This is a genomic window from Candidatus Zixiibacteriota bacterium, from assembly GCA_034439475.1.
In the GTDB taxonomy this organism is placed as follows: Bacteria; Zixibacteria; MSB-5A5; order GN15; family FEB-12; genus JAWXAN01.
Genome location: JAWXAN010000076.1, coordinates 1 through 43160, shown reverse-complemented (window position 1 = coordinate 43160; position 43160 = coordinate 1). Strand labels below are relative to the sequence as shown.

Below are 43160 nucleotides of genomic sequence, written 5' to 3'. Positions count from 1 at the left end.
GTCGCGCCCTTCATGGGCGCGTGGATTGAAACACACTGTCTGGCGGAGAGTCTACCGGACGAGATTGTCGCGCCCTTCATGGGCGCGTGGATTGAAACTGTGCCATATTCCGCGTGCAAGTCGGCAATCTTGTGTCGCGCCCTTCATGGGCGCGTGGATTGAAACTTGGTTTCGGGGGCAACACGCCCGCCCCCCTGCCATGTCGCGCCCTTCATGGGCGCGTGGATTGAAACCATCCGATAGGATCGCTTGTTATCGGCCCATTAGTGTCGCGCCCTTCATGGGCGCGTGGATTGAAACTTGCTCATGGTGTATATGGCGGCTCTGGTCTGCGTCGCGCCCTTCATGGGCGCGTGGATTGAAACGATTTGGCCGCGGATTTCGCGGATGTGAGTCTTGGTCGCGCCCTTCATGGGCGCGTGGATTGAAACTTATCCAACAATAGGCTCGCTGAGAATAACTGACGTCGCGCCCTTCATGGGCGCGTGGATTGAAACAATCGGCACGGGCTTGTCGTGCTACAAGATTTAGGTCGCGCCCTTCATGGGCGCGTGGATTGAAACAGTCGCGCCCTGCCTCTGTTTGAGATATTCGAGGTCGCGCCCTTCATGGGCGCGTGGATTGAAACCATGTCGAGAGATTCGAAGCGGTCGATGCAAATAAGTCGCGCCCTTCATGGGCGCGTGGATTGAAACATCCTGCCGGCAGACTCTCCGCCCGACAGTGTCGTCGCGCCCTTCATGGGCGCGTGGATTGAAACTCGATCCTGGCCTCTGCTGCATTGAGGTCGCTATGTCGCGCCCTTCATGGGCGCGTGGATTGAAACGTTAAAAATAACCGAAAAATACCGAAAATAACACGTCGCGCCCTTCATGGGCGCGTGGATTGAAACTTGTTGTCTGGTTAAAAATTGGATGGTGTTAATGTCGCGCCCTTCATGGGCGCGTGGATTGAAACCTAAGAGTATCGGTACTCCAAGGAGTGCTGTCGTAAGTCGCGCCCTTCATGGGCGCGTGGATTGAAACGCGAAAAGCAGTTTGTCGACGCCGAAATAGTTGAGTCGCGCCCTTCATGGGCGCGTGGATTGAAACATTTTCGCACCAGCACTCTTGGTCCGGTTCCACCGTCGCGCCCTTCATGGGCGCGTGGATTGAAACGCTTCGGGTGTGCCGACGGTGTAAAGAATCCAAGGTCGCGCCCTTCATGGGCGCGTGGATTGAAACGCAAACTACCCTTATGGCCACGACAAGTTACGGCGTCGCGCCCTTCATGGGCGCGTGGATTGAAACCTATACATGTTATAGCTGACCCGCGCGAGATGGAGTCGCGCCCTTCATGGGCGCGTGGATTGAAACTCCGATGATGACGTTGACGCCGTGAACCAGCTATGTCGCGCCCTTCATGGGCGCGTGGATTGAAACGAGTTAAATCTTATGCCGCACAAGGCGGTGTGGACGTCGCGCCCTTCATGGGCGCGTGGATTGAAACAAGGCCATGCTTAACCTCAAAGCGGGTTGCAAGGCGTCGCGCCCTTCATGGGCGCGTGGATTGAAACCTCAGGTATAGTTATCCAGTCGACATACACCGCAGTCGCGCCCTTCATGGGCGCGTGGATTGAAACATCAGTGGAAGCGGCGAACGCCGCGGCCAGTGAAGTCGCGCCCTTCATGGGCGCGTGGATTGAAACCTGGGTTGCCTGCTGGATCACCTGTGCTCCATTCGTCGCGCCCTTCATGGGCGCGTGGATTGAAACCCAGCATCGGATGTGGCAGTGCTTGGAGGCGGCGGTCGCGCCCTTCATGGGCGCGTGGATTGAAACACGAGCAAGGTGAGAAAGGCTACGTCGACAGATTGTCGCGCCCTTCACGGGCGCGTGGATTGAAACGCTGGATGCCCCGATGCCTGCTGTAGACGAACGTCGCGCCCTTCACGGGCGCGTGGATTGAAACTTGTTTACCGTTTCGACCACAATTCGAACAAAAAAGTCGCGCCCTTCACGGGCGCGTGGATTGAAACGATGGCATCATGTCGTCACGATAGTGCGGCCAAGTCGCGCCCTTCACGGGCGCGTGGATTGAAACGTGATGTCAATGTGATAGCGGCCCGCCTTACCGACAGGTATAGTTATATCACGGCAGGCGAATATGACAAACACGGATCCTAATCAACCTTCGGAAAAACAGAGCGACCTCTCAAGTGTCATTGCTTTTCATGCTGGCACGGACTGGAGTTCGCGGATGCATCTCGACCTGAATGCCCATTTGGTCGAGCATCCGAGCGCCACTTTTTTCCTGCGAGTTAAGGGAAACTCACCGGATCACGGCGCTATTCTCGATGATGATATTCTGATTGTCGATCGCGCGCTTACGCCTAATTCGGACAGTATCATTATTGCGGTAATTGACGGAGCTTTGGTAATTGCCCCATACCAGTCACTGGCCCAGGGCGAGAAACACGGTAAGTCGGGCAAGCAGTTTGACGGTGTTTTGGCGAACGCGGAATCCGCAGTGTGGGGAGTGGTCACCTATGTCATTCATAAAATCTGAGGGATTGATGCCGGTCGATGAGGTGGACAAACTGTCGACGAAACAGAGTCCCCTTCTGTTTGCCCTTGTTGATTGCAACAATTTTTTCGTCTCATGCGAACGCGTATTCGATCCGCGGCTTGAAGGGAGACCGGTGGTTGTTCTTTCCAATAACGACGCCTGCATCATTTCGCGATCCAACGAAGCGAAGAAATTGGGAATAAAAATAGGAATGCCACTCTACCAGGTGTGGGATCTGGTTAAAAACAATCGTGTTTGTGTGCTATCCGCCAATTTCACGTTATACCGCGATCTCTCGCATCGCATTGTTCACTCCCTTCGGCAGTTTTGCCCGGATATCGAGGTATATTCAGTTGACGAAGTGTTCATGATACTCAAAGAAGCGGATAGCCGCGTTATCGATAGGCTGATCAGAAACATGCGGCAAACTGTATATCGCTGGGTTGGTGTGCCGGTGTCAATCGGTGTTGCGGAAACCAAAACTCTTGCCAAGTTGGCCGCAGAGCATGCGAAAAAGAAAATATCAACGGGAGGGCGCTTTGATTTGTCCGCGTGTTCGCAGCAAGACCGCGACCGTGTGCTGGCTGGCACCCCAGTAGATGATATCTGGGGTATCGGACGCCAATACGGTAAATGGTTGACCGATCGCGGCATCACAACGGCGCTCCAATTGCAAGGGATTGATCAACACTGGTTTGGAAAGAAGGCAGGGGTGACGGGCTTGCGGTTATTGAAAGAACTTCAAGGAGTTTCCTGCATATCGCTTGACCTGGACGATCCACCCCGCAAAGCAATTACCTGCTCACGCTCGTTTGGCAAACTGGTGACCGACCTTGGGGAATTAAAGGAAGCTATCGCTACATTTGCCGCGCAAGGTGGAAGAGAGTTACGACACGACTGCTCGTTAGCGCGTCGTATTACCGTATATTGTGGTGTGCGGTCGAAGTCGGCACCCTCAAAAACGTCTAGTACAATCACGGTGCATTTGCCCTTGCCGACCGATTGCGATAGCGATCTCATACGCGCTGCGCTAACCGGCCTTGAACAAATCTACCAGCTCGACGTGACTTACTATAAGGGTGGAATCACGCTCAGCGACCTTTCAAGAGCGGATGTCCGCCAAGCCGATATTTTTGTTGATAACGAACATAATCGTCTTCACAAGCTGAGCGGTGTCATCGATCATCTCAATGCGCATTGGGGGCACGGGACAATTCGATATGCGGCGGCAGGGATAAAGAGAAGTTGGCAATCGCACGCGACCTTGTGCTCGCCGAATTACACCACTCGCTGGCAGGAACTTCCTGTGGCGCATACCGCACCAGCCTCAGTGAAACGCGCTCCTACTCCTCACAAGCACGATACATGGTAGACTTTATTTAATGGTGGGGGGAGGATTTGAACCTCCGACCTTCGGGTTATGAGCCGTTTCGGATTTCAAGGTACGAGCCAACACCGGACACTAGGCGACTGTCTTGCAAGGGGGAAAACTCTTAGATTGACTGATTCAATCAATTTGCCTATTATCTTTCTAATCGATCAAACCTGGTAAGGAGGATTCATGCGTAGTGTTAATACCACAATTTCGATTGTAATGCTGGTTTTTTTCTTTCCGTCCATTATCGCCGCCGATCTGCAAACGTCTCTAAAAGCTCCGGTTTGGTATTTGAACTATGATGTAACGTTCAAGGCATCGTACGACAGCACAACGCGAACGATCAACGGACCGGAACATGTAACGATATCAGTCACGCAGTCGTTTTCCTCGCAGGAGATGCTCGATATGCGTAGCGATGGACCAAGTGTCTATTCCAGCATGGTGGCTGGCAATTCGGTAGCAGCTCCTGATATGCAAGCAGTCCTGGCGAACATGGAAAATGCCGGCAACTGGATGCCCGGCCCAGCAATGACCGCCGATAATGCAACCGATGATGAAATCAGTGCGGCGAACGATGCCCGGATGAAAATGCCGATCGGACCTGCGAAGCTCGAATATTTGCGTGTTGTAGTCCTCGATAGTTTCCCTGACGAAATGGGTGTGTTGCATAAAATAACAAGGCGAACAACAAATAATCGGACTGGCGATGTCCATCCCCGCGGCTCCACACCCTTCACGCTGGAGATCAACGCGAAAGAAAAAAAGTATTCCCTATTCCTCACCCACGGGTTTAGCGATCTAGGAACTCCGATCAAGTGGGAGACCCATGAACTGGTCGAGACCAAGGGCGAGGCACCTGTTGAAACACACAAGAGTGGCGAAAACAGCGCTGCTACAGTTCTCAATGGTTTTCAGATTGATGATCCCAAGCAGGTCGCACTTGGGATGATCTACATCAAAGGAGACCTGGATCCGTTATTGGACAAGATTTCCGGTGAGCGAATAATTTCGGCGAGCTATCAGGATGCGAATGAGCGCGTGTCCGGAACCCTTGCTGTCCGCTACACCCTTTCTATGACAAAACCAACGAAGAAATGAATTGCCGTAGGCATAGCCTTAAGGGTCGGGCTTCCGTGTATACTTCAACTAGACTTATGACTTGAATTTAATGGCGGGGGGAGGATTTGAACCTCCGACCTTCGGGTTATGAGAACGTTTTGATTCCCAATCACGAAACAACAACGGACACTAAGCTACTGTAAGAACAATAACTTACATGATCTGAGTTGTCCGGTGTTGTCCATTATTTTGGCCTGTTTTGGCTCATTCTGTTAGCAAACTGTTAGAAAGAAAGGTATCGCGTTTTCAATACCGAGATTGACTTGCCCGGAAGTGATTTTTTCGTGAGACATTTCAGAATCTCCCCTTCCCTAAACCTTACAAGCCTTCCCAATTTGATGTGCGGAATGAACCTGGTATGAGTCCACTGATAGATTGTCGAGAGCCTCACACCCAGCCTCTCAGCCATTTGGTTGGGGGAAAGAAGTGCTTCCATCCAATTAGCCTCATAGAGTTGTAAAGACAAGATTAAGCGATCGAACAGCGAAAGAGAGAATGCCGAAAAGCGATTGCGATGTAGTAAAGTGCATCTTAACGTGAGGTACCACCATATCCGAATTGTCTGACGACGTACAAAGTCTGCACGCCGACCCGCGCTGGCCGGTGTTTCTCAAAAGGATCGGACTGGCAGGGTAGGGTCTCATGCATCCGGGTAGTATTTGACCGACCTTTCCTCAAAACATCCCTATTGACACTGCTCGTATTCTGTCGGAAATTGAACAGGTGAGTTTCCAAGCTTCATTCATCGTCACCGGCGGGGCCGGATTCATCGGAAGCAATATAGTGAAGGCGCTCAATAATCGCGGCCACAGTAGTATCAGCATCGTCGATCATCTGAATCACCCCGGCAAGCAGCAGAATCTCGATCGCCTCACCTATCAGACATTCTACGACAAGACCACCTTCCGTTCGATGCTCCGAGACGGGCGAGTACCCAAAGTTAGCTGTGTCTTCCATCTGGGGGCGTGCAGTTCGACATTTGAGACTAATGAGTCGTATCTGGCCGATAATAATTTTCAATACAGCGTCGACCTGTGTGAATGGTCGCTTAAAACCAGCGCGCGGTTTGTCTATGCCTCCAGCGCCGCCACGTATGGCGACGGGGCCAATGGGTATGTCGATGACGAATCCATAACCTCAACTTTCAATCCATTGAATGCGTATGGTCGCTCCAAGCAGATGTTCGATATGTGGGCAATCAAGAGCGGCGTGATTGCTAGAATTGCGGGGCTGAAATATTTCAATGTGTATGGCCCGGGGGAAGATCACAAGCAAGCGATGCGGTCACTTGTCAACAAGGCGTACGCGCAGGTGAAGTCGCAAGGGGTCATCAGTCTCTTCAGGTCACATCACCCGGACTACCGCGATGGCGAGCAGGGGAGGGATTTTGTCTATGTGAATGACGCCGTCGCTGAAACGCTTTTCTTTTTCGACCATCCCGAAATCTCGGGTCTTTATAACTGTGGCAGTGGCCTGACCCGTACCTGGCTTGATCTGGCCAGAGCGCTATTCGCGGCGCTGGAAAAAGAGCCGAAAATTGAGTTTGTCGACATTCCGGAAAATATCAGGGCCAACTACCAGTACCACACGCAGGCGGACCTGACCAAACTTCGCCGCGCCGGGTATGCCACTCCGTTTCTATCCGTTGAAGAAGGGGTGCGGCGGTACGTGGCGGAGCATCTGAGCCAGTCCGAGAATGGATGCAAAATCACCCCTTTTGGATTTCAATAACGACTTTACCCTTTGTATGCCCATCTTCGACATGTCGATGTGCCCCTACAATCTGATCCAAAGGATAGCACTTTTCAATGATTGGTTTTATTTTCTCTTCCTCAATAAGTTCTCGTATAAAGTATAGATCTTTATCGTTTGGTTTTGCGAGATGTGCTTTTGCTCTTTTGTCGCCAATTATCCGACTAAGAAGTAATTGAACTAATTGGTATTTTGGTTTTAGTGGATTTTCTGTAATGTAAATTCCAGTTTCGGTTATAGAACGCCTACAGCTGAAAAAAGTCCGTTTAGCAACAGCATCCAAAATGATATCGTATTTTGTGCCGTTATCGGTGAAATCATCTTTTGTGTAGTCGATCACATAGTGTGCTCCAAGGTCTTTTACCCAGGAAAGATTTGATGTGCTACAAACAAAGGACAACAACTTACGTATGCGATACGTGTCCGGTGTTGTCCATTATTATTGCCTGTTTTGGCTGATTCTGTTAGCAAACTGTTAGCAAGGGGCGTGTGTCAAACTTTCGCTAGTTAAACACCAATTTGAGAATTCTCAACCGCCCGGGAAACAGTTGGGAAAATCGAACCGATAACCCTTGTTGTTACTCGGTCACTTATCAGCGCTGGTTACGAAATCGTCATGAATTTCCAGTATTAGGCATACCTGGTGACTGCATGAAATTCTATCTTGGCTACTCAACTGCAACCTGAGGAAGGTAATGATCCCCCGTAGCAGATCGAAAAAGATGCAGCTCTTCGAGATCGTGACCTATGCCGGGCTCTTTCAAAAGTAGACCAACTTGGTCTATAGAAAATCAAGACCATAATCACCGAATGGCTACCGAGAGAGTTTCAGATTTTTGTCTTTCTCATCGGTGGTGAACCTACGGTTAGAGTCAATAATGCCTTATTGGGCAGGGGATTCTCGCTCTGCAATTACGAGACGTGAGCTTTTTGCTTGACAAGATTATTGTTTTGTTATACCATTCTTACTGTAAAAAGTAAGAATTGTTAATCGAAAGTCTATATGCCTGGAATTAGCTCCAAAGAAGAATACCTTATAGCCACCCTAGGCGAACGAGGCAAGCGCATATTCACGGTTGAGGAGGCAGCTGAAATCATGGCACTCAGCAGAGGCTTCACTTCCAAGATCATTTATCTACTCTCAAAGAAGAAGAAACTACAGCGCATCGAAAAAGGTAGGTACCTCGTCATTCCACCCGTTGCCTGGAAGAGCGGCAAATTCACTGAAGAGAGCCTGATTATCGCTGCCCAATTGATAGACCCGTACTATGTAACCTACTGGACTGCGCTCAATTTCTACGGTTGGACCGAACAGCCTTCCCGAACTGTCTTCATTGCCACGACCAAGGTCAAACGGACGGTGACAGTCGAAGGAACCGGATTCAAGTTCGTAAAGCTCCGCCAGGACAAATTTTTCGGATTTACAGAGCAGTGGCTTGGCGACCAGAAAGTGGCAATCGCAAGTAAAGAGAAGACAATCATCGATTGCCTCGATCAGCCGCGCTATGCCGGTGAAATCGTGGAAGTAGCAAAAGGCTTGTGGTACGGAAGGACAGAATTCAATTTTGACCTTATGCTCAATTACATTGATCGTATGGGCAATTACGCCATTGTGAAACGATTGGGATACTTGCTCGACACTTTGGGCATCCTCGACTCGTACGTCAGGTCAGACCTGCAGAAGCGTCTTACGTACGGCTACGTCGATTTGGATACCCACGGAGCACCGTCGAAACACACGCTGAATCCCGATTGGCGGATTCGCGTCAACGTGAAGCCATCTAATCTAACCGAGTGGATACAGCATTAGTGTATGATTAGCGCCGACGCCATACGCACGATCGCCGCCAATAAGTCGATTCCACCGGGTGTTATAGAAAAGGACTATGTCCTGTCAAAAACGCTCATGGCACTCGCAGGAATTCCTGAGTTTCGGGAATCATTAGTCTTCAAGGGTGGCACGGCTCTCAAAAAGTGTTATTATTCCAATTGGCGATATTCAGAGGATTTGGATTTCACTGCCCGGGATAAACTCGTTCCTTCCCAGATTCAAAATATCTTTCAACGGGCGGTTGAAGGCGTGAACAGCACTTTTGGCGTACCGCTTCGAGTCAGTGAATTTTCCCGATATCCGAAGGACTCCGAGGACATCGTATCCGCACAATTGAAACTGACGTATGACGGACCGCTACGGCAGTCGAGTGGACAGAAGAATAACATTCGAGTTGATATTGCATTAGATGAGGAAATATCACTCTCAACACCAGAACGTGAGATCGCTAAAGAGTATTCTGATGATCTTACCGCAAACATTCCAGTCTATGCGCTCGAAGAAATTGTGGCCGAAAAGCTCCGTAGTATTTTACAGTGGGGCAAGAGCCGGGACTACTACGATGTCTGGATATTGCTAAGGGATGAAACTGGTGCCTTTGAACGGAAAAAGACCAGAGATCTACTCATAACAAAATGTCATTTCAAGGAGATTCTTGAACCGCAAATTGAAGATTTCTTCATCGATGAGCAGTTGGTAGAAACAGAGCGATATTGGAAAAGGGGACTGGCACATCAGATTGCGGATCTTCCGACATTTGAAGTAGTGACCCGCGAACTTCGAGCGCTGATCAAGCAGCTATTGTCAACTTAGACCCTACGTAGGTTGCTTCCCGACTTGGCTTGTAACTTACCATTTCATATTGTTGTAATACATTGTTAAACAACATTTTACATAAATATATGTGATAATCTATTGACAAATATAAATAAGTACCGATACTTTATCACATGAAGCCGAATAAGCCTATGACAAACAAAACTATTGCTGACATTCCACGAGGAATCAAACGGCAAAAGACTCTACTCAAAAGAGGACTGCACCCTCAAGGGATTAGTCGACTTATCGATAAGAAGCTACTGGTCTCCGTTGGCAGAGGCGTTTATATGACTCCTCAAACCGCCATCACCGAGAATCACGATCTTGCCATTGCCAATGCTCGAATACCTCATGGTACGGTCTGCCTGCTATCCGCGCTGAATTTTCACGGCATGACCACTCAGATCCCCAGAGAAGTCTGGATTGCCATTGAAAATAGGGCAGCGTCCCCGCGGTTCAGCACGCCTCCTCTGAGAATAATACGACTAACCGACCCAAGTCTCAATTCAGGCATCGAGAAACATATTATCGAGGGTGTTGATGTAAGAATATACTGCCCCGCCAAAACAGTAGCCGACTGCTTCAAATTCCGAAACAAGATCGGACTCGACGTCGCGATGGAGGCGCTAAAGGACTACCTGCGACTGAAAAAGGGGACGGTGGATGAACTGTGGCATTTCGCCAAGATTAATCGAGTGGCCAGAGTGATTCAGCCTTATCTGGAGGCATCAGTTTGAGCAGCAAGAAGCCGATCAATATTGCTGCCTCTGTCCGTCAGAGACTACTGAACCTAGCAGGGGAACAAGGAAGGCCGCTGACCTGCCCCCGTTAGTTGTACCACTTCCAATGTTAGTCATGCGATAGCCAAAGTCAATGGGTTTGGGGGCTGGATCGCCTCCGGTGCTGGCGGCCGCGGAACGTCTGGATAAAACAGTTTTCGGAAATTCTGTTAGCAAACTGTTAGAAAGAACTCTATCTGAGAGTTCTTCAAGTCCACGGTCGTCGATGCAAGTGATTGATAATCAGGAGCTTGATTTAATGGCGGGGGGAGGATTTGAACCTCCGACCTTCGGGTTATGAGCCCGACGAGCTACCAGACTGCTCCACCCCGCGATGTTTTGTGAAAATAGGAGCAAGCTACCAAGTTGTCAAGTGGCATAAAAAATAAGATTATCATTGAGTACGAAGAATAAAACGAGCTACTCCGCCGTGGCGGAATATCAGTCTGAAAGTAGACTTTGGCACATTGCCGAAACCTGAACGCCGAATATTCACTTTGCCTCATCCTAACAGAAAAGTGCTTGACTTTCAACGACATTCCGAACTCCTTACTGCTAATCGAGAGATAAATGCAATGATCGGTTATATATAGAATTCTTTGGCTAAAATATCTCTGTCACAAAATGATCCGTCTTCTTGATTTTCTGTGCTGCCACTTTAACCTGGGCAAAGCTATTGGGCTCGTTCTCTTAGGGCTCCTTGCTATAGTCATTGGGAAAGCCAACTTCAATTTGCTGGAAGCCTATTTCCAGAGTCTATTCTTCGGCTTGCTAATAATAGGATTTGGCATCTTCATATTCTTGAATTGGTGGAAAGATAATCGCTTCGACAAAAAATTAAATGAACGCCACAACGAAGTGCTGGGGGAAATCGACGGGAGCACTAAGAAGATACTGACGAAGAGCGGTCAGAACAATGAAAAGATATTAGCCCATATCGATCAGAAGTTCGCCAGCCTGACTCAAATTACGAAAGTAGAGATCCGAGAGTTACCAATCAGTGAATTGGGTAAGAAAGAGCTTGAAGACGCTTCGGACCTGCTTGCCGAAGGTGACCCTAAAGGAGCAATCATAGCTCTTGCGGATGAAACACACATTGTGAGGGAGCTTAAGGAACTCTCTATTAATATGGCGTATCGTCATTTCCTGCGCGGAAACGCCTACGCCGACCTTGTGCAATGGAACGATTCTCTCGAAAGCTTCAACCAGGCAACAAACTACAAATCAGACTTCTCCGAAGCATGGAGCAACCGCGGCATTGTGCTCAGTAAACTGGGACGTCATGAAGAAGCCATTGAAAGCTATGATACCGCACTACGTCATAAAGGGGATTACGCCGAAGCATGGAGCAACCGCGGCAATGTGCTCAGTAACCTGGATCGTCATGAAGAAGCCATTGAAAGCTATGATACCGCACTACGTCATAAAGGGGATTACGCCGGCGCATGGTACAACCGCGGCTATGTGCTCAGTATACTGGGACGTCATGAAGAAGCCATTGAAAGCTATGATACCGCACTACGTCATAAAGGGGATTACGCCGGCGCATGGTGCAACCGTGGCAATGTGCTCAGTATACTGGGACGTCATCAAGAAGCCTTTGAAAGCTATGATGCCGCACTACGTCATAAAGGGGATTTAGCCGAAGCATGGTGCAACCGCGGCATTGTGCTCAGTAAACTGGGACGTCATGAAGAAGCCATTGAAAGCTATGATGCCGCACTACGTCATAAAGGGGATTTTGCCGAAGCATGGGGCAACCGTGGCAATGCGCTCAGAGAACTAGGACGTCATGACGAAGCCGTCAAAAGCTATGATACCGCGCTATGCCATAGACCGGATTACGCCATCGCATGGGCCAACCGCGGCGTTGCGCTCAGCAAACTGGGACGTCATCAAGAGGCAATGTATAGTTTTCAGAAAAGTCTTGAAGTTGCCCCAGCCGATTGGCTGTACCAAGAAAATGTCAAAAAGGAAATTGAGATTGTCAGAAAGAAATTGGGCAACATCTGATCCGGTTCATTTCTCCCCCCTCATCAGAGCCCACTTCAACAATGGCGGAGTCACGAGAGTCGTCACAATAACCATAATCACCACCGCCGAATAGGTCGCCGCAGAAACAACCGGCTCGGCTCCAATTGTCAGCCGCGCGCCGATTCCAGCAAAGATCAGGCCGACTTCGCCCCGAGGAATCATCCCTAATCCAATCGCAAGCCGGTTAATTGTTTTATCGAAAATCACGAGCGAGCAGACTTGTTTGCCAACGACGGCCACCACCGTCAAGGCCGCTGCGAACCAGAGGACTTCGCCATTGGCAAATGTCATCAAATCTACCTGCATTCCCATTCGGACAAAAAATATCGGCACAAGAAAAGTTGCAATCGGCTCAATCAAATGGTCGACTTCCTGTTCGCCGCGACTGACGAAATCTCTGAAATGAACTTTCTCAAGAACCAAACCTGCTGCGAATGCGCCTACAATCGGCGCAAGACCAACCAGACCGGAGATATAGGCAAGCACAAAGCAGAAGAGGAGCGAGAACGAGAGCATTACCCCTCTGCCTTTTAAAACAAAGCCAAACCTGAAGAAATATGGCACGACAAAACTTCCAATAATTATCGCACCGGCGATAAACAATCCTGCTTTGGCCACAATCCATGAGATCGCCCCCACACTGACCCCTCCCCCGCCGTTTGCCGCGGCAATAACAGCGACCACAGTCGAAAGTATGACCAAGCCGAGAATATCATCTATGACCGCCGCGCCGAGAATAATCTTTGCCTCGGGCGACTGGCTCTTGCCAATATCTTTTAATACCCGAGCTGTAATTCCGACCGAGGTTGCTGTCAATGTCGCGGCAACGAATATGTGGACATAGATCGATTCGTTTGGCGCAATTAATTCTGTTACACCGAGCCCCAACAAAAATGGAGCAACAACGCCCACGACAGCCACCAACAATGCAGTCGGGCCGACTTTGAGCATATCTTTGACGGTTGACTCGAGGCCGACCTGGAAGAGCAGAATAATGACACCGATTTCGGCAAGAATCTCAAGCGTCAGGTCTGTTTTAAATGCCTCAAAACCTGTGAAACCGAATAAATAGGCATTGCCAATGAGTATCCCAAAAAATAGTTCACCTAAAACAGCCGGCTGCTTGAAACGTTCAAAGAGATCGCCGCCGAGTTTTGCGGCAATCAGGATGACAATCAGCCCGAGGAGGACTTCGAGCACAACGCCCCCATCTTCATCAGCTGCGGCAAATACTTCTGAGGGCGTTGATATCACAAATAAGCCTATAGCGCTGGCAATTATGCTCAGTGGAAGGAGATTCATCCGAATGGTTTTATACATGTTAGGTCAAATAACGGCAGTTCTGAATGATCAAGCAAGTTTTCAATCGTAAAGCCACAAAACCTATTCATCACATCAACTTCATAAAGGTTTTGCCGAAAATGACGAAAATTGAGAGAACAAGGGATTTGGTCTGGATTACCGCGCATAAAAAAGGATTTTGAGCGTCCATGTTTATATTTATCGGCGCAATAATAGTGGTCGGCTCTGTGCTTGGCGGATTCGCCATGCATGGCGGGCAGATCCTCGCACTTTGGCAACCCAATGAAGTCATAATCATTGGTGGCGCCGCCCTCGGCGCAATGCTCATCGCCACTCCTCTCACAGTCATCAAAGCGATGATGAGCCAGATTACCGCCGTTCTCGGTAGTGGATTGACGAAAAAGGATTTTCTGGATCTGCTTGTGATGATGTACCAAATATTCAATGTGGCTCGACGCGACGGCCTTGTCGGTCTCGAATCACATATTGAGCACCCCGAACAAAGCGAGATATTCAAGAGATATCCCAAGTTCCTCAAAAATCATCATGCTGTCGCCTTCTTCACCGACACAATGCGCGTTATCATCTCCGGCTCAGTACAACCGCATGATCTCGATGACTTAATGGATGCCGACATCGAGGTTCTTCATGAGGAAGAACTAAAACCATCCCAAGCGCTTAGTTCGGTTTCCGACGCCCTCCCGGGGCTTGGGATTGTCGCGGCGGTACTTGGAATTGTCATCACGATGAGTTCTATCGGCGGACCGCCTGAAGTTATCGGTCAGAATGTTGCCGCCGCACTGGTGGGAACGTTTTTGGGTATTCTCATGTCGTATGGATTTGTCGGACCCCTTGCGGCATCGTTGACACATCGAAGCCACGACACCAAGCAGTACATGGGCTGCATGAAATATGCCCTGCTCTCATTTCATAAAGGGGTTGCTGGAGTGATCGCAGTTGAATTTGCCCGGAGATCCCTCTTTGCAGAAGTTCGCCCCGGATTTCTTGAGCTTGAAAAAGCCTGCAACGATGCCAAAAAGAAGTAGTCATCTGTGAGTGACGATAACTCGAATCGACCGATAATCATCAAGAAAATAAGGCGTGGTGGTCATGGAGGCCATCATGGCGGGGCATGGAAAGTTGCATTCGCCGATTTTATGACGGCCATGATGGCTTTTTTTCTCGTGCTGTGGCTTGTCGGGCAGGAGCCTGAGGTCAAAGAAGCTGTTCAGGGTTTCTTCCGTGACCCAGGTAAATTCACCGATCCCGGCGGCGCGGGTGTGCTAAAAGGTTCGGAAACCGCGCTAAAGTCAGATTCGCCGGACATGGCAATCGTTCGCCCTCCTGTCCCTGAAGACAAGTCCAGTCCGTCTAAGGACGAAGTCCAGCAGATGAAAATGACCGCAAAGCTTATGCTTGAAGAATTGGAAAAGCAGGAAGCATTCCTACGCCTGCGCGAGAATGTGACGATCCAGATAACATCCGAAGGACTCCGTATCATATTAAACGAGTCCGAAAATTCACCGGCCTTTTTTGAACCCGGATCGGCAAAACTGCTTCAACAAAGCGCGATCATCCTGGTGACAATCGCTGACCAACTCGGCAAAATCCCCAATAAGCTGGTAATGGAAGGCCACACATCTGCTTCCCATGCCTCTACAATCGAATACACGAACTGGGAACTCTCCGTAGACAGAGCCAATTCTGCGCGGGCGTTGATGGAGGTTTCCGGTCTCACTGCGAATCAAGTCAGGGAAGTGCGAGGGTTTGCGGATAAATTTCCTATGATTACAAGCAACCCCGAGGATTCACGTAACAGGCGGGTGTCAATAGTCGTTCTGTACGATACTGTCGCCCGAAGGTACGATCAAGTCCATGCCGCCGAAGATATCCAAACAGATTCCGAGTTGCCGGAATCTTCACAACTTGAGTAATTAATAGTTTCCACTCCAAGACGCTCTGGCTTTTTAGCCGCTCCATCAATATATTGATATCTCGAAGATGGAGTATCCCCGTACAATTTTGGCCGGGGCTTTTGTGTTGTTGCTATGCGACAAACAAATATTGAGAGGAAAAGATTTTTGGCCGAAAGCACACTCATACCGACAAAAGAACTGGGCCTGCTGCCGCGCCTGCGCATCGTACTCGATAGGTTTAGGGATAGCCTTCCTTTCCAATCGCTGGTTGCATCACTGAATAGCGGTTTGCAACCCCACATCAAAGTCTCTGGACTTTCGGGTTCATCCGAGTCAATTCTTATAAGCCTCCTCTCTGATCTCAGAACATCGCCAATTCTCATTGTGACAGCCAAGGCCGAGACAGCCAATGACCTTTATGATGACCTGCTCTTTCTCTTAGGACCGGAACTGGTCGGCCATTATCCCGCGCGTCAGATTCTGCCCTATGATTTCAAAGCCCCGGTTGGCGAAATCATGGGGCGCCGTATCTCGACTTTGTCCGCTCTCTCATCCAGCTCGCTCAAAGTCGTTGTCGCTCCCATGCGCGCAATCCTCGAACCAACGATATCGCGCGAAGAGCTTGAACAGAGCCGAATCGAACTAAAAGTCGGAACGGAAATTGAAATCGACAGCCTCATAACGCGTCTCGTCAATCTTGGCTTTCGAAATGTCCCGCTCGTAGAAGAAGTCGGCGACTTCGCAAAACGAGGCGGCTTGGTCGATTTTTTTAGCCCCGGAGCCGATGCGCCGGTGCGTATCGAATTCTTTGGTGACGAAGTCGACACTATTCGGCAGTTTGATGTTTCGACTCAGCGCACGATAGGACAACTCACTCATGTGAGGCTCCTTCCGAAACGTGAAATTTCAATAAGCCATGAAGACCTTGAGGCACACCTTGATCGCCTGCCCGAGAGCGATGCTGATTTTATTCGAAATCGCTATCTGAGGGATCCAGAACTGCCGGGCCTCGAATGGCTGTCGCTCCTATTCGGCATGAAACATGGTTCGTTTCTGGAATATTTCCCTCTTGATGGCCTAATTGTTTCGGAGCAAACAGCGACACTTGAAAAAGAAGCCGAGGAAATTATTGACGAAGCCCGATCGCTCTGTGAGCGGCTTTCAGAAAAACTCACTAAGCTTCCGCAACCGGAAGAGTATTATCAGAACAAGATCAACATTCTCAATGCCTTTCGTGCGCATCCCCAAATTGAAATCCTTCCTTTTCGAGGCGTCGATCCAACCCTCATTTACTTTGACTGCCAGCCCCATCCGGCCCTTGGCTCGAGGCTTGACCTCTTGGCCGACACACTTCGTGAGTATCAAACGCTTGGCATTGCCTCCTTTATAGCCACCGACAACGTCGCTCAAGCTCAGCGGCTACAGGAATTGTTGGCAGAGAAAGTCACATTAGAGCCAAAGCCGGTCGTCGAAGCCGCAAACTTGAGCGGCGGGTTTGTTTCCCCAGGCGGAAAGTTTGCCATTCTTACCGATCATGAGATATTCCATCGATATCATCGCCGCGTACGAAAAAAGAAATTCCGCGAAGGGGTCGCGATATCAGATTACCACAATCTCAATCGCGGGGATTATGTGGTGCATAACGATTTTGGTATCGCCCGCTACCTTGGGCTGGAAACAATCCATGTCGATGACCGTAATCGCGACTGCCTGCTTTTGCAATACTATGGCACTGACCGTCTTTTTGTGCCCATCGAAGAATTCAACCGTGTCGGAAAATATTCAGGCAGTGAAAACGCGCCCGAACTGACACGTCTCGGCGGACCAGGCTGGGACAAGCTCAAAGAGAAAACACAAAAAGCAATTGCTGATATGGCCGATGATCTTATTGTGCTCTATGCCGAACGCAAAGCGCGGCTTGGATACGCCTTCAGCCCCGACAGCGTATTTATGCGCCAACTTGAGGCCTCGTTTCCCTACGATGAAACGCCCGATCAAGAAAAAGCGATCGCCGATGTAAAGCGGGATATGGAGATGGAACGGGCGATGGATCGACTTATATGCGGCGATGTCGGCTATGGGAAAACCGAGGTCGCCATCCGCGCCGCATTTAAGGCAATCGATGACGGAAAACAGGTAGCCATTCTGGTTCCCACGACCATCCTCGCCCAACAGCATTACGCGACTTTCTCTGAGCGTCTCTCTGATTTTGCCGCGTCGGTCGATCTGCTTTCACGATTCAGAACCAAGAAAGAGCAGCTTGAGACAGTTCAAAAACTTGCAGAAGGAAAAGTCGATTTGGTCATTGGCACACACCGCTTGCTCTCGGGGGATATCGAATTCAAAGATTTAGGACTTCTCATCATTGATGAAGAACATCGCTTTGGCGTAAAACACAAAGAGGCGCTGCGCAGGTTGCGCTCGACCGTCGACACCCTTGCCATGACCGCCACACCAATCCCGCGCACTCTGCAAATGGCGCTCTCGGGTGTGCGGGATATGAGCCTCATTACGACATCTCCAAAAGACCGACTGCCAATCATAACGGAAATTGTGGAATTTGATGCCTCCATTATTAATATGGCTGTCCTGCGCGAAATTGATCGCGGCGGACAGGTTTTCTTTGTCCATAATAGAGTGCAGACTATAGACGCCATGTACGAATATCTGAAAGAACTCCTGCCCAAAGCGGAAATTGGAATCGCTCATGGCCAGATGCATGAACGCTCGCTTGAGGGAATCATGCTGGCCTTTATGGCAGGACACTATCAGGTGTTGCTTTGCACATCCATTATTGAATCCGGATTGGATATTCCCAGAGCCAATACAATAATCATCAATCGTGCCGATAAATTCGGTCTCGCACAATTGTATCAATTGCGCGGTCGTGTCGGGAGAAGCGCGAGACGGGCCTATGCTTATTTGCTAACACCTGAGATCAAGACCCTGCAGGTTGATGCAATGAAACGCCTTCGCGCCCTTGAAGCCCATGCCGACCTCGGATCAGGATTTGCCTTAGCCATGCGCGACCTTGAAATTCGCGGTGCCGGTACATTGCTCGGGGCTAAGCAGTCCGGCTTTATCGAAGAAATCGGTTTCGATCTCTACAACAAACTCCTCGAGGAAACAATCGCGAAGCTAAAGGGGGAAGAGCTTGTAAAACCCCCCGACACCAAATTCGAACTTGACCTCGAAACATATCTTGCCGAAGACTATATCCCCGATAGTCAGCAAAAAGTCGACATATACCGCCGTTTGGCCGATGCCGCCGTGCTTGATGACGTCATCAAAATCACCGAAGAAGTTGCCGACCGTTTTGGCCGGGCGCCGCAGTCGGCGATAAATCTTTTCGATGCAACAGCAGTAAAGGTTGTCGCGGCGCAGTTGGGAGCTGAGAAAGTCAAAATGCGCTCAGGGCGGGTCAATATTTTCTTCAAAGAAGACAAGAAGTTGAGCCGCGCCGAAATAGAAGCGTTGCGCAAGGGGACCGATGCCCCAATGGAGTTCTCACTCGTCCCCCGTCCGACAGTAATGGTTGATTTCTCCGGCATTGCCGAAACCGACCGGTTAAATGCTTTCCGTCAATTGCTGGAAAAGACGCAAATAGGCTGATGATTCGACTCAAATAATTCCGAGACTTTTTTACTATTTCTTACTCGGCTTAATTACTATCGTCTCTTGGACATTATGTATAGTTGTTGTTCTAAATTGGAGGTTTTGGATGATTGGAAGATATAGCGCGGCGTTTCTTTTACTGACCGCTCTTGGTTGCGGCGAACGCATTGACCAAAAAGGGAATGCGCTAAGCGGAACTCAAGTGGTCAAAGCGACCATTTTCGACGGCGAGAAACATCTGACGAATATCCGCCAGTTGACTTTTGGCGGACAGAATGCCGAGGCCTACTTTTCATATGATGCCAGCGAATTGATATTTCAATCAACCCGTGATTCACTCCAATGCGATGCCATTTTCCGCATGACCTCCGATGGCGCAAATGCCCACATGGTATCAAACGGCAAAGGAGCGACCACCTGCTCGTTTATTTCTCCTGACGGACAATCAATAATTTACGCCTCAACTCATCTTGCCGATACCGCCTGTCCTCCCCGACCCGATATGTCGAAAGGATACACATGGGCGTTGCACAAAGGATACGATATTTTCAAAGCCAGTTCAGATGGGACGAATCTGATTCGCTTGACCGAGACCGAGGGTTACGATGCCGAATGCGTATATTCTCCACAGGGGAATAAAATTCTTTTCACTTCTGTTCGAAGTGGCGATCTGGAACTATATATGATGAATCCTGACGGAGGCGATGTTGAACAGTTGACCAACGAACCGGGTTACGATGGCGGCGCGTTTTTCTCTCTCGACGGCCAGTCCATCTGCTGGCGGGCTTCGAGGCCGACCGGGGATAGCCTGAAAGAATATCAGGAGCTACTTGCTGAAGGTCTTGTCCGACCCGGACGGTTGGAGATCTATGTAATGAAGCTCGCCGACAGAATCCCGATACAACTGACCTCGAACAACGCCGCCAATTTCGGGCCGTACTTTCACCCCGATGGCAACCGTGTGATTTTTGCCTCAAACGTCAATGATCCACAGGGCAGAAACTTTGATCTGTATATGGTGAATGTCACCACCAAAGCTATAGAGCAAGTCACATTTAATTCCACCTTTGACGGCTTTCCGATGTTTTCCCATGACGGAACCAAACTGGTTTTTGCCTCGAATCGCGACGGCAAGGCGCATGGCGAAACTAATATCTTCATTGCCGACTGGATTGAATAGAAGTCTCAGAAGCTGAGGGTAAAACTCGTCTTTTCATGCCTTGAGGTATGAGTAAGCCCAATCGTGATTTATTGGGTAAATTTCATGGACACATTGCCGTCGGATTCAGCGATATGAAGAGATGGTCGATGAGCGCGGTCAAGTCAGAAATATCAACATCACCCGTGCCGTCGGTATTTGCTTCTTCTTCGCAACAAAGCGGAGAAAGAGAAATAAACAGGTTATCTATTAAGGCCGTCAGGTCGGAGATATCTGCGAAGTCATTAACATTGCAGTCCACATTTCCTGTTGTACTGAAACAGCAAGGCGTGATATTCAACAATACCGAGACAGCATCCAGGTCCCAGCCCACCGAAGCAATGTCGGGTTTGTTGTCTCCGTTAAAATCTGCCGAAACAACACAGCGAGGATGTCCTCCTACCTCGAAGTTGACTGCTGTGGCGAAGGTGCCGTCCCCTTCGTTCGTTAAAACGGATACGGAACCGGATACGTAGTTTACCGCGGACAAGTCAGGATGACCATCATTATTAAAGTCAGCGGCGCAGACTGACAACGGGCCAATTCCTACTCCGTAATTAGTTGTGCTGACAAACGATCCCTCGCCGCTATTTTTCACAATTGACACAGAGCTCGAATTAGCATTTGCCACGGCAAGGTCGATCGCGCTATCACCATCAAAATCAGTGGCAAAAACAGATGCAGGGGTATTGCCGACTCCATACAGTCCCGTTGGAATGAAATTGCCATCTCCGATGTTTTGTTAAGATTGAGATGGTTTGCGTGTTATAGTTCGCTGTGGCCAGGTCTGGCTTGCCATCTCCATCGAGGTCAGCGGCATATACGGAGAAGGGGCCGTTGTCCGATGTAGGAGCGATGATATGGGTGATTCCAAGAAAAGGGAATGTCCCGTCCCCATTATTGATTCTGACCGTAACACTATTTCCCGACCAATTCGCAGTCACAATGTCTTGCTTACCGTCTCCATCAAAATCTTCAGCAAAGATCGATGCCGGGCTACCAGTTGCTGGGTAGTTGACCGAAACGCCGAATGTGCCATCGCCATTGTTTTTGAGTACGGAGACAAAATTTGCGAAACTCGCCACAGCCAAGTCCAAGTCGCCATCACCGTCCAAGTCGGCTGCATAAACTGAATGAGCTGAACTTCCAGTTCCGTAATTGACTGCACCTCCGAATGTGCCATTACCGTTGTTTTTCAAAACCGAGACATTAGCCGTATTAAGATTCGCAACTGCCAGATCTTGGTCGCCGTCGCCATCAAGGTCAGCGGCAAACAATGACTGCGGATCAGTTCCGACTTGGTAATCAATCTTGGAATTAAATGTCGGATCGACTGCATAGGTTTGGACAGCAAGCAGACAAAGCAGTGTTATTTTCAAAATTATCCGAATTAGATTCACAGAAACTCCCCGGGTCCAACTGCCGTTCGTGGTTAGCTTTCAGTATTTAAGTATACAATCCATCGGCATTTTTCAAAGCGTAAAGTAATGTGGTTTGCGAATACACTGCTAGCGTATCTGCTTGTCTGAAAAAAGTTCCTTCGTTAAATAGCATAAGTTTGCCGACCCAAATCAAAACAGCACAAAAAACAGTGTATTATTCTGAATTATAACAATAATACAACTTTTCTTCTTGACAATCATATAATTACCGCATATTATACAGAAATCAAGGAGAAGTCTCGTGATAGACAAAATAGATCGCCAAATCCTTACCATTCTTCAGGAAAACTCCAAAACGTCCAATAGTGACATAGCAGACCGCATCGGAATGGCCGCCTCAGCGACATTGGAGCGAGTGAGAAAACTGGAGAAAAAAGGAATAATCAAAGGTTACGAAATTCGCCTCGATGCCGCCAAACTCAATTGTGGTCTGGTCGCTTTTGTCTTCGTCAAAACAAGCGAAATGGCGGGTGATGCCTCTGCCGGGCCGGAACTGATAAAAATTCCCGAAGTTCAGGAAGTCTTCAACGTAGCCGGCGAAGACTGCTATCTCATCAAAGTCCGAACCAGCGACACCTCGGCGCTTGGCAAACTCATTCGGGACAAAATTGGGAAAATACCCGCCGTCGTTTCCACACGCACAACAATAGTAATGGAAACCTACAAAGAGACAAGCAAACTGCCGCTTGAAATAATGCCCGGCACGAATGGAGACCGCGATGACTGAAATTGAAATCGCCAAGCGAAATAGACTCCAACTTATTCTGGCCTTTGGCGCGGTCTATATCATATGGGGATCGACATATCTTGCCAATCAGTTTGCCATTGCGAGCATCCCTCCGTTTCTGATGGGTGGTGTGAGATGTATTCTTAGCGGGGTCATTCTCTATATATGGGCGCACTACCAAGGGGCGGCAAAACCTTCGTTGCGTGAGTGGAAATATGCCGCGATTATCGGAAGTTTCCTCATGGTCGGCGGGACGGGGCTAATCATCTGGGCGCTGCAATTTGTGCCATCGGGATTGACGGCCTTGCTTGTCGGAACAGTTCCGCTTTGGGTAGTGCTCATCGACTGGCTTCGCCCGGGCGGACAAAAACCGTCGCGTCTGCTTCTTTCCGGTATTCTTCTCGGCGCTGTCGGTGTGGCATTTTTGATTGCGCCAACAAAAATTGTGGGCCTTGCGCGGCTTGACAACTTCTGGGCAATCGTGTTGATATTGGGCAGTGAGATATCCTGGTCCATCGGCTCGGTCTTCTCGCGCAATGTCCCAGCTCCGGACTCGAAAATTCAATCAGCAGGAATGCAGCTTTTTGCGGCTGGCATTATATTGACAGCGCTGGCAACCATAACTGGTGAGTTCGGGCGCTTTAATCCCGAACTCGTTACATCCCCATCTATATGGGCGATGGTCTATCTGGTTACATTCGGCACGTTGGCCTTTGCGGCCTATGCCTGGCTGCTTCGCACAACCACTCCCGGCAAGGCGGCCTCCTATGCATTCGTCAATCCCGTAATCGCAATTTTTCTCGGCTCGGTCCTGGCTAACGAACCCGTGACAGTCCGCACAATCATAAGCTCGATCATAATTATCTCGGCAGTTGTCATAGTTGTCGGCGCAAAAAGCCGCACAACACGAAATTCGGTTCCTCTTGATTTGAGAACGACTGAACTTATTTCTGTATCTAAACAAGCCTCAGTTTAACAGAGCCTTTCACACAAAAGTACGTCATGACCACGCCGCCGCTACAGATTGGACTTTTGCTTTTCGATGATGTCGAAGTCCTCGACTTTGCGGGACCGTTCGAAGTTTTTTCGGTCACTGCCGAACTCAATGAGAATAAGTACTTTCGCGTCTTGACTATTTCGGCCACCACAAGAACGATCATTGCAAAAAACGGTTTGAGTGTGAATGCCGATTTTCTGCTCGATAACCACCCCCTCATAGATATCCTTGTAGTTCCGGGGGGATTCGGCACAAGAAAATTGCTTGTCAACGCGCCGGTTATCGAATGGGTCAGGAAAACGGCATCGACTGCGCAACTTGTCTTGTCGGTGTGCACCGGTTCGATAGTTTTAGGCAAAGCTGGGCTGCTCGAAAACCTCACTGTGACAACTCATCACCAGACTTTCGAACTGCTCAAATCCGTCGCTCCGACCGTCACAATCCGCGATAATGTCCGCTTTGTCGATAACGGGCGGATCATAACTGCCGGAGGGATTTCCGCAGGCATCGATATGTCGCTCCATGTTGTCGCGCGTCTGTGCGGCGAAGAAGTCGCGCGCAAGACAGCAACATATATGGAGTACGACTGGCGCATGGGACCTGAGCGTTCTATTTAGTCACTTGCTCCTCAAGTTGATAGCGGTTGTAAATTCGCGCGTAATGTCCCTCTTGAGCCATCAACTCAAAATGCCGTCCACTTTCTATAATCGAACCGTCTTCCATAACATGAATCATATCTGCCCGTTCGAGTGTGTCAGGCCGATGAGTGATGAGAATCGCCGTGATATCCGGCAATACCTCATGTAATCGTTCCCACAAGAGAGATTCGGTGCGTGAGTCAAGAGCCGAAGTACAGTCATCCAATATTAATATCTTCGGCTTGCCGACCAATGCACGTGCCAACGCCACACGCTGCTTTTGTCCGCCGGATATCGACATCCCGCGGGTTCCAATTGAGGTTTCAAGACCCTTGGGAAAGCGCGAGATCTCCTCTTTAAGCTGAGATATTTCTATAGCCCACTCAAGCACCGTGTCTGAAATATCTTTGCGTCCAAAGAGAATGTTATTGCGAATGGTGTCGCTGAACAAAACCGGCTCCTGCGGGACATAACCAATTGATGTGCGAAGGTCCTCGAGTTTATACTCGCGCAGGTCATGTCCATCCAGTGATATAACTCCGCCAGTTGGGTCGACCAGACGCGGGATCATATTCACCAGCCAGCTCTTACCTGAGCCGACTTTACCGACTAGAGCAACCGTTTCACCAGCCTTGATGTCAAAGGACACATTCTGGACAATCTTCCGTTCGGAAGTCGCAAAACCAAACGAGACATTTTTGAGCGAAAGATTTCCTTTCACATATCCATTGGCCGACAGCGTTCCGCTTTCCTTCACCATCGCCGGGACATCTTCAAGTTCCACCAGTCTATCAATCGAAACTGCCGACTGGCGGGATTTGACAAGGAACTGCCCGATATCGAACATCGGGAAGACGAGCCAGACAACGTAATAAATAAAGGCGCTCAAATTCCCCAAGCTAAGACTGCTTTTTATCACCATCCAGCCGCCAGCAATCAGTACGATTACAATTCCGAACTGCCAGACATAGGCATAAAGCGAATCGACAATCGCGGTGATTTTGACAGCCGACAACTCGGCTTCGCGGCGTTCCATGGCTGCCTTCTCAAAGCTCTTTTGCTGTGCCTTCTCGCGCACATAGGCCTTGACCACACGGATTCCCGAAAAGCAGGCTTCCATTACATCGCTGAAATTTGAAATCTTCACCTGAAGTAGGTCATACCGTTTATCCAAAAGGGATGCGCTTTTGAAAAAGATAAATATCAGCAGCGGCAACGGCCCTACTGTATAGAGTGTCAGAAGCGGATCAATCGATATCATCATAGCAATTATGAATGACACGATAGCCAACGCCTCATACAGCCGGAATATCCCCGAACAGGCAAACCACGAGAGTTTGTCGGCGACATCATCGGTCAGGCGGGTCAGCAAATCCCCAGTGCGAAACCGATTGAAAAAGTCCGGCCCCTTAATGGTGATCGTGTTAAAGGCGTGCTGGCGGAACAGCCATTCAAAGCGCGAATTCATCCATGCCCTGTGGGATTGGACAAAAGCATAGAGCCCGACTGCAATGAAACTCACAATCAGAAAAGTCACCGCAAATGTGTCGCTTGGATTAAGATCATAGGACTGCCCGGTCTCAACCAGTTTTCCGGCCATTCCTTCAGTTGGCACGATTCCGGATTTCAGAAAATCAATCACAAAACCGAGCATGCGGGGAAGAAGCACCTGAAAAACCGCCTGCACAGGTGTAAGGAGGAGGAGTACAAGCAGGACATATTTATAGTGCCGGTAATACTGCCACAACCATTTTATTTTCTTACGCATTCGTCAATTCTCCGATCTTTGACTTGAACTGCAAATGGAACAGCTTTGTATAGTATCCATTTTGTAGCAAAAGTTCGGTATGCGTGCCGGATTCGATAATTTCACCCTGCTTAATAACCAGGATCTTATCTACATCGAGAATCGTCGACAAGCGATGGGCGATAATAAGCGAGGTTCGTCCGTGCATAAGTATTTTAAGCGATGCCGCCATCACACGTTCGGTTTCAGGATCAACCGAGGATGTGGCCTCATCCAATATCAAAATCTCCGGGTCGAATGCAAGGGCACGCGCGAAGGACAGCAGCTGTCTTTCGCCGCGGCTGAAATTCGAGCCTTTTTCCGATATTTCTGTTTCATATCTTTTCGGCAACCGATCAATAAAGAGCGCAGCATCCACTACTTGTGCGGCGGCAGCAATCCGCTCCTGAGGAATTTCTTCGGCGCCAAGCCCAATATTGTTTTTGACGTCTCCCGGAAAGAGGATAATATCTTGAAGCACTAAGGCAAATTTTCTGCGAAGGTCGGCCCTCGATACGTCTCGTATATCTATTCCGTCAACTGTTATCCTTCCCATCTGCGGATCATAGAAGCGAAGAAGCAACGAGATAACTGTCGATTTGCCGCCACCCGTCACACCGACAAGAGCCACCCGCTTCCCTTTGGGAATATCAAACGTTGCGTTTTTGAGGGCGTAGTTGGAATCACCGGTGTACGAAAACGAGACATCCTCGAAGCGAATTGCATCATCAAACCTGTTCCAAAGCTCAGGGCGAACAGGATCGAGAACCACGGGTTTAGTCGCGAGCAGTTCATATATCCGTCGTGCCCCCGCAATTCCTTTTTGAAAGCTTGACAATTGCTCTGAGGTTCTGAAAATCGGCTCAAAGGAACGCATTATCAGGACGAGAAAAAGAACAATTTGCCCCGCGCTCAAATCAAACCTCGGGCCGAGCATCAGGAGCAAGCCGATCTTTACATACTCTATGAAAAGAATAAGATTGAAGAAAACGCAGACGCTGATCTGGACAAATTGATCGTCGGCGAATTTTATCTCATTAGTCTCGTATACTCTCTTTCGGGCATATTCCCCGCGGTGGAATAGCTGCACAATCGACATCCCTTGCAGGAATTCGCTGAGCACAGCGGTGACTTCGGCCATTTTGCGGCGTATCGCAAAAAAGCGATGGGTTGTCAACCGGTGAAAGAAGTAGATCAGCACACACAGCAACGGTACTGATAAAAAAAGTATCACACCCACCTGCCACTGCTGATAGACCATGATCGAGTATATTCCAAGAATAAGAAGCATGTCGCCGACAAGCAGGACGACAGTATTTGTGAACAGCATCCGAAGGGCTTCGCAGTCAGACTCGACTCGGGCCATAATTCTTCCAACCGGATTGGAATCGAAATACGAGAAATCCAGCGAAAGAATGTGGTCAAAAAGCCGTCGTTTAAGCGAAAGCATCACATCCTGGCCAACCTGTTCAAGCGAGAGCCGCTGAAGGTACTGGATTAAAAATGCAGCGGCCTGAATAACAAGAATTGCAAGCGCGAGTAGGACTAAGAGGGTAATGTTACCAGTTTTCAGGGGACCATCGATTCCCTCTTTGAGTATCATTGGCCATGCCAAAGCAAGTCCAGTCGTTGCGGTCAACAACACAAGCGAGAAGCCTAATCTCCGTTTGTGCTCTTTGAGCAGAGGTACAATAGTGCCGAATGCATCTTTGAGCGAAATCTTGCTTTGGGATTCGGTCTTTGGTTCATCTTCATATAAATCAGAGGTCATATTTCATTGCCTTTATCAGTTCTGATCAGTTTCGTGCATCTGCAACGGCGCGGCAATCACAAAAAAACCCGCCGAATGTTTTATGCACCGACGGGTCGAAAATCTCTATGTGAACAAAATCACATAATCAACAAATCTCTCCCGTCGATATGGCCGTTTGCCATTAGCGATGTATCTACTTTGACAGTTCTGTTAATCACGTTATTTGTTTCCTTTATCTAATCTAATCTAATCTAAATCTTTTACCCACAGTTACGATATTTGGTCTGCGACAATTGCAAAGAAATAAATAGTTAATGCTGTGTCAACTAAAAATTTTGATTTCGGGCAATATTTTATTGTTCCGGTAAACAAAAAGCGCCTGTCGGGCCAGTCTTGGCCATAATCAATATAAAGTAACCAGCTGTTTTGATTTTCATGGTTTTTTGCGTACAATATATGCAGCAATGATTCAACAACGAACCAGCATTCCAAATCTCGCCATATTTCTAACCACTATTGCCGTGTGCTTGGTTGTCCTTCCGGCTGGCATTAATTCTCAAACGTCCAGCCGCACCTTTCGAATTGCCTTTTTGGAACCGGGGGACTATGTAACACATGCTCGCATTCGTGAATCTTTCAGAAACCACCTCGAATCAAGTCTTCCGGATGGCTATAAAGTAGAATTTCCTACCGGGAGCTATCAGTCCGGCGGCTGGAAGCGGGATAGCACTAAGGCGATTGCCAGACGAATAACTAATAATGGGGCATTTGACATTGTCGTGGCGATTGGGCCATGGGTGGTAGAAGACCTCCTCGAAGCTGGTTATACCAAACCGATTGTTGCGCTTGGCCGATTTGACCCAAAAGCCGAAGGCCTGCTTGATGCGTCGGGCAATCCAAAAGCTTCCAATCTCACGGTACATGTCACACCGGGCAAGCTCCAATCGGATCTCGCCGTTTTGAGGGGGATCGTCAACCCCAAGACCGTCGGTTTTTTACATTTTCCATCAGGGGATGAACAGGATGGGCTCTTTGATTCTGTTAAGCAGATTGGGAAGTCGCTGGGATTTGAGGTAGTAACCGCAGAGGGTTTCAATAATATCGGAACGCATGCTTTTTTCAAAGCGTACGCTCTGCTCGATAAGAAAGTTGATGCGCTGTATCTGACTTCGCTCTATGGACTTACTAATGAACTAATCCGCGAGTTTCTCCTGGCTGCGGTCAAGGATAATGTGGCAGTTTTTGCTGCCGATGGACGGTTCTTGGTTGAACGAGGCGCGCTGTTATCGCATGCCACTCAAACAATCGATGCGGTCGCGATCTATGCCGTATCCAAGACGATACGGATAATGCAGGGAGAAATGCCATCGTCTCTTCCGACCATTTTTGAAGAGGGCAAAGGGCTGACTGTAAATGCGGCGACAGCCCGAGAGTTAAAAATAGAGCTGTCGGATGCGGTATGGCTCAACGCCGACATTATAGGAGATACACTTTCGGGACATGAGCTTCTCCGACTGCCAGATGCCGTCGGGTTAGCCCTAAGCCAGAACTCTGGATATTTGGCGGCGTCGGAGAAAATGGAATCTGCAATTCAAGCCACCAGAGCCTCAGCCGGGAATTTTCTGCCAGAGATTTCAGCCGAGGGGGCAATCGGTTATATCGACAACAATTCCGTTCATAATTCGGGCGGCCGCTTTACCAATGAGAGAATGCGGGCTGAGTTGCTTCTCGAACAGACTCTCTTTTCTCTGTCAAAAATCAATGCGTCAAAAACGGCCGCCATAAGTAAAGAGCTTGAAGAAAATAAACTCAAGGAGGCTGCGCTTGATCTTGAGTTCGCTGTTACTCTGGCCTATTTCAATTACAGTCGGGCACTTGAAGTTGTGCGGATAGAAACAGCGCAGAGAAGAATCGTAGAAAGAGCCCTTGAGTCTGCCCAGGCGCGGCTTCGCATGAACGGAGGCTCCCAGGTCGACGTCCTTCGCTGGCAACTCGAACAATTGCGGACGCAGTCTGCGATTGTAGATGCGAGACGGTCTGAATCGAGCGCGAGGGTCCTGCTGAATGTGCTCCTCAACCGACCGGGAAACAACACACTCGCAATTGATGAGTCGCTTGTTGCCGAAGACGCCTTTGTCACCACATTCCAGGCTTTGGAGTCGCTTGCCGGGTCAGAAAGTGATAGATCGAGACTTCAGGACTATCTTGTGAGAACGGCAATCGAAAGTAATCCCCGCTCACAAGCCAATAATATCCGTCTTCGTAGTCAAAAGTCTCAGCTTTTGCAAAACAGAGCAAAACGATTTCCGGTAATAGGTTTTAATGCCTCGCTCGCCTTGGTCGACTCACTGTCCGAGCGGGTTAATTTTGAAGAGAAACGTCCGGTCTGGTCGCTTGGGGCCGAACTGAGATTTTCGCTATTTAATGGCGGGAAACAAAAAAGCGCGACACAGCAACTTGAGTATGGATATTCTCAAATCGAATACGAGCGCGATTATTATCGCGCTGAACTGATGGGGAAATTGCAGCGAGACATGTATCAATTGGATGCCGCAATCAGCGCAGTGCCGTTGTCGGCCCATTCCGTCGAGATTATAACCTCGCAGATACAAATGGCGATGGACGAATACGATGCCAGCAAACGGGGTCTGGCCGATATGGTTGATGCTGTCAGGACTTTACGAGAGGCAAAATTTGATCTGATCGAGCGCCGTTATTCCGTCTATAATTTAGCCTCGTCCATTACCCGCACAGTCGGCTGGTCACCGTATGAGGCAAATCGCGATATTTTACAGGAATTCCTCGAGCGTTTGAAAGAATACGCTCGGACACTCTCCAAAAACTGATATTCGCGCCTGTTGACCTAAAAATATTCTCTGAAAAATCCGCTCACATAGATAACAAGCAAAATACAGGTCAGTGTAACTCTGACCGTTCGCTTTGCTCGGCTATCATCATAAACCGGCGGTCTTTTATTTCCCCTTAAAGCAACAAAGATCACTCCATAGTTGATAAGCGAGAATGCGACCAGAAGGCATGTCACAATTGTTGTAAGCCTTATCCCAAAAGAATATTCAACAATGTAACTCACTAACAGTATGACAATCGCAAAGAAAGTGTATTTGCCTGTCAAATTAGAAGGCAAGTCTATTTTTCTCTCGCGCAGCAGAAGACTCGCCGCTATAAGAATCAACACATCGCGAGCTATGATTACGGTCGCAAGCCAGAGCGGGAAATTGCGGTACAGTATCAGACAAACTACAAGTATCGCAGCAAAGAGTTTATCGGCCAAGGGATCGAGGGCAATTCCAAGGCCTGAGACTTGTTTTGTTTTCCGCGCAAGATAGCCATCGAGCCAGTCTGTAAATCCGGCAAGGAGACACAGTCCGAGGCTTATTGCTGTGCCTCTTCCGTCGCCGTTGCTCAAAAAATATCCTATCAGCGGCGCGATTCCTACACGCGATAGACTGATGAGATTGGGCAGTGATTTCAGATGGTTAATCTTCGGGATCATAATTCAAAATACATCGCGAACCATTTACGGCAAAGGATTAATACTTTTGATTGAGAACATTCGCTCCAAGTTGTTCTTTTTGAATAGCATTATAGTTTTATAATTGACAAGGAAAGCCCTTAACACCAAATTAGCAATGGTACTGTTTTTTGTATACGCGATTCGGTCAGAGGCCATAACTAAAGAAATACGTTGGTCTTACCGATAAATAAAGGGCAAGTGTGCAAATGATAGACAGCTGTTCTGGTTGGTTTCTTTAGGATGGGCAACCCTATCGGGAGGAGTTTAAACGAAACGATACGACTCATACCACCTCGTGATTTTATTAACCCCCCACACAGTAAACAGGATCGCAAAACAAACAGGCATGACAGGCGGATTCCTGCATGTTTTCGAAGTCTGAACGTATAATCAAATAAACATGTATCATGGTTTGTAAACAGCTTTCTAATAGAGGAGTGAATTACTATGAAACGTAAACTAATGGCAATCACATTATTTGTGATGTGTCTGGCCTCGGTCACGGCTTGGTCAGCGACTACCGGTCGAATTACCGGAACAGTTACCGATACCCAGACAAAACAACCACTTATCGGCGCCAGTGTGGCCCTCGTGGGAACCACCCTCGGCGGGATAACGGATGAAAATGGCAGATACACGATTGCAAATGTCCCTGTTGGCACTTATAAACTGCGCATCTCCTCTGTGGGATACGGTACTGTCGAAGTGGACAATACTTCAGTCTCCGCGGATTTGGTGACCTATGAGGATCGAACTCTCAGTTCAAGCGCAACTGATATCGGCAAAACTATCCAAGTTACAGCCGAAGCTCCGCTTATTATTAAAGACAAAACGTCATCAATCAGCATTGTCAAGCGTGATCAGATACAAGCCATGCCCGTTCGCGGGGTAAACCAAATCGTCGGAATCCAGAACAGCGTCGTCAAAGTACGTCCCTTTGGCGGAACGGTAATTCGAGGCGACCGCGAAGCTACGAATGGCTCTGAGATTACGCTCCGTGGCGGGCGACCCGCTGAAGTTGCTTATTTTGTCGACGGTTACAGCACACAGGACCCTCTTTCAGGGACCAATACTGCGTCGCTTAGCAACAATGCGATAAAGGAAGTTACCGTGTATGCCGGTGGATTCTCCCCTGAATATGGCAACGTCTCATCGGGTGTCGTTAATACAATAACGAACTCCGGAGGCGATCTCTACAAGGGATCGTTAGAAGTTCTCTCAGACAATATCGGAAGCGATAACTTTGACCAGAATTGGTATAATGCAGACCTCGGCGGCCCGATTCCTGGTACTGAAAAGGCTTTCTTTTTTGTTTCGGGCGAGAGACGCTATTGGGGCGACCGCGCGCCGTCTTCCATTACCAATGATTTCCTCCCCGGCGGTTCTTATCGCTTGCCAAACAATAATCTTGAAGGATTTTCTCTTCAAGGCAAAGTAAACTATAAACTGACACCAAGTTTCGAACTGGCAGTCAGCGGAACCGGCTCCCGCGATGAGTGGCGTGAGTACGTCCACTCGTATCTTTTTAATGCCGCGCACATGCCCTACTACGATGATCGTCATCTCGGCCTCAATACCCGAGTGACCCACACGCTGAGCGCGACAACATTTTACAACCTCAGCGCATCGTACAGTACGACCCAGCGATTCCGCGGCGATGGAGTCCTCCGCAAAGATCTCGCCGCCTATACTGTTCCCGGCGGTAATCCACGATTTGAAGATGCAAGTCTATTCTGGCTGGGTGATGACCCTTCGACATCGGGCGACGACGGTCACGTGTACGATGACTATCTCAAACGGAAATCAGCGTATGTTGGCTTACGAGGAGATATTCGAAGTGATATCAACGAAGAACACTCTTTACTTTTAGGATTTGAGCTCCAGCGACACACACTACGCTATTACGATCATCTCTTTCCCGCGCAGGAAAATTCTGATGGAACTCGAAACACTACAGATATCGACCGCTTCGGCTATGATGTAAACGGCAACGAGACCGATGGCGGTGGAAAGCTTGGATTGGATGGCCCTAAGCATCCAATTAACGTGGCCGCATACGCTCATGACCGTTTTGAGTGGCGCGGATTGATACTCAGCGCCGGGCTTCGTTTCGACTATTTTGATTACAAAGCCAAACGCATCAAGAATCTGGAACGTCCTTTCGATCCGGACAACACGCCCGATCCACTATCCGCGGTGCTCGATGCTGGCGACCTTGAGGAGAGCGAAAAGTTTACACGGCTATCTCCGCGGCTTGGCATTGCCTTTCCGGTAAGTGACCGCACACAACTGCATCTTAACTTCGGAAAGTTTTTCCAACGTCCAAACCTGGTTCAACTTTACGTCGGTTATGATTACTATGAGTACAAAGTCACTTCGGGCGGCTATTACTACCCAATCGGAAATCCGAATCTTCGTCCCGAACGGACCACTGCCTATGAAATAGGAATGTCACAGAGTTTTGGAGACAACACGACCCTCGACATCAATGCCTTTTACAAGGACATCCTTGATCAGATACAGGTCTATAATCAGGCGGCCTCACCGCGCAACTACTCCAGCTTTAAAAATAGCGACTATGGAACGGTAAAAGGTCTTGAATTCAATTTGACCCAACGCGCGCAAAACAATATAGCCTTCGGCGTGAAGTATACTCTGCAGTACGCCAATGGCACTGGTTCGTTCGCCAACACGGCTCGTAACTCGGCTTGGACAAACGACAATGCTCCCAAGCAGCCGGCCTCTCTCGAATATGACCAGCGGCATAGCCTTATCGGTAATATTGACTGGCGTATGGGCGAGCAAGAAGGACCTGCATTTGCGGGCGGGCATCCGTTCGAAAACTTCAGTTTCAACGTACTACTATACGCTGGAAGCGGATTGCCGTATTCACCGCAGGGTGTTTATAATGAAGTTACCTTGGCCAGCGTGACACCCACTCCGACGGATGTTCGGAACTCGGTCTACATGCCCTGGACGTCAACCATTGATTTCAAAGCCAAAAAGAGCTTTGCCTTGGGACGTTACACGATTGCTCCCTACATTCAGGTCAACAATCTGCTCAATCGGGATAATGTTATCGCAGTGTACGAGTCGACAGGACGACCGAATACGACCGGCTGGCTGTCAACCGAAGAGGGCGAAGCCTTCAGCGAGACTTTTGCTGAGGCTGATGCTTCGGGACTAAACGGTGAACAGAAATATAATCTTAAAGAAAATAACCCTCTTAACTACGGTCCGCCACGACAGATATTTTTCGGACTTCAGCTCTCATTCTAATGGAAGGGATGGAAATATATAATGGATTATAAAAGACATATCACGCTCTCGGTCTGTCTCTGCGCCATTACGATAATGGCGGTTTCTGCTATGGCAGGAGCCCCCTTTATCAAAAAGCCGGTAAAATCGGCTTCGGCTCTCGATTCAGATACGTATATCAATGCCAATCGAATCCTCATGTTGGTAGCCAACGACGGAGTTTTTGGAACCGACTTGGGATCGTCTTTGGGCAAAACGGACGGTTTGTACTTCCCATACAGTAGTGTGGAGGATATTACCGGAGATATTAACACAACAACAGTGGTCTACGCCTCAGGACTCTGGATGGGGGCTCTGGATTCGGCCAGCGGCGACACGGTCATAACTATTGCGGAATATTCTGAAGAAAACACTCCCGGTCGAATGATTGATTCCACATTCGATCCTTCAGGCTTGTCCGATCCCGCTTACCGGGTCTATAAGATCTACTCCGATAGTCTCGCGGGAAACCCGAATGCAGATTACAATGAGTGGCCAGTTGCGCAGGGCGCGCCAGTCGATTTGCTTGGTCTTCCTGCAATTATAGGCGATCAGATGCTCTGGTGCGTCTATAATGATGCAAATCCCGCGGCTCACACCAACAATGCTGGTTCAACGGCTCCGATGGGCGTTGAAATTCAGCAGTCGACCTTCGCCTTTGACCGACAAGGTTCGCTTGGCAACATCGTGTTTATTCGATTCAAAGTGCATAATCGGGGGTCAAAAACCCTTCTGAACACATACGTCTCGCTTTGGGCAGACCCTGATCTTGGCGGCGCGAGCGATGATCTCGTAGGAAGCGATACCCTCCTTTCGCTTGGATATTGCTATAATGCGGACGACGACGACAATGCCTATGGTTCAACGCCGCCGGCTGTGGGCTATGACTTTTTTCAAGGGCCACTCGATTCTACGGGGAATCCGGCTGACACTGCTCTGATGTGGGGCGATACCCTCGTAGGATTCAGAAACCTTCCAATGTCGTCATTCAATAAGTATATCAATGGAACCGATCCTCAGAATTATGCTCAGACCTACAACTATATGCAAGGCTTGAATGCCGATGGCACACTCTACACATATAACGGTAATCCGACCAAGTTCTTTGTATCGGGAGACCCGGTTACCAATACCGGAGACCTTGATGCCAATCCGGCCGACCGACGGTACATGCTTTCGACTGGCCCATTCACATTTCGTCCCGGCGACAGCACGGAAATCATTGCGGCCATTATCGTCGCGCGCGGCGGTGACAGATTAAATTCAATAACGCAACTCAAGACCATAGATGTTCGCGCTCAACAGACGTATGCTAATGGGTTTGTTACCGCCAAACCACCTGCCACGCCCGTGGTAAGTGTGGCAACAGGGAATCAGACCATTACCCTGAGCTGGACAGACACATCCGAGGTCGATCCCGGAGCCTATCCATTCGAGGGATACGCTGTCTCCCAATCGCCGAACGGATCCGATTCTTGGACTCCGCTGTCAGGAATGACTTTCGACGTTGTCAACAATGTGAACCGGTTCATTGATACGATGATCGTGCCGACTGGCGCCAGCGCTGACACTGTGGCATTTGTCACAAGGCAGTTGACAAACCAAGGGCTCAAGCGGACTGTCACAATTCGCCAGGATATGCTTGAGGGCGGACGTCTCAGAAATCTGTCGACATATTATCTGCGGGTCGAGGCATTCAGCTATAATCCGGGTCATGTGGGTGATACGACCGAGTTCGGGGCTAAGGAACTCGTCAGCGAAAAGGTGGTCAAGGTCGTGCCCCAGCGAACGCCCGCAAACATCGAATATAGTTTCGGATTCGCTGACACAATAGCCTACGACAATTCGCTCGCCAATTCCGATGGCCAGGTTATCGCCTTGGTTACAGACCCATCGGCTCTGACTGGCCATACGTATAAAGTCTCTTTCAGCATGGATAGCATTTTCACGGCTATCTATGATTCGCTCATCATAACCGACACCATCGCCATAGATACCTCAATCGGAATGGTTTGGCATCTCGTTGACTCTACTACAGGTGATACGTTACTGACTAAGCAGACAAATTATAGCGGTAACGATGATTATCAAGTTGTCGATGGAATTCTGGTGAAGGTCATAAATGCCCCCGTCGACTTCAAAAACTTTGAAGTTGTCGCCAATGCCAGCGGACCGTTGGACCCCTCTGAAAGCGGCGCTTTTGCCAGCCAAGGTTTTCCGGTTGCTGACAATCCCGGAGATAACCAACAAGTCGGAGATGGACATTGGCTTATCCATACCGGAGATAATGGAGGCTCAGCCGATGGTGGCACGCGAGGAGACTACACGAGCTTCTTTAATAGGACAACCCGAAACGGATCAAATTTCACACAGATAAGCGTCGATGATTATGAAATACGATTCACCGGCGATCCGAACAATCCGGGAGTCGAAGGCGGATATGCATTAGATTTCTTTGGAGGTTTTGGATTCTGGGTACCATTTGAAATCTGGAACATCGGCAGTGGGACACCCGGTGACTCAAGTGATGACTTCCGCATGGTGCCCTACGTCCTCAATAACTTCGACGACAGCACATTTAACCTCGAAAGCTGGGGCAGTAGCGGTACAGCCGCGGACACAAGCCGTAGAGGTGGATATGAGCATTCGACGTCTGGCGCGGACAACGATCCCTACACTGATTGGGTCTATTGGTACCGCTCTGACGATAGCTCAGCTGGTGAAACTGGCTATTTAGCCGCTGAAGCCGAGATTATTGCCGGTACATATGTCGGAGACCGCGAGCATGAGGTTTTTGCTCGAATGGTTCTTGTAAACTGGAACGGTGGACCTATGCCGCCATTCAATCAGGATATGCCTGAGCAAGGAACGATTTTCCGCATTTCTACCACAAAACCGATTCTACTGAACGATGTCTTTGCCTTTACATCAACTGCTGGAAAATTAGTCACAGGCGATGATCGCCTGAACAATGTCAAAGTGGTTCCCAACCCATACTATCTCTTCTCCAGCTACGATGCCAGTACGTTTAGGCGGGCGGTCAAGTTCTCGAATCTACCCACTGAATGTTCTATCAGCATCTATACCCTGGCTGGTGATTTCATGCGCCGACTTGACAAGAACTCACCTGAATCATTCATGGATTGGGACATTGAGAACGCTGATGGCATCCCTATTGCCTCAGGCATTTACATCTATGTTGTCACGGCGCCTGGAATGGGACAGAAGATCGGCAAGATGGCGATCTTTACCGAAGAAGAACAGCTGAGAACTTATTGATTCTGGAAGGATATCACCAATGAAGTATAAATATATTACAATCGTGAGTGTGCTTCTGGTCGCAGGCTGTACTTCAGTCTTCGCTGGAAGCTCACGCAAAATAGGAACGGCAGGAGCGCAGGAGCTTCTTTTGCCTATAGGCTCGCGCGGCACTGCCATGGGCGGGGCTGTCATTGCCAACAGCTACGGTCTCGAGTCAATTTTTTGGAACCCGTCGGGTCTTGCATCGCTTGAAGGCTCCGAAGCCATGTTCAGCCATCAAACCTATCTGGCCGATATGGATGTGAACTTTGGAGGTGTCGCGACAACGTTCGAATCTTTCGGAACGGTCGGTGTGACTGCCAAAGTTCTTTCAGTGGGTGACATAGAGGAGACGACCGACCTTCAACCTGACGGCACAGGGAATATTTACGCCCCAACACTGACAGTTATTGGCTTAACCTACGCCAAAAACCTTACTGCCAGTGTTGCTTTCGGCGCAACGGCAATGTTCATCAATGAGAGCATTTTCCAGGTCAACGCCCGAGGAGTTGCTTTTGATTTTGGAGTTACCTATAGACCAAATTGGAACGGAGTAACCCTCGGTATCGCGATAAAGAATTACGGTCCAAGCATGAGATTCAGCGGATCCGGCTTCCAGAGGGTGCAAGGCGAGCCTGTTGATAGAACAGTTGCGAGTAACAGCGCCAGCTTTGAGCTCCCAAGCTCTGTGAACCTTGGCATGGCCTATAATTTCTTCAATAGCGAAAAAAACTCGGCTTCACTTTCGGGGAATTTCCGCTCTAATAATTTCTCCGAAGATCTGTGGCAGGGTGGCGCTGAATACTCTTTCAGCAACCGCTATTTCCTCCGGGGCGGCTATAACTTCTCCTCGGCCAATCAATACCTCTACGGGCTTTCGCTCGGCGCAGGATTGAACTTTGCCGTAGGTGAAGAATCCACACTCTCACTTGAGTATGCCTGGAATGAAACAGAAGTCTTTGATGACAATCAGTACTTTACACTGAGAGTCGGCTTCTGATACTGTACTAATTATAACATTGAATAAAATCGGGTGTCAGAAATGGCGCCCGTTTTTTTGTCATCACTTACCGAACAAATATTTATTAATGATAACACCTGCAACAATGACAATAATGAATTGCATAAAAGCATCTGGGTAGTTTAAATCGACCCACAGGGATGAGCGATCCAAACTACCCAGAATATGCTTTAGCGGTACGGGGGATCGAACCCCGGTTAAATGGCTGAGAACCATCCGTCCTAACCACTAGACGATACCGCCCGATCAATGCGTAATGCTAAAAGAGCAACATGTGAAAATACAGAGTATTATATAATTATGTCAAGCTGTGCGAAGTTCATGCAATGCAACGAAGTAGGAGAACCGTCTCGGTTAATGCCAAGAGGAATAAGCAGTTACTCCTCGTCACTTTTTGAATGTTTTTCCAACGATTTATCAAAAATATTTATTTGACGAATATGCCAGATGAGCGCCATTATGGCATATGTATGTCGTCATAATCCCAAAGCCGCCCCAAACGGCCATGCAGCAAGAGGTTTGAGTAATTCCTGTGCGGCTCGTGGGTAGTGCCGAACCAGAAAGTTGACATACAGCCGCAAGCCGGTCGGGCCAAATGAGGCCGGTGCGCCCCATTAACCCAATTGAAACTAAATTACAGTCTCCAAACGAGTGTGCGCCTTGGCGTGTGTATAAACACTAATGGCAAAGTCCCGACCACACAGTGGTTAGCCCTTTGTTTTAAATTTGCATACAAATACAGTCGGTCTATATTTGCTCCCCATGTGAACTATTATTCAGGGAAAGGGACCCAGTGGCAAAACAGCCAAAAGTTAAGAAATTAAGAGAATTATCTTTTTCAGATATAAATTATCGCATTGCTTTCAAACCCCCGCGTGTCCGTACCTCCAACGATGTCGAGGCCAAGTACGATGTTATCGGACAAGGACGAGCTATCGAAGCAATAAAGATGGGGTTGAGCGTTCAAAGTATCGGCTATAATATCTTTGTGACCGGGTTCTCCGGTACAGGCCGCTCTACAACAATAAAGCATCTCCTGGAACAGCTCGAACATAAGAAACCCGAACTCAACGATGTCTGCTATGTCAATAACTTCAAAAACGTCGATAATCCCCGGGTTGTCATTTTCAAAGCAGGCGAGGGAAAACGATTCAAAAAAGATATGGGATATCTTATCGACTCAATTCGCAAAGTTGTCCCGAAAGTATTTCTCTCCGAAGACTACAAAGACCGCAACAGCAGGGTGGTCCGCGAGTACGAAGCCCGTCAGAAGAAATTGATTAACACCTTCGAGGAAAAACTCACCGCCGGGGGCTTTGTGATGGTCCAAATCCAGTCTGGTATGGGCACTCGCAACGAAATACAGCCGCTTATCGACAACGAGCCGGCCTCTTTGGAAAAACTCGAGCGCCTCTCCAAAGAAGGAAAATTCGCCGCGGCACAGCTCGATGAACTGAGACGAACATGGGATTCCCTGAGACGCGAGTTTGACCAGACAACAATTGAATCAAAAAAACTGAGCGCCAAGCTCGAAGACGCGATCGATAAGCTCAATAATTCCATGATAGCGCCGCTTGTGACCGATAAAGTCAACCTGCTCCGCCGACGTTACCCCCATGAGAGGGCGCTCGTTTACCTTGACGAAGTCGAACAGGCGCTGACCGAAGACCTCGACAGGTATAAGGAAGCCCAGCCTCGTCGTGGCGACGAAGAGGCGCCGGTCTATCGCAAACGCGAGCCGTTTGAGGAATTTTCAGTCAACTTGATCTTGGACAATTCCGAGACTACCGAAGTCCCAATCATCATTGAGAAATTCCCATCCTATAAAAATATGTTCGGCTCGCTTGAGCGTGTGGTAGACAGATTCGGCTACTGGCGCACCGATTTCACCCGTATTTTTTCAGGGTCGATGTTAAAAGCCTCAGGCGGTTTTCTGGTTATCAATGCGCTGGATCTTCTTACCGATCCCGCAACATGGGTTCCGCTTAAACGCGCGCTTCGAAACGGCGAGATGGAAATTACCGGAGGCGATGCATTTTATATGATGGCAGGCTCCAGCATTAAGCCTGAGCCCGTTCCGCTAAATGTCAAAGTTGTCCTTATTGGCGAGAGCTACATTTATAGGCTGCTGCTCAACTGGGACGAGGATTTCCGCAAAGTCTTCAAAGTCAAAGCTGAGTTTGACCATGTCATGCCACTCAACGATGACAACATGGAGGATTATTTCCGATATATCAAACGTGTCATTGAAGAGGAAAAACTTCCGCCTTTTGACCTCTCGGGGATGCAGGCCGTTATCGAGTATGGCCGTCGTATGGCAGGACACAGGGAAAAGCTTACCACCCGCTTCACCGCAGTTGCTGACATTATCCGCGAGGCCGCATTTACATGTGTAAACGAGCGAAGTGCAGGTATTATCACCCGCGACGATGTCTATACCGCGATTCAGAATATGCGCACTCGTGTGAATCTCATCGAAGACAAAATTCAGGAATTGTTTGACTCCGAAACGCTCATGGTCTCAAGCTCAGGGAGCGTTGTCGGGCAGATAAACGGGCTGTCGGTTTATAACCTCGGCGATCATGCCTTTGGCCGTCCCACGAGAATTACGGTGAGCACATCGTGGGGAAAAGCCGGGATTATTAATATCGAACGCGAGTCTGATCTGTCCGGGCCGATCCATAACAAAGGTGTGCTTGTTCTCGGTGGATATCTGAGGTCCACTTTTGCCCAAAACAAGCCTCTCGTGCTTTCGGCTTCGATTTCATTTGAACAATCGTATAGCGGCGTCGATGGCGATTCGGCCTCTTCGACTGAAATGTACTGCATTCTATCATCACTTGCCAATCTGCCCATAAATCAATCAATAGCCGTGACTGGTTCGATGAACCAGCGCGGAGAGATTCAACCGGTCGGCGGTGTGAATGAAAAGATTGAAGGATTTTTCGATGTCTGCAAAGCGCGCGGATTATCTGGGGTGCAGGGTGTCATGATACCGCATCAGAATGTGGCGGATTTATTGCTCCGACCCGATGTCGTCGAAGCCGTAAAAAATAAAAAGTTTCATATTTATCCGGTCGAGACAATATCTCACGGGATCGGAATCCTCACCGGTATTCCAGGCGGAATGGCCGAAGCCAACGGCACATTCTCACCGGGTTCGGTGCTTCAAAAAGTCGATGAGAAGCTGCATACTATGGCGATTGAATCCGACCGCTTTGGCCGCGATGTTGACGATAAGAAAAAAGCAGAAAAGTCGAAAAACGGCGACTGTGAACCTGTCGTCCGACGTCCCGCCGCCAAGGGGGTGAAGGTGAAAGCAAAAAAAACTCAGAAGAAGCGGGGATAGGGAACACTCCGCTATTTCAGGTCTCTTCGCTGCGGGGCAGTCCGCCGTGGCGGACCGCACGAAGTCATTAACACAGCAATTTCACTATAGATTTTCCTGCAGGCCATCTTTGGCCTGCAGCATCTGTAAGATCACACCGCAAGCAGTGTGGTACAAGACTCAGAGCAGACATTTCGCGTAGGGTATTGCAATCCGCCGTGGCGGATGCCTGACTTTCAAACGTGTCGGGCGAGGGCGCCCCGACACCACTTCAGACATAAGTAGGTCAGTCCGCGCCGTGGCGGACTGGAATGACATTGTGACGGGTTCTCCGATATTCGTAGGTCAGTGACCCTTCGGGTCCTGACAACTTTAACTTCCGTGTCGGTTCTCTTTTCGTTTGGCGCGCTACAGGGACGTCCCGCGCGAAGAAAAAGATGGCCCCCTGCTTTCCCGCCACGGCGGACAGGCGCTGGGGTGACATTTCCAATGAGTCGTTGCGAGTCCGCCGATGGCGGATTAGGAGTGGCGTGGCAATCTCAGTTCTCTGTTCATTCCGGCTCCTACCGACAACACCACCCATCTCACGGTTACACCATTCCCTGCTGTCTCACTGACAGGCCGCCGGCGGAGCAAGCGAGATAAAGAGATGATCGATGAGCGCTGTCAAATCAGATATGTCGACTACACCGCCAAGATCGCCATCAATGTTTGCCTCGGCAGAACAGCACAGCGGAGCCAGTGATATAAAGAGATTATCAATCAATGCCGTCAAGTCAGATATATCCGATATGTCAGCCAGATCACAATCGACATTGCCCGTTAATCCAACACAGCAGGCCCTATTAATCAAAATCGAGACACTGTTGGAAGAGAAATTCGCGACGGCCAGATCAGGCTTCCCGTCCCCGTCAAAGTCGGCGGATGTAACTGAATAAGGATTAACTTCCACCCCGTAATTCACCGCTGACGCAAAGGTTCCGTTGCCGTTGTTTTTCAGGATCGAGACATTGTGGGAGCCTGTATTCGCGACCGCCAGATCAGGTT

General features: G+C 49.0%; 29 protein-coding genes, 2 tRNA genes and 1 CRISPR repeat array. Of the genes, 20 read left to right on the top strand and 11 right to left on the bottom strand.

Translation table 11 applies throughout. The features are described from left to right. Position 1: 1 nt before the first annotated feature. Positions 2-2081: direct repeats of the CRISPR family, unit length 31 nt; unit sequence TCGCGCCCTTCATGGGCGCGTGGATTGAAAC. A 63-nt stretch (positions 2082-2144) separates the two neighbouring features. The 3 genes from SGI97_10920 to SGI97_10910 all read left to right on the top strand — a co-directional run bounded on the left by SGI97_10920 (position 2145) and on the right by SGI97_10910 (position 5022). Beyond that, positions 2145-2546, top strand: a complete 402-nt coding sequence (locus SGI97_10920; GenBank protein ID MDZ4724395.1) for a S24 family peptidase — start codon at positions 2145-2147, stop codon at positions 2544-2546. A 7-nt stretch (positions 2547-2553) separates the two neighbouring features. Continuing rightward, on the top strand, positions 2554-3918 hold the full coding sequence (locus SGI97_10915) for a Y-family DNA polymerase (GenBank protein ID MDZ4724394.1): 1365 nt from the start codon (positions 2554-2556) through the stop codon (positions 3916-3918). 189 nt (positions 3919-4107) lie between these two features. Beyond that, positions 4108-5022, top strand: a complete 915-nt coding sequence (locus SGI97_10910) for a hypothetical protein (GenBank protein ID MDZ4724393.1) — start codon at positions 4108-4110, stop codon at positions 5020-5022. A 244-nt stretch (positions 5023-5266) separates the two neighbouring features. Here SGI97_10910 and SGI97_10905 read toward each other — a convergent pair whose 3' ends face one another. Then, positions 5267-5479: a helix-turn-helix domain-containing protein gene (locus SGI97_10905; GenBank protein ID MDZ4724392.1), complete on the bottom strand. Its 213-nt coding sequence runs from the start codon at positions 5477-5479 to the stop codon at positions 5267-5269. Between the two features lie 287 nt (positions 5480-5766). On the opposite strand from SGI97_10905, the gene rfaD reads away from it, so the two are divergent. After that, on the top strand, positions 5767-6774 hold the full coding sequence (gene rfaD / locus SGI97_10900) for an ADP-glyceromanno-heptose 6-epimerase (GenBank protein MDZ4724391.1): 1008 nt from the start codon (positions 5767-5769) through the stop codon (positions 6772-6774). Here rfaD and SGI97_10895 read toward each other — a convergent pair. Continuing rightward, positions 6752-7135 carry a zinc-binding dehydrogenase gene (locus SGI97_10895; GenBank protein ID MDZ4724390.1) on the bottom strand — a complete coding sequence of 128 codons (384 nt, stop codon included), beginning with the start codon at positions 7133-7135 and terminating at the stop codon, positions 6752-6754. The genes rfaD and SGI97_10895 overlap by 23 nt on opposite strands. Before the next feature lie 756 nt (positions 7136-7891). On the opposite strand from SGI97_10895, the gene SGI97_10890 reads away from it, so the two are divergent. The 3 genes from SGI97_10890 (at position 7892) to SGI97_10880 (ending at position 10182) form a co-directional block, all read left to right on the top strand. Next, positions 7892-8605, top strand: a complete 714-nt coding sequence (locus tag SGI97_10890; GenBank protein ID MDZ4724389.1) for a hypothetical protein — start codon at positions 7892-7894, stop codon at positions 8603-8605. A gap of 3 nt (positions 8606-8608) precedes the next feature. Continuing rightward, the gene (locus SGI97_10885; GenBank protein ID MDZ4724388.1) at positions 8609-9439 is read left to right on the top strand and encodes a nucleotidyl transferase AbiEii/AbiGii toxin family protein; all 831 of its coding nucleotides are present in this window, start codon (positions 8609-8611) and stop codon (positions 9437-9439) included. Positions 9440-9594: 155 nt separating this feature from the next. Next, the gene (locus SGI97_10880; protein MDZ4724387.1) at positions 9595-10182 is read left to right on the top strand and encodes a transcriptional regulator; all 588 of its coding nucleotides are present in this window, start codon (positions 9595-9597) and stop codon (positions 10180-10182) included. A 302-nt stretch (positions 10183-10484) separates the two neighbouring features. On the opposite strand, the gene SGI97_10875 is transcribed toward SGI97_10880, so the two are convergent. Next, a tRNA-Met gene (locus SGI97_10875) sits at positions 10485-10558 on the bottom strand. A gap of 467 nt (positions 10559-11025) precedes the next feature. Here SGI97_10875 and SGI97_10870 point away from each other — a divergent pair. Continuing rightward, positions 11026-12237, top strand: coding sequence for a tetratricopeptide repeat protein (locus tag SGI97_10870; GenBank protein ID MDZ4724386.1), 1212 nt, complete (start codon positions 11026-11028; stop codon positions 12235-12237). 6 nt (positions 12238-12243) lie between these two features. Here the strand turns inward: SGI97_10870 and SGI97_10865 are convergent, their stop codons facing one another. After that, on the bottom strand, positions 12244-13560 hold the full coding sequence (locus tag SGI97_10865) for a cation:proton antiporter (protein MDZ4724385.1): 1317 nt from the start codon (positions 13558-13560) through the stop codon (positions 12244-12246). 188 nt (positions 13561-13748) lie between these two features. Between SGI97_10865 and motA the strand changes: the two genes are divergently transcribed. The 4 genes from motA (at position 13749) to SGI97_10845 (ending at position 20271) form a co-directional block, all read left to right on the top strand. After that, positions 13749-14606, top strand: coding sequence for a flagellar motor stator protein MotA (gene motA / locus SGI97_10860; protein ID MDZ4724384.1), 858 nt, complete (start codon positions 13749-13751; stop codon positions 14604-14606). A 6-nt stretch (positions 14607-14612) separates the two neighbouring features. Next, on the top strand, positions 14613-15494 hold the full coding sequence (locus SGI97_10855) for a flagellar motor protein MotB (GenBank protein ID MDZ4724383.1): 882 nt from the start codon (positions 14613-14615) through the stop codon (positions 15492-15494). Positions 15495-15641: 147 nt separating this feature from the next. After that, positions 15642-19088, top strand: coding sequence for a transcription-repair coupling factor (mfd, locus tag SGI97_10850; protein ID MDZ4724382.1), 3447 nt, complete (start codon positions 15642-15644; stop codon positions 19086-19088). A 109-nt stretch (positions 19089-19197) separates the two neighbouring features. Continuing rightward, positions 19198-20271, top strand: coding sequence for a hypothetical protein (locus SGI97_10845; protein ID MDZ4724381.1), 1074 nt, complete (start codon positions 19198-19200; stop codon positions 20269-20271). Between the two features lie 82 nt (positions 20272-20353). On the opposite strand, the gene SGI97_10840 is transcribed toward SGI97_10845, so the two are convergent. Both SGI97_10840 and SGI97_10835 read right to left on the bottom strand, forming a co-directional pair. Continuing rightward, positions 20354-20995 carry a VCBS repeat-containing protein gene (locus SGI97_10840; protein ID MDZ4724380.1) on the bottom strand — a complete coding sequence of 214 codons (642 nt, stop codon included), beginning with the start codon at positions 20993-20995 and terminating at the stop codon, positions 20354-20356. Then, positions 20952-21689 carry a VCBS repeat-containing protein gene (locus tag SGI97_10835; protein ID MDZ4724379.1) on the bottom strand — a complete coding sequence of 246 codons (738 nt, stop codon included), beginning with the start codon at positions 21687-21689 and terminating at the stop codon, positions 20952-20954. Before SGI97_10835 ends, SGI97_10840 begins: the two co-directional genes overlap by 44 nt. 283 nt (positions 21690-21972) lie before the next feature. On the opposite strand from SGI97_10835, the gene SGI97_10830 reads away from it, so the two are divergent. The 3 genes from SGI97_10830 to SGI97_10820 are packed head-to-tail and all read left to right on the top strand — an operon-like array spanning position 21973 to position 24072. Then, the gene (locus SGI97_10830) at positions 21973-22458 is read left to right on the top strand and encodes an Lrp/AsnC family transcriptional regulator (protein ID MDZ4724378.1); all 486 of its coding nucleotides are present in this window, start codon (positions 21973-21975) and stop codon (positions 22456-22458) included. After that, positions 22451-23434 (top strand): EamA family transporter, encoded by a 984-nt coding sequence (locus tag SGI97_10825; protein MDZ4724377.1) that lies wholly within the window; start codon positions 22451-22453, stop codon positions 23432-23434. Before SGI97_10830 ends, SGI97_10825 begins: the two co-directional genes overlap by 8 nt. Before the next feature lie 26 nt (positions 23435-23460). Then, on the top strand, positions 23461-24072 hold the full coding sequence (locus tag SGI97_10820; protein ID MDZ4724376.1) for a DJ-1/PfpI family protein: 612 nt from the start codon (positions 23461-23463) through the stop codon (positions 24070-24072). Here the strand turns inward: SGI97_10820 and SGI97_10815 are convergent. Together SGI97_10815 and SGI97_10810 are read right to left on the bottom strand one after the other, a co-directional pair. Continuing rightward, positions 24065-25861, bottom strand: coding sequence for an ABC transporter ATP-binding protein (locus SGI97_10815; protein ID MDZ4724375.1), 1797 nt, complete (start codon positions 25859-25861; stop codon positions 24065-24067). The genes SGI97_10820 and SGI97_10815 overlap by 8 nt on opposite strands. Continuing rightward, positions 25854-27650, bottom strand: coding sequence for an ABC transporter ATP-binding protein (locus tag SGI97_10810; protein ID MDZ4724374.1), 1797 nt, complete (start codon positions 27648-27650; stop codon positions 25854-25856). Before SGI97_10810 ends, SGI97_10815 begins: the two co-directional genes overlap by 8 nt. A 446-nt stretch (positions 27651-28096) precedes the next feature. Between SGI97_10810 and SGI97_10805 the strand changes: the two genes are divergently transcribed. Beyond that, positions 28097-30478 carry an ABC transporter substrate binding protein gene (locus tag SGI97_10805; GenBank protein ID MDZ4724373.1) on the top strand — a complete coding sequence of 794 codons (2382 nt, stop codon included), beginning with the start codon at positions 28097-28099 and terminating at the stop codon, positions 30476-30478. 17 nt (positions 30479-30495) lie between these two features. On the opposite strand, the gene SGI97_10800 is transcribed toward SGI97_10805, so the two are convergent. Further along, positions 30496-31146: a CDP-alcohol phosphatidyltransferase family protein gene (locus SGI97_10800; GenBank protein ID MDZ4724372.1), complete on the bottom strand. Its 651-nt coding sequence runs from the start codon at positions 31144-31146 to the stop codon at positions 30496-30498. Between the two features lie 468 nt (positions 31147-31614). Here SGI97_10800 and SGI97_10795 point away from each other — a divergent pair, with 468 nt between their 5' ends. The 3 genes from SGI97_10795 to SGI97_10785 are packed head-to-tail and all read left to right on the top strand — an operon-like array spanning position 31615 to position 38764. Beyond that, complete coding sequence (locus tag SGI97_10795) at positions 31615-34446, top strand: TonB-dependent receptor (GenBank protein MDZ4724371.1); 2832 nt, start codon at positions 31615-31617, stop codon at positions 34444-34446. Between the two features lie 21 nt (positions 34447-34467). Then, positions 34468-37743, top strand: a complete 3276-nt coding sequence (locus tag SGI97_10790) for a hypothetical protein (protein MDZ4724370.1) — start codon at positions 34468-34470, stop codon at positions 37741-37743. Between the two features lie 19 nt (positions 37744-37762). Next, entirely contained in the window at positions 37763-38764 is a 1002-nt protein-coding gene (locus tag SGI97_10785) for a PorV/PorQ family protein (GenBank protein MDZ4724369.1), read from the top strand. A gap of 192 nt (positions 38765-38956) precedes the next feature. Here SGI97_10785 and SGI97_10780 read toward each other — a convergent pair. Further along, positions 38957-39028 (bottom strand) — tRNA-Glu (locus SGI97_10780). A gap of 550 nt (positions 39029-39578) precedes the next feature. Here SGI97_10780 and SGI97_10775 point away from each other — a divergent pair. Then, positions 39579-42134, top strand: a complete 2556-nt coding sequence (locus SGI97_10775; protein ID MDZ4724368.1) for an ATP-binding protein — start codon at positions 39579-39581, stop codon at positions 42132-42134. Positions 42135-42723: 589 nt separating this feature from the next. On the opposite strand, the gene SGI97_10770 is transcribed toward SGI97_10775, so the two are convergent. Continuing rightward, positions 42724-43160, bottom strand: a 437-nt coding sequence (locus SGI97_10770; protein ID MDZ4724367.1) for a VCBS repeat-containing protein, incomplete at its 5' end; no start/stop codon positions are given.

Bases quoted from the DNA above. Each gene is read 5' to 3' on its own strand.
- SGI97_10920 (MDZ4724395.1), top strand. From the start codon at position 2,145: ATGACAAACACGGATCCTAATCAACCTTCGGAAAAACAGAGCGACCTC.
- SGI97_10915 (MDZ4724394.1), top strand. From the start codon at position 2,554: ATGCCGGTCGATGAGGTGGACAAACTGTCGACGAAACAGAGTCCCCTT.
- SGI97_10910 (MDZ4724393.1), top strand. From the start codon at position 4,108: ATGCGTAGTGTTAATACCACAATTTCGATTGTAATGCTGGTTTTTTTC.
- SGI97_10905 (MDZ4724392.1), bottom strand. From the start codon at position 5,479: ATGGAAGCACTTCTTTCCCCCAACCAAATGGCTGAGAGGCTGGGTGTG.
- SGI97_10890 (MDZ4724389.1), top strand. From the start codon at position 7,892: ATGGCACTCAGCAGAGGCTTCACTTCCAAGATCATTTATCTACTCTCA.
- SGI97_10885 (MDZ4724388.1), top strand. From the start codon at position 8,609: ATGATTAGCGCCGACGCCATACGCACGATCGCCGCCAATAAGTCGATT.
- SGI97_10880 (MDZ4724387.1), top strand. From the start codon at position 9,595: ATGACAAACAAAACTATTGCTGACATTCCACGAGGAATCAAACGGCAA.
- SGI97_10865 (MDZ4724385.1), bottom strand. From the start codon at position 13,560: ATGAATCTCCTTCCACTGAGCATAATTGCCAGCGCTATAGGCTTATTT.
- motA (MDZ4724384.1), top strand. From the start codon at position 13,749: ATGTTTATATTTATCGGCGCAATAATAGTGGTCGGCTCTGTGCTTGGC.
- SGI97_10845 (MDZ4724381.1), top strand. From the start codon at position 19,198: ATGATTGGAAGATATAGCGCGGCGTTTCTTTTACTGACCGCTCTTGGT.
- SGI97_10825 (MDZ4724377.1), top strand. From the start codon at position 22,451: ATGACTGAAATTGAAATCGCCAAGCGAAATAGACTCCAACTTATTCTG.
- SGI97_10820 (MDZ4724376.1), top strand. From the start codon at position 23,461: ATGACCACGCCGCCGCTACAGATTGGACTTTTGCTTTTCGATGATGTC.
- SGI97_10815 (MDZ4724375.1), bottom strand. From the start codon at position 25,861: ATGCGTAAGAAAATAAAATGGTTGTGGCAGTATTACCGGCACTATAAA.
- SGI97_10810 (MDZ4724374.1), bottom strand. From the start codon at position 27,650: ATGACCTCTGATTTATATGAAGATGAACCAAAGACCGAATCCCAAAGC.
- SGI97_10805 (MDZ4724373.1), top strand. From the start codon at position 28,097: ATGATTCAACAACGAACCAGCATTCCAAATCTCGCCATATTTCTAACC.
- SGI97_10800 (MDZ4724372.1), bottom strand. From the start codon at position 31,146: ATGATCCCGAAGATTAACCATCTGAAATCACTGCCCAATCTCATCAGT.
- SGI97_10795 (MDZ4724371.1), top strand. From the start codon at position 31,615: ATGAAACGTAAACTAATGGCAATCACATTATTTGTGATGTGTCTGGCC.
- SGI97_10790 (MDZ4724370.1), top strand. From the start codon at position 34,468: ATGGATTATAAAAGACATATCACGCTCTCGGTCTGTCTCTGCGCCATT.
- SGI97_10785 (MDZ4724369.1), top strand. From the start codon at position 37,763: ATGAAGTATAAATATATTACAATCGTGAGTGTGCTTCTGGTCGCAGGC.